The sequence below is a fragment of the Oceanospirillum sediminis genome (assembly GCF_014164585.1).
GTDB classification, from domain to species: domain Bacteria; phylum Pseudomonadota; class Gammaproteobacteria; order Pseudomonadales; family Halomonadaceae; genus Oceanospirillum; species Oceanospirillum sediminis.
The window spans coordinates 1-57,671 of sequence record NZ_JACJFM010000027.1 but is presented as its reverse complement, the minus strand read 5'-3'; the positions used below and the strand labels follow the sequence as shown (position 1 = coordinate 57,671).

Annotated in this window: 50 protein-coding genes (1 of these 50 running past the window's edge); 16 read left to right on the top strand and 34 right to left on the bottom strand. The window is 49.5% G+C overall.

All coding sequences use genetic code 11. The features are described 5' to 3' along the window. The 4 genes from H4O21_RS17390 to H4O21_RS17375 all read right to left on the bottom strand — a co-directional run. Positions 1-311 carry the beginning of an efflux RND transporter periplasmic adaptor subunit gene (locus H4O21_RS17390; RefSeq protein WP_182810151.1) on the bottom strand. 913 nt of this gene lie to the left of the window's left edge, so only the first 311 of its 1,224 coding nucleotides appear in the window; it begins with the start codon at positions 309-311; its stop codon lies beyond the left edge, outside the window. A 218-nt stretch (positions 312-529) separates the two neighbouring features. Further along, positions 530-2,047, bottom strand: coding sequence for a YifB family Mg chelatase-like AAA ATPase (locus H4O21_RS17385; protein ID WP_182810173.1), 1,518 nt, complete (start codon positions 2,045-2,047; stop codon positions 530-532). Positions 2,048-2,209: 162 nt separating this feature from the next. Beyond that, positions 2,210-2,485, bottom strand: a complete 276-nt coding sequence (locus tag H4O21_RS17380) for an accessory factor UbiK family protein (RefSeq protein WP_182810150.1) — start codon at positions 2,483-2,485, stop codon at positions 2,210-2,212. A gap of 270 nt (positions 2,486-2,755) precedes the next feature. Then, positions 2,756-3,664, bottom strand: a complete 909-nt coding sequence (locus H4O21_RS17375; RefSeq protein WP_255487355.1) for a DMT family transporter — start codon at positions 3,662-3,664, stop codon at positions 2,756-2,758. Between the two features lie 290 nt (positions 3,665-3,954). Between H4O21_RS17375 and gmk the strand changes: the two genes are divergently transcribed. From gmk to ridA, 4 genes are all read left to right on the top strand, one after another. After that, on the top strand, positions 3,955-4,578 hold the full coding sequence (gene gmk / locus H4O21_RS17370) for a guanylate kinase (protein ID WP_182810149.1): 624 nt from the start codon (positions 3,955-3,957) through the stop codon (positions 4,576-4,578). Positions 4,579-4,632: 54 nt separating this feature from the next. Then, positions 4,633-4,875: a DNA-directed RNA polymerase subunit omega gene (rpoZ, locus tag H4O21_RS17365; RefSeq protein ID WP_182810148.1), complete on the top strand. Its 243-nt coding sequence runs from the start codon at positions 4,633-4,635 to the stop codon at positions 4,873-4,875. An 80-nt stretch (positions 4,876-4,955) separates the two neighbouring features. Then, entirely contained in the window at positions 4,956-7,091 is a 2,136-nt protein-coding gene (spoT, locus tag H4O21_RS17360) for a bifunctional GTP diphosphokinase/guanosine-3',5'-bis pyrophosphate 3'-pyrophosphohydrolase (protein WP_182810147.1), read from the top strand. Positions 7,092-7,142: 51 nt separating this feature from the next. After that, positions 7,143-7,529, top strand: a complete 387-nt coding sequence (ridA, locus tag H4O21_RS17355) for a RidA family protein (RefSeq protein ID WP_182810146.1) — start codon at positions 7,143-7,145, stop codon at positions 7,527-7,529. Positions 7,530-7,679: 150 nt separating this feature from the next. On the opposite strand, the gene H4O21_RS17350 is transcribed toward ridA, so the two are convergent. Together H4O21_RS17350 and H4O21_RS17345 are read right to left on the bottom strand one after the other, a co-directional pair. After that, positions 7,680-8,996, bottom strand: a complete 1,317-nt coding sequence (locus H4O21_RS17350; protein ID WP_182810145.1) for a methyl-accepting chemotaxis protein — start codon at positions 8,994-8,996, stop codon at positions 7,680-7,682. A 438-nt stretch (positions 8,997-9,434) separates the two neighbouring features. Beyond that, positions 9,435-10,367 (bottom strand): NAD-dependent epimerase/dehydratase family protein, encoded by a 933-nt coding sequence (locus H4O21_RS17345; RefSeq protein ID WP_368737566.1) that lies wholly within the window; start codon positions 10,365-10,367, stop codon positions 9,435-9,437. A gap of 177 nt (positions 10,368-10,544) precedes the next feature. On the opposite strand from H4O21_RS17345, the gene recG reads away from it, so the two are divergent. Both recG and H4O21_RS17335 read left to right on the top strand, forming a co-directional pair. Beyond that, positions 10,545-12,626: an ATP-dependent DNA helicase RecG gene (recG, locus tag H4O21_RS17340; RefSeq protein ID WP_182810144.1), complete on the top strand. Its 2,082-nt coding sequence runs from the start codon at positions 10,545-10,547 to the stop codon at positions 12,624-12,626. 173 nt (positions 12,627-12,799) lie between these two features. Further along, positions 12,800-14,191, top strand: coding sequence for an HDOD domain-containing protein (locus tag H4O21_RS17335; RefSeq protein WP_182810143.1), 1,392 nt, complete (start codon positions 12,800-12,802; stop codon positions 14,189-14,191). A gap of 88 nt (positions 14,192-14,279) precedes the next feature. Here H4O21_RS17335 and H4O21_RS17330 read toward each other — a convergent pair whose 3' ends face one another. Further along, complete coding sequence (locus H4O21_RS17330) at positions 14,280-14,555, bottom strand: HU family DNA-binding protein (RefSeq protein ID WP_182810142.1); 276 nt, start codon at positions 14,553-14,555, stop codon at positions 14,280-14,282. Positions 14,556-14,696: 141 nt separating this feature from the next. On the opposite strand from H4O21_RS17330, the gene H4O21_RS17325 reads away from it, so the two are divergent. From H4O21_RS17325 to phoR, 4 genes are all read left to right on the top strand, one after another. Continuing rightward, positions 14,697-15,281 (top strand): chorismate--pyruvate lyase family protein, encoded by a 585-nt coding sequence (locus H4O21_RS17325; RefSeq protein ID WP_182810141.1) that lies wholly within the window; start codon positions 14,697-14,699, stop codon positions 15,279-15,281. A 7-nt stretch (positions 15,282-15,288) separates the two neighbouring features. After that, entirely contained in the window at positions 15,289-16,176 is an 888-nt protein-coding gene (gene ubiA, locus H4O21_RS17320) for a 4-hydroxybenzoate octaprenyltransferase (protein WP_182810140.1), read from the top strand. 141 nt (positions 16,177-16,317) lie between these two features. After that, a complete protein-coding gene (gene phoB, locus H4O21_RS17315; RefSeq protein ID WP_182810139.1) occupies positions 16,318-17,007 on the top strand; it encodes a phosphate regulon transcriptional regulator PhoB in 690 nt (229 codons plus the stop codon). Between the two features lie 38 nt (positions 17,008-17,045). Then, complete coding sequence (gene phoR, locus H4O21_RS17310) at positions 17,046-18,428, top strand: phosphate regulon sensor histidine kinase PhoR (RefSeq protein WP_182810138.1); 1,383 nt, start codon at positions 17,046-17,048, stop codon at positions 18,426-18,428. A 91-nt stretch (positions 18,429-18,519) separates the two neighbouring features. On the opposite strand, the gene H4O21_RS17305 is transcribed toward phoR, so the two are convergent. From H4O21_RS17305 to H4O21_RS17275, 7 genes are all read right to left on the bottom strand, one after another. After that, positions 18,520-19,380 carry a response regulator gene (locus H4O21_RS17305; RefSeq protein ID WP_182810137.1) on the bottom strand — a complete coding sequence of 287 codons (861 nt, stop codon included), beginning with the start codon at positions 19,378-19,380 and terminating at the stop codon, positions 18,520-18,522. Further along, entirely contained in the window at positions 19,377-20,147 is a 771-nt protein-coding gene (cysZ, locus tag H4O21_RS17300; RefSeq protein ID WP_182810136.1) for a sulfate transporter CysZ, read from the bottom strand. The genes H4O21_RS17305 and cysZ overlap by 4 nt, the downstream gene beginning before the upstream one ends. A gap of 188 nt (positions 20,148-20,335) precedes the next feature. Then, complete coding sequence (gene phoU / locus H4O21_RS17295) at positions 20,336-21,058, bottom strand: phosphate signaling complex protein PhoU (RefSeq protein WP_182810135.1); 723 nt, start codon at positions 21,056-21,058, stop codon at positions 20,336-20,338. A gap of 152 nt (positions 21,059-21,210) precedes the next feature. Next, positions 21,211-22,077, bottom strand: coding sequence for a phosphate ABC transporter ATP-binding protein PstB (gene pstB, locus H4O21_RS17290; protein ID WP_305082234.1), 867 nt, complete (start codon positions 22,075-22,077; stop codon positions 21,211-21,213). Positions 22,078-22,228: 151 nt separating this feature from the next. After that, entirely contained in the window at positions 22,229-23,905 is a 1,677-nt protein-coding gene (gene pstA, locus H4O21_RS17285; RefSeq protein WP_182810134.1) for a phosphate ABC transporter permease PstA, read from the bottom strand. Positions 23,906-23,931: 26 nt separating this feature from the next. Next, entirely contained in the window at positions 23,932-26,217 is a 2,286-nt protein-coding gene (locus tag H4O21_RS17280; protein WP_182810133.1) for an ABC transporter permease subunit, read from the bottom strand. Positions 26,218-26,366: 149 nt separating this feature from the next. Then, positions 26,367-27,353, bottom strand: a complete 987-nt coding sequence (locus tag H4O21_RS17275; RefSeq protein ID WP_182810132.1) for a PstS family phosphate ABC transporter substrate-binding protein — start codon at positions 27,351-27,353, stop codon at positions 26,367-26,369. Between the two features lie 222 nt (positions 27,354-27,575). Between H4O21_RS17275 and H4O21_RS17270 the strand changes: the two genes are divergently transcribed. Continuing rightward, complete coding sequence (locus H4O21_RS17270; RefSeq protein ID WP_370463936.1) at positions 27,576-27,986, top strand: acyl-CoA thioesterase; 411 nt, start codon at positions 27,576-27,578, stop codon at positions 27,984-27,986. 167 nt (positions 27,987-28,153) lie between these two features. On the opposite strand, the gene H4O21_RS17265 is transcribed toward H4O21_RS17270, so the two are convergent. Together H4O21_RS17265 and uvrD are read right to left on the bottom strand one after the other, a co-directional pair. Further along, on the bottom strand, positions 28,154-29,266 hold the full coding sequence (locus H4O21_RS17265) for a TRAP transporter substrate-binding protein (RefSeq protein ID WP_182810131.1): 1,113 nt from the start codon (positions 29,264-29,266) through the stop codon (positions 28,154-28,156). A 155-nt stretch (positions 29,267-29,421) separates the two neighbouring features. After that, positions 29,422-31,629 (bottom strand): DNA helicase II, encoded by a 2,208-nt coding sequence (gene uvrD, locus H4O21_RS17260; protein ID WP_182810130.1) that lies wholly within the window; start codon positions 31,627-31,629, stop codon positions 29,422-29,424. A 172-nt stretch (positions 31,630-31,801) separates the two neighbouring features. Between uvrD and H4O21_RS17255 the strand changes: the two genes are divergently transcribed. Further along, positions 31,802-34,699: an EAL domain-containing protein gene (locus tag H4O21_RS17255; RefSeq protein WP_182810129.1), complete on the top strand. Its 2,898-nt coding sequence runs from the start codon at positions 31,802-31,804 to the stop codon at positions 34,697-34,699. 76 nt (positions 34,700-34,775) lie between these two features. Here the strand turns inward: H4O21_RS17255 and hexR are convergent, their stop codons facing one another. Continuing rightward, entirely contained in the window at positions 34,776-35,627 is an 852-nt protein-coding gene (hexR, locus tag H4O21_RS17250; protein WP_182810128.1) for a transcriptional regulator HexR, read from the bottom strand. A gap of 194 nt (positions 35,628-35,821) precedes the next feature. Between hexR and H4O21_RS17245 the strand changes: the two genes are divergently transcribed. Next, positions 35,822-36,028, top strand: coding sequence for a PA3496 family putative envelope integrity protein (locus H4O21_RS17245; protein ID WP_182810127.1), 207 nt, complete (start codon positions 35,822-35,824; stop codon positions 36,026-36,028). A 162-nt stretch (positions 36,029-36,190) separates the two neighbouring features. Here H4O21_RS17245 and glmS read toward each other — a convergent pair whose 3' ends face one another. The 16 genes from glmS to H4O21_RS17165 all read right to left on the bottom strand — a co-directional run bounded on the left by glmS (position 36,191) and on the right by H4O21_RS17165 (position 53,599). Continuing rightward, the gene (gene glmS, locus H4O21_RS17240; protein ID WP_182810126.1) at positions 36,191-38,014 is read right to left on the bottom strand and encodes a glutamine--fructose-6-phosphate transaminase (isomerizing); all 1,824 of its coding nucleotides are present in this window, start codon (positions 38,012-38,014) and stop codon (positions 36,191-36,193) included. 21 nt (positions 38,015-38,035) lie between these two features. Further along, a complete protein-coding gene (glmU, locus tag H4O21_RS17235; protein WP_182810125.1) occupies positions 38,036-39,382 on the bottom strand; it encodes a bifunctional UDP-N-acetylglucosamine diphosphorylase/glucosamine-1-phosphate N-acetyltransferase GlmU in 1,347 nt (448 codons plus the stop codon). Between the two features lie 97 nt (positions 39,383-39,479). Further along, a complete protein-coding gene (locus H4O21_RS17230; protein ID WP_182810124.1) occupies positions 39,480-39,905 on the bottom strand; it encodes a F0F1 ATP synthase subunit epsilon in 426 nt (141 codons plus the stop codon). Positions 39,906-39,937: 32 nt separating this feature from the next. Then, a complete protein-coding gene (atpD, locus tag H4O21_RS17225) occupies positions 39,938-41,311 on the bottom strand; it encodes a F0F1 ATP synthase subunit beta (RefSeq protein ID WP_182810123.1) in 1,374 nt (457 codons plus the stop codon). A 51-nt stretch (positions 41,312-41,362) separates the two neighbouring features. Next, the gene (gene atpG, locus H4O21_RS17220; protein ID WP_182810122.1) at positions 41,363-42,220 is read right to left on the bottom strand and encodes a F0F1 ATP synthase subunit gamma; all 858 of its coding nucleotides are present in this window, start codon (positions 42,218-42,220) and stop codon (positions 41,363-41,365) included. Between the two features lie 76 nt (positions 42,221-42,296). Continuing rightward, complete coding sequence (gene atpA, locus H4O21_RS17215) at positions 42,297-43,841, bottom strand: F0F1 ATP synthase subunit alpha (RefSeq protein WP_182810121.1); 1,545 nt, start codon at positions 43,839-43,841, stop codon at positions 42,297-42,299. Between the two features lie 16 nt (positions 43,842-43,857). Continuing rightward, positions 43,858-44,391 carry a F0F1 ATP synthase subunit delta gene (locus tag H4O21_RS17210; RefSeq protein WP_182810120.1) on the bottom strand — a complete coding sequence of 178 codons (534 nt, stop codon included), beginning with the start codon at positions 44,389-44,391 and terminating at the stop codon, positions 43,858-43,860. Between the two features lie 12 nt (positions 44,392-44,403). Further along, entirely contained in the window at positions 44,404-44,874 is a 471-nt protein-coding gene (locus tag H4O21_RS17205; protein ID WP_182810119.1) for a F0F1 ATP synthase subunit B, read from the bottom strand. A 60-nt stretch (positions 44,875-44,934) separates the two neighbouring features. After that, on the bottom strand, positions 44,935-45,192 hold the full coding sequence (atpE, locus tag H4O21_RS17200) for a F0F1 ATP synthase subunit C (protein WP_028299499.1): 258 nt from the start codon (positions 45,190-45,192) through the stop codon (positions 44,935-44,937). Positions 45,193-45,269: 77 nt separating this feature from the next. After that, positions 45,270-46,091, bottom strand: coding sequence for a F0F1 ATP synthase subunit A (gene atpB, locus H4O21_RS17195; RefSeq protein WP_182810118.1), 822 nt, complete (start codon positions 46,089-46,091; stop codon positions 45,270-45,272). A 39-nt stretch (positions 46,092-46,130) separates the two neighbouring features. Continuing rightward, positions 46,131-46,514 carry a F0F1 ATP synthase subunit I gene (locus tag H4O21_RS17190; RefSeq protein WP_182810117.1) on the bottom strand — a complete coding sequence of 128 codons (384 nt, stop codon included), beginning with the start codon at positions 46,512-46,514 and terminating at the stop codon, positions 46,131-46,133. A gap of 185 nt (positions 46,515-46,699) precedes the next feature. Then, on the bottom strand, positions 46,700-47,617 hold the full coding sequence (locus tag H4O21_RS17185; RefSeq protein ID WP_182810116.1) for a ParB/RepB/Spo0J family partition protein: 918 nt from the start codon (positions 47,615-47,617) through the stop codon (positions 46,700-46,702). Positions 47,618-47,683: 66 nt separating this feature from the next. Further along, a complete protein-coding gene (locus H4O21_RS17180; protein ID WP_182810115.1) occupies positions 47,684-48,448 on the bottom strand; it encodes a ParA family protein in 765 nt (254 codons plus the stop codon). Positions 48,449-48,468: 20 nt separating this feature from the next. Beyond that, positions 48,469-49,095 (bottom strand): 16S rRNA (guanine(527)-N(7))-methyltransferase RsmG, encoded by a 627-nt coding sequence (gene rsmG / locus H4O21_RS17175; protein WP_182810114.1) that lies wholly within the window; start codon positions 49,093-49,095, stop codon positions 48,469-48,471. 5 nt (positions 49,096-49,100) lie between these two features. Beyond that, positions 49,101-51,041 carry a tRNA uridine-5-carboxymethylaminomethyl(34) synthesis enzyme MnmG gene (gene mnmG / locus H4O21_RS17170; protein ID WP_182810113.1) on the bottom strand — a complete coding sequence of 647 codons (1,941 nt, stop codon included), beginning with the start codon at positions 51,039-51,041 and terminating at the stop codon, positions 49,101-49,103. A gap of 668 nt (positions 51,042-51,709) precedes the next feature. After that, entirely contained in the window at positions 51,710-53,599 is a 1,890-nt protein-coding gene (locus H4O21_RS17165; protein ID WP_182810112.1) for a DEAD/DEAH box helicase, read from the bottom strand. 358 nt (positions 53,600-53,957) lie between these two features. Between H4O21_RS17165 and H4O21_RS17160 the strand changes: the two genes are divergently transcribed. Beyond that, a complete protein-coding gene (locus tag H4O21_RS17160) occupies positions 53,958-55,259 on the top strand; it encodes a methyltransferase (RefSeq protein WP_182810111.1) in 1,302 nt (433 codons plus the stop codon). 146 nt (positions 55,260-55,405) lie between these two features. Continuing rightward, entirely contained in the window at positions 55,406-55,873 is a 468-nt protein-coding gene (locus H4O21_RS17155; RefSeq protein ID WP_182810110.1) for a PaaI family thioesterase, read from the top strand. Between the two features lie 58 nt (positions 55,874-55,931). On the opposite strand, the gene H4O21_RS17150 is transcribed toward H4O21_RS17155, so the two are convergent. After that, a complete protein-coding gene (locus H4O21_RS17150) occupies positions 55,932-56,501 on the bottom strand; it encodes a TetR/AcrR family transcriptional regulator (protein WP_182810109.1) in 570 nt (189 codons plus the stop codon). Between the two features lie 216 nt (positions 56,502-56,717). Between H4O21_RS17150 and H4O21_RS17145 the strand changes: the two genes are divergently transcribed. Continuing rightward, on the top strand, positions 56,718-57,650 hold the full coding sequence (locus H4O21_RS17145) for a DMT family transporter (protein WP_182810108.1): 933 nt from the start codon (positions 56,718-56,720) through the stop codon (positions 57,648-57,650). Positions 57,651-57,671: the final 21 nt, after the last annotated feature.

Below are 57,671 nucleotides of genomic sequence, written 5' to 3'. Positions count from 1 at the left end.
TCGGCCTGAAAAGGGCGCGGATCAATGCGTACCAGCAAATCTCCTTTCTGTACATAACTGCCTTCCGTGAATTCCACAGAATCAATCACACCACTGATTCGTGGGCGTAATTCAACCTGTTCAGGGGATTCAAGACGGGTCGTAAAAGTATGCCACTCAGTCACTTCAGTGTGCAGTACCGTTGCGACATCGACAGGTTGTAATGGACGTGCCTGTGCTGGGGCTGATTGCTGGTCAGAGTCAGCCTCTGCAATACAGCCACTTAAAGTGGCTACCGCTAAAATAACAGCCAGTCTGGAACGTAATTCCATGATCTGCCTCCGGAAAATTCGGGTTTAGTATTCTGATTGAGAGAAGAATAAAGGACGGGTCCTGACAACAAGTGTCAGTGTGTTGTCAGGACAACGTAATTGGCGCTAACTCTCGCAGAAAGCTGTTTAAACCTGTAGGAGGCAGAAGGTTTAATCGGTTTTAACTTCAGGTTTCAGGGATGGCGAATGATGCCAGAGTAAACCATCAGGTTTACGATTCATCCAACCTGTTGCATATAACGATCCAGCTGCCGAAGGCCCAACGCTTCAGAGACGGCAGAGACCCCGACCTGTTCTTCATCCGCCAGATCGGCAATAGTACGGGCGACTTTCAGGATGCGGTGATAACTGCGCGGCGATAAACCTAACTGCTCCATCGCCTGTTGCAGTAATTGACTCGCCTCAGGCTGTAACTGAATAAGCTGGTCCAGTTCTCTGCCGGTCAGATGAGCATTACTTTTGCCCGCCCTTGTCAGTTGCTTCTGATGAGCCAGAGTCACCCTTTCCTGTACCACAGCGCTGGCTTCTCCGGGTTGCACGCTGGCCAGCTGTTCCGGCGGCAGACTGGTAACCGCCACCTGTAAATCAATCCGGTCCAGTAACGGGCCTGATAGACGACTCTGATAACTTTTTACCTGTTTGGCACTACAGCGGCAGGAGCGGATACTGTCACCAAAATATCCACAGGGACATGGATTCATCGCAGCCACCAGCTGAAACTGGCTAGGGTACTTCACCTGCTGGCTGGCACGGGAGATATGGATTTCACCGGACTCCAGTGGTTCTCGCAGCACTTCAAGCACACGGCGATCATATTCCGGCAACTCATCCAGAAACAGAATGCCGTTATGGGCCAGACTGATCTCACCGGGTTTAGGACGTACACCACCGCCGACCAGAGCAACACCAGACGCTGTATGATGAGGACTTCTGAATGGCCGGATGCCCCATTCCTGCAGATCAAACCGCCCTGTGATTGATGATAGCGCCATAACCTCCAGTGCTTCCTGCTCAGTCATTGCAGGCAGAATACCGGGTAAACGACTGGCTAACAGCGTTTTACCGGTACCAGGCGGCCCCACCAACAACAGATGATGCTGACCCGCTGCAGCAATTTCTAACGCACGGCGGGCCTGAAACTGGCCTTTCACATCAGCCAGGTCCAGAATATGCATCAAAGGTGTCGAACGCTGCTCTGGATTCAGTGCCGCCTGCACCAGTGTCTGCTGGTTATGCAAAGCCCCGGTCACCTGTAACAGGTGTTCTGCAGTGAACACCTGATTATCCTGTGGCAGACAGGCTTCACTGGCATTAGCGGCAGGCACCAGCATTTTACGACCACTGCGGGCACAGGCCAGCGCAGCGGGTAAAATACCGGATACTGGTCTTAATTCAGCAGACAGAGAGAGTTCACCGTAACATTCAAAATCAGCCAGCTGATTAACAGGGACCTGCCCCGATGCAGCAAGAACTCCCAGCGCAATGGCAAGATCGTAGCGCCCACCTTCTTTAGGCAGGTCAGCCGGGGCCAGATTAACGGTAATGCGACGTTGAGGGTATTCAAAACCTGCATTAATCAGAGCACTGCGTACCCGGTCTTTGCTTTCCCTTACGGCGGTTTCCGGCATACCGACAATGGCCAGGCCCGGTAAACCATTGGTGAGGTGAACTTCGATTCGCACTTCAGGAGCATCAATACCTACAGAAGCACGGCTATAGAGAACAGCCAGAGTCATCATAACCTCCTTGTCATTGTGATCAGCCGATCTGGCTGAAATGAATGCGTCCTGCATTCTTCAGGTATCAGAAAAAACCGTTTAAACGATCAATCCTCTGATACCTTAATTCCAGAGAACTAAAAAAAAACAGCTTATTTATCTGCTTGCCAGATAATCAGATTAGCTATCAGAGCGGGCTTTCAATAATTCAGCCATCTGAGTTTCCATCTGCTGAACCTGTTTTTCCAGTTCATCAATTTTACTGCGGGTACGCATCAGTACTTCGGTCTGAATATCAAACTCTTCACGGGTCACCAGATTCAGCTTACTGAATGCACTTTCTGCAACCAGCTGCACCTGACGCTTCAACTCGACTTCGCCGGGCAGGCCCTGGCCACCATTCAGTTTTTCGCTCATCTGGCGGGTGAATTCAGAAATCAGTTCAGGTTTTAGCATGGAGTTACCTAATAATCAGACCGGAAAAAAACAGGACTTCAGTGAATCACCGAAATCCGAAGGGATTGTCGATCAATACTACGGTTTAATCAAATATTCGGATAATGTTTCAGGCTAAAAGTTCAGGCTTTAACCACCCGCCCCTTCTCTGCTAACCGGTAAAAAGTCGCAGAACCAGATTCCAGAAGTCATTAACAGTGTTTCACATGCAACTTTTTTCCTTTAAATACAAAGGGATAGAAAAATATGATATTTTCAGGGCAGACGTAATCATGCCCCCGATTTAATACGCCGCTGTTCTGCCCGGATATTAATCAGGTTGCCGCTAAACATCAGCAAGGCTCCTATCAATACAAACCAGTCCACCGTTTCCTGATACAGCATATACCCTAAAAGCATCATCAGAGGTAAACGCATAAAGTCCATCGGCACCACGACTGTTGCATCAGCCAGTCTGAATGCACGGGTCATGCAGTAATGGGCACTCATCGCCGTCACGCCAACCACCATAATCAGCGGCAGACTCTCCAGCGTTGGAGTTTTCCAGTCTGACAGAGAAGGGATCATGCCAAATGGCAGCTGCATCAGTGTCATATAAAACAGAATACACAATGGCGTTTCCGTAGCAGACAAGGATTTTGTCTGAATATAAGACAGCGCATACCCCACGGCTCCGGCCAGCACAGCCAGTGCCGCAGGCTCCAGTACCCCATCTCCGGGACGGATAATCAGTAACAAACCGGTTATTCCCAGAATAAGAGTCAGAATTCGCGCCCTGGTCAACCTTTCACCCAACAGGAAAAAAGCCAGTAAGGCGGTCCATACAGGCGTTGTAAACTCGATGGCAATCACTTCAGCCAGTGAGATATACGCCAGGCCATAAAACCAGCCGTACTGCCCGGCAAAATGAGCAATATTCCGGATCAGGTGTGCTCCGGGTCTGGCCGTTCGAATCTGAGCAAACCCAGGCTTATCCGGGGTACCGCCACTGGTATATCCCTTTGAGCGGCTGATCAGAAAGCCGATCAGCAATACACCGACCACACTACGAAAAAACAGAATCTGAAAGGTGGTGTACTCTGCCGAAAGCTCCCTTCCAGCCACCGCCATAGCAGCAAATGAAATCAGAGTGCCCAGCATCCAGAGGGCAGCAATCAAAGCCGGATGTTGACCTGTCATAGTGATTCTTTCCTGTTATCGGTCTGCCACTGTGATATCACTGGCAGAAAAGCTGCACTTTACCGGATCGGCATTCGCCTGACAGCTCAATTCCCGATAAAATTGATGCTAATAAGCACCTGAACAGAAGTGCTTTTGCTGAAAGCCATCGTATTCTTTCGTCACTGACAGAAGAATGTCGGAATACTTTTGTTCAGATATGAATCATCGCACGGCCCGGAAAAGTCCGGAGCATGCGTTTCACGATCACATTTTTACTCACTATCTGACTATTGTGCGGGATACTCATCATGTCTCAGGGAACTCTTTATATTCTGTCCGCCCCTTCCGGCGCAGGTAAATCCAGTCTGGTATCCGCTCTGCTGGATCAGACAGATGCCATTAAGGTATCGGTATCTCATACCACTCGAGCCCCTCGTCCGGGTGAGAAAGATGGCGTGAACTACAACTTTGTATCCGTGGATCAGTTTAAAGCTCTGATTGCCGATAATGCCTTTCTGGAGCACGCTGAAGTATTTGGTAACTTTTATGGTACTTCCCGCCTGTGGCTGGAAGATCAACTGTCACAGGGTATTGATATTATTCTGGAAATTGACTGGCAGGGTGCCCAGCAAGTACGCAAACTGATGCCAGAAACAGCAGGGATATTTATTCTGCCGCCCTCCCGAGAAGAACTTCAGAAGCGCCTGGACAACCGGGGGCAGGATTCTGCAGAGATTATTGCCGGACGTATGGCTGAGGCCATCAGCGAAATGTCACATTACAACGAATATGATTATGTCATTATTAATGATGATTTTGATCAGGCTCTGGCAGAGCTGAAGGCTGTCATCATCGCACAACGCCAGAAACTGACCTGTCAGCAGGCCAGACATGGTAAACTTCTGACGGATCTCTTGTCAGAGAATCACTGAATTCAGTAAACTGCACGATTCTTTACTGGTTTGTAATTTATCTGGGGATACTAAATGGCTCGCGTTACAGTTGAAGATTGTCTGGAAAACGTTGATAACCGCTTTGAACTGGTGATGGTTGCCAGCAAGCGGGCACATCAGCTCAGCACTGGTGGAAAAGATCCTCTGCTGCCATGGGAAAACGACAAGCCAACCGTTATGGCTCTGCGTGAAATAGCAGAAGGTCATATCACAAATAGACTCCTGAAAGACCCTGAAGCGATTGGTCGCGAAAACCAGGGTTTCGACGAGGAGTAAGTCGTCTATGTCGGCACCTTTTATTTCAGTAATAAACCTGGCTACTCCGTATCAGGCCAGGCAGGAGGAAGGAGTAAACCGTGTCGACAATTGAAGATCTGACCGATCGTTTGCGCGGCTATCTGAAGCCTGAAGAGATTCAGCAGGTACGTCGCGCCTATTTCTTTGCCGAGCAGGCACACGATGGTCAACGCCGTCGTAGTGGTGAGCATTATGTCACCCACCCACTGGCTGTAGCTACGATTCTGGCCAATATGCACATGGACCCGGAAAGCCTGATGGCCGCCATGCTGCATGATGTGATTGAAGATACCCCTGTTACCAAAGAAGCCCTGTCCCGTCAATTCGGCGAAACGGTGGCAGAACTGGTCGATGGTGTGTCTAAACTGACCCAGATCCACTTTGAAGATAAAGCCCTGGCTCAGGCAGAAAACTTTCAGAAAATGGCTCTGGCTATGGCCAGGGATATTCGTGTTATCCTGGTAAAACTGGCTGACCGCCTGCACAACATGCGTACTCTGGGAGCACTGCGCCCGGATAAAAAGCGCCGTATCGCCCGCGAAACTCTGGATATCTATTCACCGATTGCCAGCCGCCTGGGACTGAACACCATACGTACCGAGCTGGAAGAACTGGGCTTTGAAGGCATGCACCCCATGCGCTATGAGCGCCTGAAACGTGCGGTTCAGAGCGTTCGGGGGAATCGTCGTCAGGTCATACGGGAGATTCAGACTGCGTTGCAGGACTGTATTGATACAGAAGAGCTGTCCGGTAAGGTGATCGGCCGGGAAAAACACCTGCTGAGCCTGTACCGTAAAATGAAGGAGCGCCGTAAGTCCTTCTCAGAGATTATGGATGTGTACGGCTTCCGTATCATCACCGATAAAGTAGACACCTGTTACCGTATTCTGGGCGTGATACATAATCTGTATAAGCCGGTTCCTGGGCGTTTTAAAGACTATATCGCAATTCCTAAAGCCAATGGCTATCAATCGTTACATACCTCGTTGATTGGCATGAATGGTATTCCTATTGAGGTACAGATTCGTACCCGTGAAATGGAAGCCATGGCCAATAACGGCATTGCTGCACACTGGTTGTACAAAGCTAATCAGAGTGGAGAAAAAGCTCAGGGTATGACCGGAGCCAGCCATGCCCGTGCTCGTCAGTGGGTTAAAGGCCTGCTGGAGATGCAGCAAAGGGCTGGTAACTCACTGGAATTTATTGAACACGTCAAAATGGATCTGTTCCCGGATGAGGTCTACGTGTTCACGCCAAAAGGCGACATTATGGAGCTGCCTTCCGGAGCAACAGCCGTCGACTTTGCTTATGCTGTGCATACCGACGTCGGCAATTCCTGCGTTGCAGCACGCATTAATCGCCGTCTGTCGCCGCTTAGCGCCCATCTGGAAAGCGGTCAGTCCGTAGACATTATTACCTCACCCAGCGCCCGTCCTAATCTGGCCTGGATGAGTTTCGTTGCCACAGCGAAAGCCCGGAGTGCCATCCGCCACTACCTGAAAAATCAGCAACGCGAAGAGTCGGTTTCTCTGGGCAAACGTCTGCTGAACAAGGCGCTGGATGCCTACAACAAACAGTACGATGATCTGGATAAAGCACAGCTGCAGGTTCTGCTAAAAGAGTTTCAGTATGAGAGCGAACAGGATCTGCTGGAAGATATTGGCCTGGGGAATCGCATGGCCTTCGGCGTGGCCCGTGTCCTGATTGGCCATGAAGAAAGCGCTCAGGCAGATTCCGATAGTCCGGTCTTCAGCAAACTGGCCATCAGTGGCACTGAAGGTATGGTGACCTCTTATGCCCGTTGTTGCCATCCGATTCCTGGCGACCCTGTTGTCGGCCATATCAGCAGTGGCCGTGGCATAGTGATTCATATGGATAACTGCCGCAATATCGCCAGCATCCGTAATGACAGCAATCGTTGCATTCCGATGGACTGGACCGAAGGCGTTATCGGAGAGTTTACTGTGGTACTCAGAGTAGAGGCGGAACATGAAAAAGGCTTTATCGCTTCGCTGGCGGCTCTGATTACTGAAGCCGATGGCAGCATCGAGAAAATCACGACCGAAGAGCGGGATGCTCGTATCAGTCTGATCAATATTGAGCTGGGCGTCAGCAACCGGGTACATCTGGCCAGAGTAATGCGCCGTATCCGTACCCTGAATAATGTTAATCGAATTGTCCGTGCCCGTCGCTGATGACAGGAACAATAATCTATTACGGACAGCGCTACTTGCAGGAGAATACGAATGAGCAATAAAGCCGTTATCCACACTGATAATGCACCGGCAGCAATCGGCACCTACTCTCAGGCTGTAAAAGCGGGTAATACCGTTTATATGTCTGGCCAGATTCCTCTGAATCCGGAAACGATGGAACTGGTTGATGGTGGTTTTGAAGCCCAGGCAGAGCAGGTATTCAAAAATATCTCAGCGGTGGTTAAAGCGTCGGGTGCCGAAATGTCTGACATCGTTAAACTGAACATCTATCTGACAGATCTGTCCAACTTTGCTGTGGTTAATGATGTGATGAGCCGCTACTTTTCACAACCTTATCCAGCTCGCGCTGCGGTAGGCATCAGTGAACTGCCTAAAGGTTCTCTGATCGAAATTGAAGGCGTGGTCGTACTGTCGTAAACAGTTATCCCCTCGTTGATACAGGCCTGAAAAAAGAATGGCAATCTGCTTCAGCCAGAAGCTGTAGCAGATCGCCGTTCTTCACAGAGACGCTTTTTTCAGGTACATCAAAGATGATCTCCCTTGAAAGAATCTCTGACAGCCAGAACATTACAGACTCTTTTTAAACTGCCCAATCGCATCGACCACCTGACGGGCGCCGGTCTGAATATCATTCATCACCTGTCCGGCTTCATTCGATAACTCCAGCGCCTTGCTGACCTTCGTCAGGCTTTCTTCTATCAGCAGTACCGCTTTTTCTGTCAGCTGCTTATTTTCTGAAACGACTTTAATAATCTGCTCTGTTGCAGAGCTGGTCCTTGATGCCAGTTGACGTACTTCATCCGCTACCACCGCAAAACCCCGTCCCTGTTCTCCGGCACGGGCCGCTTCAATAGCCGCATTCAGAGCCAGCAAATTCGTTTGCTCTGCAATGCCACGGATACTCTCGACCAGGTCAGATACCTTCATCGACTGAGAGTCCAATTCAAAAATACCTTTACTGGCATCTTCCATCTGCACAGATAACTCATTCATAGTCTGAATGGTAGATTCCAGAACACGGATGCCTTCTGAAGTATCGGAATCTGTTTTATGTGAAATGTTGTAAGCAATTTCTGACGTTTCTGAAATCGCTTCTTCCCGATTCATCTGGTCAGTAATCACGGTGGCAAATTTGATAACTTTATACAGTTCACCACCATCATCATGAATCGGGTTATAACTGGCTTCCAGCCAGACAATATTGCCATTACGGGCAAAACGCTTAAAACGTCCGGATACAAATTCACCAACGGCCAGCCTGCGCCAGAAGTCCTGGTATTCATGAGATTCCGTCTCCAGAGGATCACAGAACATTCTGTGATGCTGGCCAATAATCTGGCTTTTATTATACCCGGTGCTTTTCAGAAAGTTATCATTGGCATTCAGAATAATGCCCTCCAGGCTGAACTCAATCACCGCCGATGACCGATTGAGCGCAGCAATCATATCTTCCTGCTCACGGGACTGAGAGATAGTCCGGGTCAACTCAACAGCATACACTCTCAGCTCTACGGCATCAGTTTTTACATGCCTCATAGGCTGGACAATAATCCGGTACCAGGCTTCACGCCGGTCTTTGGTTACCAGCTGAAGCGCACCATGCCAGTGCTTACCAGAATGAATCGCATCAAACATTTTCTGGCAGTGCTCTTTATTCAGAGATTTTTCTGCCACAAGATCCCGCAGGTTCTTACCGGTAATTTCGCCCAGGGAGTAACCAGAAGACTGCAAAAAGCGCTCATTAGTGGTCAGAAATGATCCCTTTTTATCCAGAGAAAAACACAGCATCTCTGCCTGAAGATCATTTTGCATATCGTGAAATACAGCCAGCTCTTCTTCGAGCTCATCAATGCGAGACTGTAGTTTCTGATTACGAAACAGCATGTTTTACACTCCTATGTCTTGCAAATAGTGTGTCAGCGCCCGAACAAAGTGTTTATAAAAAATGGTCGTATTCATCAGTCGACGGCTGAAGAATGTCAAAGGCTTTTGTTCAGGCATGGATCTCCATTTCAACAGGAGCCAGACATTCTGGAAGTATAACTCTGACTAATCCAACAGTCGTGATCAGATGATCCCCTGTCGGTCTATTTCTGAAGAAAGGCAATAAGTGTCCCTTAACCCTCTGATAAAAATTTATCCAGGTAAACTGAAAAAGTGAGAAAACCGTTAATCGGAACTCATCCTGTCAATAAGAGAAGGAAGATATATGCTACCACGGTATAAATTTTTTGATACCCAATGGGTCACATTATCTTATATAAGAAAAACCCCGTCACGGCTTCCATGACAGGGTTCTGATAGAAGTCAGTTTTTCATCGGTTAATCGTAAATTTTTGCCCGCTCTTTTTCCTCTGCAATTTCCTTTTTTACTTTTTTCAAAGCATCAATATATCCATCTTTGTATGTCGGATAGATAAACTGATACCCTGTCGCCAGCAGACGCTTATTGATACAACGCTTACTGGAAGCTCTGCGTCGCGTTGGCGATTCAACCATTTCTGTCGGAATCACCTGCAGAATATCGGCCATCCAGCTCATCACCTCATGAATCGGTTCAGATGCCTGATCAGTTGCCAGATAAATGTTATCCAGTGTCTGGCCGGATTGAGCCAACATCAGCAGATGATTCAGTACACCGGCACAATCATCACTGTGAATCCGATTGGAGTACATCACCGGTATTTCCGGAGCCATACGCCCCTGGCGCACCTGACGAATCAACATGTCCCGCCCCGGACCATAAATACCAGAGAAACGAACAGAGGTTGCCGGAAGATTACTTTTTCTTAACCGCTCTTCTGCCTGCAGCATAATACGCCCGGCAAAACCGGCCGGTTTAGGCTCAGTATTTTCATCCACTTCTTCGCCTTCACCCTGCCCATAAACACTGGTGCTGGAGACAAACAGAATATGCTTTGGCTGATGCTGACGTGCTTTCAGCCAGTCCAGCATATTGGCAATACCGTCGGAATATGCTGCCTGATAGGCCTCTTCAGCAAAGCCACCAGCTGCAACAGAGTACACAATAAAGTCCGGACTGAGTGTCAGTGCCTGCCAGGATTCTTTATCAGACACATCCAGTGTCACAGGCTGAACGCCATCCGGTAAATTCTGAGGATTACGCCGTGCACCGTACACGGAATGTCCTGCGTTAATCAGTCCCTGAGCCGTACGACCACCGATATCTCCGCAGCCGACAATCAAAATCTCCTGTGCGTCCACTTTCCCATCTCCCCGGTCATTTCCGAACACCTGAAAAAGCCTGTTTTTCAACTCTGTCAGCCTGTGGGCTGCCAGATAATGCAATACCAGCTTCAGGCGTATATTATCTGCAAAATACTGTATGCTTATTCAGACGTTATCTGACAGCATACGCCACCGATACATTCAAATTAACCACATCGCAGCTGTAAATGCTATGGGGACTTTATGCCAGCACTGACCACTGACAGTCTGAATAAACCTGTGACCCACCTGAAAGGCGTGGGTGCTGCGCTGGCAGAAAAACTGGCCAGACTTCGCATTTATACCATTGAAGATATGCTGTTTCATCTGCCTCTGCGCTATCAGGACAGAACCAGAATCACTCCTATGGGCGCTGTGCGGCGTGGAGATGAGGTCGTGCTGGCAGGACAGGTATCACTGGCCGATGTCGTAACGGGGAAACGCCGGGCACTGATTGTTCGCCTGCAGGACGGTACCGGTAGTATCACCTTGCGCTTTTTCCACTTTAATGCCGCTCAGCAAAAGCAATTTCGCAAAGGCGTACTGGTACGCTGCTATGGAGAAGCACGCCCCGGAGCTAATGGACTGGAGCTGTACCATCCGGAATACCAGCTGGTACAGACCGATCAGCCCCCTGAACTGGCCGATCACCTGACACCGGTTTATCCCCTGACTGACGGCCTGACTCAGAATCGTCTGCGCCAGCTGATCAGTCTGGCATTAAGTGAACTGAACAAAGCAGAAGTACCGGACTGGCTGCCTGCTGAACTCTTTCCGGATCTGCCGGATCTGAAGACCTCTTTGCAACTGCTGCATGAACCACCGCCAGATGCACCGGTCGATGCACTCAGTGAATACAGACACCCCAGCCAGAGACGGTTGATTATGGAAGAGCTCATCGCTCAGCAGCTCAGTCTGCTGAAATTGCGTCAGGAACATAAGCACCACAAGGCCCCGATCTTTAGCAGTGGTCAGGATCTGTGCCAACAACTGACAGATCAGCTTCCTTTCCCATTGACCGGCGCCCAGACCCGGGTTATCAGTGAAATCAACCAGGATATGACTCAGAGCAGCCCTATGCTGCGCCTGGTTCAGGGAGATGTGGGGGCCGGTAAAACCCTGGTTGCTGCCATGGCCGCACTCAAAGCGGTCAGTGCCGGCTTTCAGGTGGCGGTGATGGCCCCAACCGAAATTCTGGCTGAGCAGCATTACCATAGCTTTCAGCAATGGCTGGCCCCAATGGGGCTTGATGTTGCCTGGCTGGCCGGAAAGCTGAAAGGTAAAGCTCGACAGGAACAACTGGATAAAATAGCCTCAGGCTGCCCGGTTTCAGTGGGGACTCATGCGCTGTTTCAGGAACAGGTCGAATTTTGTCAGTTAGGTCTGGTGATTGTCGATGAGCAGCACAGATTTGGCGTGCATCAACGTCTGAGCCTGCGCGAAAAAGGTCGTCAGGGCGATACTTATCCCCATCAGCTGATTATGACTGCGACTCCCATTCCCCGCACACTGGCTATGAGTGCCTATGCGGATCTGGATACCTCTGTTATTGATGAACTGCCACCAGGCAGAACTCCCATTGAAACCGTTGCTCTGGCAGATACCCGTCGGGATCAGGTGATCGACCGCATTGCCGCTGCCTGTCATGAAGGCAAACAGGCTTACTGGGTCTGCACACTGATCGAAGATTCTGAAACTCTGCAGTGTCAGGCAGCAGAGAGTACTTTTGCAGAGCTACAGGAAAAACTGCCGGGCCTCAGAATTGGTCTGGTTCATGGCCGTATGAAAGCACGGGAAAAAGCAGAAATCATGGCACGCTTTAAGGCGAACGAGCTTCAGTTACTGGTCGCAACAACGGTGATTGAGGTCGGTGTGGATGTCCCTAATTCAACACTGATGGTTATCGAAAACCCTGAGCGCCTGGGGTTATCACAATTGCATCAGCTAAGAGGGCGTGTCGGACGCGGCAACCAGCAAAGCTACTGTGTGCTGATGTATCACACACCTCTATCCCGTAACGGAAAAGCCCGTATTGCTGTGATGCGTGATACTCAGGATGGCTTTGTCATTGCTGAAAAAGATCTCGAACTCAGAGGCCCAGGAGAAGTACTGGGGACCCGTCAGACCGGACTGGCACAGATGAAAATTGCCGATCTGGTCAGAGATCAATATCTTCTGGACGAGGTCAACCAGGCCGCGATCAGATTGATTAAGCATTACCCTCAACACCCGGAACCTCTGATCCAGCGCTGGCTGAGTGGTGCAGAGCAATATGCTCAGGTGTAATACCTCCATCCAGGGGGGAGTCTTATATTTATTGATCAGTTCCTCCCTTTACCACAAAAAAAACGATTGTCTGTAGGATAAAACTTAAAAATACATCTTCAAAATTCGACATGAATCTCAAACAATCGAAAATAGTCAGTTATACTTGCCAAAGTTTTTTGCCGGAGAAAGTTATGTCCACAGAGGGAATCACTAAACAACTATCGGATTGCATCAAGCGTGCTACCCAGCCGACTGACTTCCCAGAAGATCTGAAAAAACGTCTGGTTCCCAGAAACAGGGCAACTCCCCGGCAGCTGATTCGCTCGACCATTCTGGAAGGAAAAGAAGGCACCCGGCATATTCTGGCATTTCCGGCCCACTGTCTGCTGGATATGAAGCTATATGAAGGCTACCGGGCCATCACGCCTGAAGCCAAGCAGTCTCTGATGAAGCGTAAAAAGCTACAATCCGTCCCTGCTTTGCCTGGTATACTGGATTACCAGCTGATTGCAGACCAGCGTTGTCTGGATAATGACCTGCTTTATACTGAATCAGGGCATCCTCAATGGCTGCTGGAGTTTACTAAAGAAGAATACCTGGACATCATTCATCAGGGTGGGCGTATTGAAGCTTTCAGTATTCCTCTGGTATCTATCCGCCCCAACCTGACAGCGGTTGATCAGGATGAACTGGAAATTAAGGCAGCCATTGAAACGATCACTTCCCGACGTATCCGGACCCGGCTGGCCGAGAGTATTGAAATCCCCCCTTTGCCTCTGAGTGCACATAATATTATCCAGCTCAGAGACGATGAAGATGCAGACTCCGATGAACTGGCTTCTATTATTGAAGCAGACCCCAGTCTGGCTTCACAGGTCATCAGCTGGGCTAACTCACCATACTACGGCCTGCCTGGACAGATTCGCTCAATCCAGGATGCTGTTATCCGGGTGCTGGGGTTTGATCTGACCATGAACCTGTCTCTGGGCCTGTCCATGAGTAAAAACCTGAAAATGCCGGGCGACGGTATTTTTGGTTACCATAATTACTGGCGTGAAGCAGTGCTGAAAGCTCTGCTGATGGAAAAACTGGTCAAGAAGATCCCGAAAGAAAAGCGCCCTTTTGCTGGCCTGTGTTACCTGTCAGGTCTGGTGCATAACTTTGGCTATCTGATTATCGCAGAGATTTTTCCACCCTATTTTTCTCAGTACTGCCGCTACCAGGAAGCTAACCCTCATGTACCGGCCATGTACATAGAACGCTTTTTATTCGGCATCACCCGTGAACAGATTGCCAGCTTTCTGTTTCACTCCTGGGGACTGCCAGAAGAAATCTGCAGCGCCGTACGTCATTTGCATAACGCCTCTTATGAAGGACTGCATCACTCCTATGCCAACCTGTTGTATACCGTTAACCAGCTGGTACAACCAGATGGAGAATTGAAAGTCGGTAAGTTACCCGGACCTTTACTGAACCGTCTTGGGCTGGAAAGAGAAACCATTCAACAGGCTGTCGACAGTCTGGCAGACTTTACAGAAGAGCTGGGGTCACTGGCCGAATTACTGGAAAAGGCCGGTAAATAGGACTAATTCTCGAAAAAAGCAAGAGCAGATATAAAAAAACCGGAAGTCAGCGTTCCGGTTTTTTCATACTTTATGCAGGCTGCAAAACTTAACCGTCAACGGCATCCTTCAGCTTCTTACCAGGCTTAAATCCGACAGTTTTACTGGCCGGAATTTCCATCGCTTCACCTGTCTGAGGGTTTTTACCCATACGTGCACTACGCTCACGTACAGAGAAAGTGCCGAAACCAATCAGAGCTACAGAATCATTTTTGGCTACTGCGCTTGTAATTTCGTCCAGAACAACATTCAGTACTTCATTGGCTTTATCTTTTGACAGCTCCGCTTTCTCTGCGATGGCTGCTGCCAGTTCAGGCTTACGCATGCGCTTTCCTCTTTATTATGTCTTTATCAGATCCGTATAACCGACAGTTATTTAAGCAGTCCCCCCAGGCGGATGCAAAGGTTTTTTCAGGTCTGTGGTAGAATCGCAGGCCTTATTTTACAGGTATATCAGAGGTAAGATTTGAATCTTCGGTTATTCCGTTCCCAGGCAGCTATTCAGCGCTCGGCCTGGGATCAATTGCACTGGACCAGTCCTCACGCTCCCGGACACCAGAGACCGGATAGTCAATGGCATGACTGGCTGATGAATCCCTCATCCCTGACCCGGCGTCTTCAGGCTGAAAGCCAGCAAATTTTCCGGGTGGAGAAAACAGATCAGCAGATACTGAAACCGGCGCTGAATGAAGCCAGTCTGCTGGGCATGCACAGTCAGCAATATGCTCTGATTCGTCAAGTCATTCTGTATGGCCAGGAACAACCCTGGGTGTTTGCCCGTACCGTCATTCCTCTATCCACATTAAACGCAGGAAATCGCCATTTGATGCGTCTGGGCAATCGCTCTTTAGGTTCGGTTCTGTTTAAATACTCCCATATCCGGCGTGCACCGATTCAGATCACCAGAAAAAATAACCGATTTACAACTGACTTTATCTGGGGACGCCGTTCAATTTTCGAAATACATCAAGCACCACTTCTGGTCACAGAGCTGTTTCTCGAGCCTTTTGCCGATCACAGCAACCTGCCAGATCTGAAGCCCGGATTCTGATCGCGCTATGACTGACCGACCTCTTCACCAGCATATTATCAAGCAACTCCCACACTACCTGAAACTGATGCGGGTTGACCGTCCCATTGGCACATATCTGCTACTCTGGCCAACGTTGTGGGCACTGTGGATTGCCGCCGAAGGCTTACCGGATATCCGGGTTCTGGTTATCTTTGTCCTGGGCGTTTATGTGATGCGTGCTGCCGGTTGTGTGATCAATGACTTTGCCGACCGTAAAGTTGATGGCCATGTCGAGCGCACCCGGGAACGGCCACTGGCAACCGGTGCTATCACGGCTAAAGAAGCCTTGTATCTGTTTGCCGTTCTGGGAGTCATCGCTTTTCTGCTGGTACTGATGACGAATACGCTCACCATTATGCTCTCTGTGGGAGGTATCGTACTGGCCTTTATCTATCCATTTATGAAGCGCTATACTCATCTGCCTCAGGTCGTACTGGGTGCGGCCTTCTCCTGGGCCATTCCCATGGCTTATGCTGCTCAGACCAGCACGGTTCCAGTAGAAGCCTGGCTGCTGTTTACTGCCAACCTGCTATGGACTACAGCATATGATACCCAGTACGCGATGGTTGATCGTAATGATGATCTGAAGATAGGCGTTAAATCCACCGCCATTCTGTTCGGGGATCTTGATCGTCATATTATTATTCTGTTACAGATTCTGGCTGTTATAGCACTGATCATTACAGCCGGTATGAAAGAGCTGGGGCTGTACTTCTATCTGGGGCTATCCGGTGCCATCCTGTTATTCGTTTACCAGAGTAAGCTGATCTGGCAAAGAGAAAGAGAAAGCTGCTTTAAAGCTTTCCTGAACAACCACTGGGCTGGCTTACTCATCCTGGCCGGTATCATCCTGGACTATACTTTACAGGCTTAATATCTGCCTGCTCCGGGCCTGATATTCACAACTCAGATATACGGGCAGAGCAATCAGTTCAGCCGATGTCATCTTATTGTCATATTTACTCGCTGTAATATGTGCAATATTGATGACATAACCGAATGACGGGATAACGCAATGACAGGAAAAACTGTCCTGATCGTGGATGATGAAGCTCCGATCCGTGAGATGATTGCCGTAGCTCTGGAAATGGCCGATTACAATTGTCTGGAGGCAGAAAATGCCCAACAGGCTCATGCTCTGGTTATTGACAAGCGTCCGGATCTGATCCTTCTGGACTGGATGATGCCCGGTACCAGTGGTGTAGAGCTGGCCCGCCGCCTGAAGCGGGATCCTCTGACGGCAGAAACCCCCGTCATTATGCTGACGGCTAAAGGTGAAGAGGATAACAAAGTTCAGGGACTGGAAGCCGGTGCGGATGACTATATCACCAAGCCGTTTTCCCCTCGCGAGCTGGTTGCCCGCCTGAAAGCGGTTCTGCGCAGAACGACTCCGAAGGGTATTGAAGATCCGGTTGAAGTCGATGGTCTGGTGCTGGATCCGGCCAGCCACAGGGTCACTTCTCATGGAGAACCTCTGGAAATAGGCCCAACAGAGTTCCGCTTATTGCAATTCTTTATGACCCATCAGGAACGTGCATACACCAGAAACCAGCTACTGGATCAGGTCTGGGGTGGCAATGTTTATGTTGAAGAGCGTACAGTGGATGTACATATTCGTCGTCTCCGTAAAGCGCTTGGTGAAAAACATGAGCATCTGGTACAGACCGTTCGCGGCACTGGTTACCGTTTCTCTGTGAAAGTTTAATCACACTTTGTTTCGGCTCTGACTAAGACGGCTTTACTGTGACCCATATCTGGCGAAATGAACTGACTCGTATTCTGTATATCCTGCTGTTTGCCGGAGTCGTTGGCTGGATCTCCGGATCCATCGCCTGGGCAATATGTACAGTACTGGCGCTTTATCTCTGGTTTGCTCTGCGTTTTCTGATGCGTCTGGATCAGTGGCTGGAGGGCAGCCCGGATCAGTCCCCCCCTGAGAGTTGGGGAATATGGGGCTATCTGTTCGACAAGTTGTATCATAACCAGAAACGCCATCACCAGAATCAACAGCGCCTGATCGATATCATAAGTAAAGTACAGCGCTCCAGCGGGGCTTTGCGAGATGCTGTCGTAATGATAGATCAGAACGGTAACCTGGAGTGGTGGAATAACGCCGCAGAAACACTGCTGGGATTGCGTTCACCTGCTGATAAAGGCCAGGGTATAACCAACCTGTTACGTGATCCTCGCTTTATCGCTTATTATGATCGTCAGGATTACCATGATCCCCTGACTCTGGCCTCACCGATGGATGATAATCTGATACTGGAATATCAGATCACCATCTTCGGGCGGAATGAACGCCTGATGCTGGTCAGAAATGTCACCCGCTTGCACCGCCTGGAGCAGATGCGCAAAGATTTCGTCGCCAACGTATCCCATGAGCTGCGTACTCCACTGACAGTGATCAATGGTTATCTGGAAACCTTTGCTGACTTCAGTGACCAGCTACCACCACGCTGGGGACGTGCAACTCAGCAGATGCAACAGCAGTCCCGGCGTATGCAGAACATCATTAATGACCTGCTATTGCTATCACGCCTGGAAACAACGGATATCGAAGGTCAGCAGCAACATATCGAAATGGACCGCCTGATTGACAGTATTCGTCAGGATGCCTTGCTGCTCAGCGGGGAAAAGGCGCATAACATTCTGATTGATAATCAGTGTGATGCCCAGGTGATAGGTTCAGAAAATGAGATTCGCAGTGCCGTGTCCAATCTGGTATTTAACGCAGTCAAATATACGCCACCGGAATCCAGCATTATCATTCGCTGGCAGGAAACCAGCCAGGGGGCGACCCTCACGGTGGAAGATAATGGGCCGGGCATCAACCCCAGACATCTGCCCCGCCTGACAGAACGCTTTTATCGGGTCGATAAAGGTCGTTCGGCAGAAACCGGCGGGACAGGGCTTGGATTAGCAATTGTGAAGCATGTACTGATTCGTCACAACGCCCGTATGGAAATTAAAAGCGAACTGGAAAAAGGCTCCCGTTTTATCTGCCTGTTCCCTCTGCATCGCCTGCACTGGGATCAGGAGCATCAGCATAAAGAGACGGCAGCGGCAACACCGGCCTTATCCGACCTGATGACATCGCAGGATAGTCGGGAGTCTCTCAGGTAAATCTGCCATTGGTCTGAGTTAACCGGACATAAAAAATCCCGGATAATACCGTTTATCCGGGATTTTTTTATTCAGATAACAGATCTGGAAACTAGTGACTCATTAAGCCGATAATCCGGGACAATGTCTTCTGAGATTTATCATCCAGGTCGGTAAAACGGATACCGGCATAAACCACTTCAGCATCCAGCCGCTTTTCCAGCGCCTGCAGCATAATCACCGAGCCTTTTGTACTCAGGCGTTGCTGGTTGTCTCCCTGACCGGCAAGAAAGCCCACGGTCACCTTCTGAAACATCGCAGGCAGTGACATATCTGTCCGAAGCATCAGCACTACTTCCTGAGTACTCAGTTCACGGATCATCACTGGCAGCTTTTCAGTACCAAATAGCAGCATAGCCTTACCGCGAACCCGTTTAGCCGGATGGATGCCATGACTCACAGAAGAATGTACACCAGAACCGGAAGGCATTCCCTGTTTCTGGGTCAGCACATTGGCAGTGCCACCACCACCTAGCATACGATCCCGCTTTTTCAGCTGCTCTGCCAGCTCTGTTTTACTGATAATACCCTGCTTGACCAGGTACTTAGTGACCTTACTGCTCAGCTGTTCATTATTAAAGGGCTTGGTAACATAATCCGTTACCCCATGTTCTGCTGCTTCCAGTACATACTCTTTATCCCCCAGGCTGGTCACCATAACAAAGGGGACATCCCGGTTCCGGTTGTCTTCCTCTTCTCTGAGCCAGGTCAGTAACTCAATGCCAGACATTTCTGGCATTTCCCAGTCACACAGCACCAGATCATAACGGGCACGCCCCAGCATACCCTGAGCTTTACGGCCATCCTGAGCTACTTCCACTTCAAATTTCGGGTATTCGGCCTTCACCGCTTTTACCATCAGATCACGGGTAAACTTGGCATCATCGACAATCAGTATTCTTGCTATTTTCATAACTTTTCAGAAACATCCTTCATATCAGACCCACCCTCCAGTGAAAACGGCTCAGAATACTGATTCACCCAGAGCCAGGTCGCTCCTGCGACAGCCGCAGGCATCAATAACAGATTGATCAGAGGAATAAACATGCAGCCCCATGCCGTAAAGCCGAAGCCCATAGTATGCCACCAGCGCTTTTTCAGCTCTCGTTGCATAGCGTGAAAGCCAACCTGATGGTTATCCATGGGATAGTCCAGATACTGAACAGACAACATCCAGACCGAAAAGAGTAGCCATAATACAGGACTAATGATATTCAGGCCGGGGATAAAACTGATCAGGAGCAATAACAGTACTCTTTTCAGGAAAAACCACTGTTTCTGTAATTCCCGCTGTAATGCCCTTACCACCAGCTCTGACATGCTTTCCTGTGGAAAGCTGACACCCGGACGTAAATGCTGCTCCACTTTTTCCGCCAGCAGGCCATTAAAAGGGGCAGCAATCAGGGCAGTAGTCGCATTAAAGCCATAGATGACAAAGCCTATAGTCATAATGATCACCAGTGGCCAGATCAGCCACTCAACAAAGCTCAGCCATTCCGGTAGCGACTGAATAAAGCCATCTACCCAGCGATCAAACAGACCATAGCCAAACCAGATAAAGAAAGTCAGCAGCAGGACATTGCAGATCATAGGAATGATCACAAACCGCTTCAGGCCCGGAGTAAAAATCATACGGAATCCAGCCAGAATAGCGGCAGGCCCCGCAACGGTATTGTTCATTATTGAATCCTCTGAAGATTAGCCAGTTAAAGCAGGTGGCTATCGTAGCCTCGCCAGAGGTGTTTCACCACATGAAACAGGAGTAAATACTCTTAATCTGACGCAGACTAAGCTCTATTATAAAAACATCAATAAAAAAGGGTGCCTTTCGGGCACCCTTTTTCGTAACAGTCTGTATTCCTGACAAATTATGACTCGGACAGACGTTCCTCAATACTCTCCGGCGTAGAGTGACGAACATCCATACCCTTCACCAGATAGATAACATATTCCGCAATATTATTAGCATGATCACCAATACGCTCCAGAGAACGCAGTACCCAGATCACGTTCAGTACCCGGCTGATCGAACGAGGATCTTCCATCATAAAGGTTACCAGAGCCCGCATCGCTGAGCGGTATTCCAGATCCACTGATTTATCTTCCTGAGCCACTTTAAGCGCCAGCTCAGTATCAAACCGGGCAAATGCAGTCAGTGCATCTTTAATCATATTTCGTACATGATTACCGATATGGCGCGTCTCAATATAGCCCCGTGGCGGCTCACCCTCTTCAGCTAGCTTAATGGCATGGCGGGCAATTTTAGAAGCCTCGTCGCCGACACGCTCCAGATCAGAGGTCGCACGGGTTACAGCCATAACCAGGCGCAAATCACTAGCCGCAGGCTGACGACGAGCCAGAATACGAGTGCACTCTTCATCGATACGGATCTGCATATCATTGATCGCACGATCATTGGCACGTACCTCTTCGGCAATAGCACTATCGCCTTCGGTCAGCGCATAAATCGCATCCTGAACCTGCTTTTCTACCAGGCCACCCATAGCCAGCAGGTGGGTTTTCAGATCTTCCAGCTCATTATTGAACTGCTGGGAGATGTGATGACTATGAGTATCGGTCGTGATTTCCATAAATAATCCCTCGTAAAATAAACCCGAACAAACCTTACCTTATGAGCATCCCCTTGCAGTCATACCCGGGCAATCAGGCAAGGGAAAGGATTCTGTTCAGGCAGATAAAAAAACTGAATGTCAGAAACGCGTCCTACAAAAGCGGACCGGACTTAACCGTAACGGCCGGTGATGTAGTCTTCAGTCTTCTTCTCCTTAGGATTAGTAAACAGCATATCGGTGTTACCGAACTCAATCAGGTTACCCATATACATAAACGCGGTGTAATCCGATACACGTGCAGCCTGCTGCATGTTGTGGGTTACGATCGCAATAGTGAACTTGTCTTTCAGTTCGTAAATCAGCTCTTCGATTTTCAGTGTCGAAATCGGATCCAGTGCCGATGCTGGCTCATCCAGCAGCAGTACCTCAGGTTTTACCGCAATAGTGCGGGCAATTACCAGACGCTGCTGCTGACCACCAGACATACCCAGTGCACTTTCATGCAAACGATCCTTAACCTCATCCCATAAAGCCGCGGACTTAAGTGCCCACTCAACGGTCTCATCCAGGATACGTTTGTTGTTAATGCCCTGAATACGCAGGCCGTAGGCTACGTTTTCGTAAATTGATTTCGGGAACGGATTAGGCTTCTGGAATACCATTCCGACACGACGACGCAACTCAGCCACATCAACACCTTTCTGATAGATGTTCTGGCCTTCCAGGTTAATCTCACCTTTAATCTGGCAGCCATCCACCAGATCATTCATTCGATTCAGACTGCGCAGCAGAGTGGACTTACCACAACCGGATGGACCAATGAACGCCGTTACGCGCTGCTTAGGAATCGTCATATTCACGCCAAACAAGGCCTGCTTCTCACCATAGAAGAGGTCCATGTTCTTCACCTGCATACAGACCGTCTCTTTTTCCAGAGACAACTCTTCACCGCCACGGTTCATGGATGAAATATCGATGCTGTGGCTTTTGGTATCTTGTTGCGCGTCAGTATTATTCATTGCCGTCTGAGCTTCCATGGGAACACTCTCTTTAAATTCGTTAAATTCAGTCTATCTGCGCTTTAGTAAAATTGCGCGTTAATCTGCGACCGGCTCAGAGATGGTTGTCATCTTCTCGAACCACAGGCTCCGGCAATACGTTTCTGGCCAGAGCCTGTTTAACCCGGAATTACATCTCCAGAGCTTTATATTTCTCACGCAGATGGTTACGAATTGCAATTGCACTCAGGTTCAGCAGTGCAATTACCACCACCAGCAACAAGGCTGTGGCGTAAACCAGCGGACGAGCCGCTTCAACGTTCGGACTCTGGAAACCCACATCATAGATATGGAAGCCCAGGTGCATAAATTTCTGATCCAGGTGAATAAACGGATAGTTACCGTCCAGTGGCAGACTTGGTGCCAGTTTGACCACACCCACCAGCATCAGAGGCGCTACCTCACCTGCAGCACGAGCGACCGCCAGAATAACACCGGTCATCATCGCAGGACTCGCCATTGGCAGTACCACACGCCATAGTGTTTCTGCTTTAGTCGCACCCAGTGCCAGAGAGCCTTCACGCACCGAACGAGGAATACGAGCCAGGCCTTCTTCTGTCGCCACAATCACAACCGGTACCGTCAGCAGTGCCAGTGTCAGAGAGGCCCACATCAGACCAGGAGTACCAAAGGTTGGCGCAGGCAGTGCTTCCGGGAAGAAGAGGTCATCAATATGACCGCCCAGGAAGTAGACAAAGAAGCCCAGGCCAAACACACCGTATACAATCGAAGGAACACCGGCCAGATTATTCACTGCGATACGAATCATACGGGTGATAAAGCCCTGTTTGGCGTACTCACGCAGATAAACAGCTGCTACAACCCCAAAAGGCGTCACCAGAATCGACATAAGGATAACCATCATCACGGTACCGAAGATCGCCGGGAAGATCCCGCCTTCAGTATTCGCTTCACGAGGCTCATCCGTCATGAATTCCCACAGTTTGGCACCATAGAAAGCCATTTTATCGCCCAGTCCCATCATATTAGGCTGGAAGGCACGTACGACTTTACTCAGAGACACTTCAGTTTCTGCGCCGTTCATCGCCATAGCAACAAAACTGTCACGGTTGGCTGCAACGTACAGATCCGCCAGCTTAGCCTGCAGAACTTCATACTCAGCATTCAGCTGAGCACGTTCTGCATCAATTTCTGCCAGATTCTGTGCCGTATCCTTACCTTTCAGTTCCAGACTACGCTGCTTCAGGCGAAGACGTTCGATCGTGTAATTGATGCGGCCAATGTCATGCTTTTCGATCTGATAGATCTCATCATGGATATTCAGAGCCCGCTCAATACGTTTCTCAAATTCAGGCCAGATTTTATTCTCGCCTTTCCCCTGCTGAGCAATCACCTGGCCGTTTTCTTTCAGCGCCAGCAGATAACCGTAGTAGTTACCCCATTCACGACGCTCAACAGCAATCAGGCTCTCCGGATGAGAGATCTGCTCAATGTGATCGGCAATCACCCAGCGGAAATCAGAACCATATACATCACGGTTACCAATCTTCATCAGGTAGCGATCAACCGTTTCCTGACCTGCCGGAACATCAATACCTGCTGCCCGTACCTGCTCAGCAGGCACGGTGACAGCTTCAACTTTTTCTCCCACCATATGGTATCGGGAGCCGTCCGGGGCACGGACATCTGCTTCCATGATCGCTGCAGGCCAGAAATGCCCCAGACCGCGCGATGCAATCAGAATCAGAAGACCAATTACCATAATCACACTGATGGCTACAGCACCAGCATTCAGCCAGACCCAGGGAGATCCACTTCGGGTCCAGTCACCTATAGATTGACGCATAACTTTTTCCTTTCACTCCCGGCCTGTTACAGCGCACCGTATTTCTTACGCAGACGCTGACGAATCATTTCCGCGGCGGTATTCACCACAAAGGTGAACATAAAGAGCACAAAGGCCGCCAGGAACAGGATTCGGTAATGAGAGCTGCCCACTTCAGATTCAGGAACCTCTACCGCAATATTCGCCGCCAGAGTCCGCATACCTTCAAAGATATTGGCATCCATAATCGGCGTATTACCGGTGGCCATCAGTACAATCATGGTTTCACCCACCGCACGGCCCATACCAATCATGACCGCCGAGAAGATACCCGGACTGGCTGTTGGCAATACCACTCGAGTCAGGGTCTGCCATGGCGTTGCACCCAGAGCCAGAGAACCGTAGCTCAGGTGTTTAGGCACCGCAAAAATGGCATCTTCAGTAATCGAGAAGATCGTCGGAATCACGGCAAAGCCCATCGCCAGACCAACGACCAGAGCGTTACGCTGATCGAAAGGAATACCCAGATCATTGCTCAGCCAGGTACGCATATCCCCGTTAAACAGTACGCTTTCCAGAGGCTGACTCATACCCAGTGCAAACCAGCCTACGATCAGCACTACAGGAATCAACAGAGCCGCATCCCAGCCATCAGGTACAGAGTGACGAATTTTGCCCGGCAGTTGTGCCCATGCAAAACCAAAAGCCACAATGCCAAGCGGCATCAGAATTAACAGCGCAAAGATTCCCGGAAGATTAGCTTCCACATAAGGCGCCAGGAACAGACCCGCCAGAAAACCAAGGATTACTGTCGGCAGTGCTTCCATCAGCTCAATGACCGGCTTCACCTTACGGCGCATCGCCGGAGCCATGAAGTAAGCGGTGTAAACTGCACCAGCAATCGCCAGAGGTGTTGCAACGATCATGGCGTAGAAGGCCGCTTTCAGCGTACCGAATGCCAGAGGCATCAGGCTGAACTTAGGTTCAAAATCATTACTGGATGCTGAAGACTGCCAGGTGTACTCCGGTTCCTGATAACTTTCATACCAGACCTCATCCCACAAGGCGCTCCAGGACACTTCCGGGTGCTCATTTTCGATTTTAAAGGTCTGCAGTACACCATCAGCACGCTCAACAATCAGCTTATCTGCACGAGGACTGATCGCACCGGCAATCGGTTGCTTGTCCAGAATACCTTCTGTCAGAAGCGTACGATGAGCGGTAGTGCTGTACACACTTAACTGGCCTTTTTCATCAATAGCCAGGAACCCTTTGCGGCGGTGCTCGGATAACATGACGGCGACTGGCGTAGCATCATGCTCAAAAGAGCGGATCTTCGTCAGAGACCATTCATTCTGCTCATCTCGCACCAGGAACCACTGAGAAATAGCACCACTGTCATCACTGATCAGCAGAGAAATACCTCCCAGTTGCATAATCACCTCAGCCAGGCCACTGTTTTTCTCGGTGACTTTCAGACGGGCATTCAGCTTCGGCTGACTAGCGTCTGCCAGATCAACCACATCAATCTGCCCCTGCTCTCCTGCCAGATACAACCAGCGCTGATCAGAAGAGATCAGTACTTTACTGAACGTTCCGGCATTAACAGGTAACTGATAAACCGACTGTTCCAGAGACACCTCATCACCAAACATGGATTCTTCTTTATAGAAACCACTCAGGTGAGCTTTATTGTCTGCAGTAATAGCCGCAATCATCAGACGCTCTTCGCCATTATGCAGAATCACAGATTTCAGCGCGCTGCCATCCTGAGCAATCTGCATAGGTTCTTCACCAAACGGATACTCAATCATCGGCGTGATCAGACGCTTATCATTCGGATAGGTAATGCGATAGCGCTCTTTCATCACAATCACAGAGCCATCTGACAGACCCAGAGCGAAGTAATGGGAGGAAGCACCTTCAGGGGAAACCGTAGTCAGCTCAACACCGGCTGGAACAGGCAGCTGGGAGCGCTTAACCACCTGGCCATTTTCCACTTTGAAGAAGATCACCTCACCAACACTGGTGATACGCATCGCTACTTCATTCTGCTCTTCTACCGCAAGATAGAGCGTCTTTGCCTGACCGGGCAGAGTTTCAGTTGCCGGAATCTGGTATTCCGCAACAGGTTCAACACTTGCCGATTTGAACAGAGGCACGACCTCGTACATCAGGTACAGGAAAATCAGCAGAATCGCGATAATAACGCTGATACCACCAACACCGACACCGACTTCGGCAACCTTATCTTTATATGATCTGATCTTCCGGTGCATACGCAACTGCGGAGTATCAAAATCAATTACGGGAACTTGGCTATTTTCTTTCATAGCGGGAAAAATACTGCACTTTTATGACAGTTGTATGACACCAGACAGGTGAGCGAGGGTGGCAGAAAAAAAGGGTAAGCGATCTGGCCGCCTACCCTTTTTTCAGCAAAGATTCTGCTGAACGTCCCTGTTCACGTATCTGGCCCGGATTACTGGATATCCAGTGCCTTCAGAGTCTTCTGTACTACACCGGCAGGCAGTGGGATGTAACCATCTTTTACAACCACTTCCTGACCAACTTTAGACAGCACCATCTTCACGAATTCACGCTCCAGAGGCTGCAGAGGCTGGTTAGGCTTCTTGTTCACGTATACGTACAGGAAACGGGACAGAGGATACTTACCGTTTACAGCATTGTCAGGTGTTGCTTCGATGAACGGCTGACCTGGCTTTTTAGCCAGAGGGATCGCACGTACACTTGATGTTTTGTAACCGATACCGGAGTAACCGATTGCATTAATCGACGTACTGACAGACTGTACTACCGATGCAGAACCAGGCTGTTCATTCACACTATTTTTGTAATCGCCTTTACACAGTGCTTTTTTCTTATAGTAACCATAAGTACCGGATACTGAGTTACGACCAAACAGCTGAATAGTACGGTTTTCCCAGGAACCGGTCAGACCCACTTCGCCCCACTTAGAGATATCCTGAGCGCCACCACACTTACGGGTAGAAGAGAATACTGCATCAACGTCCTGGATGCTCATACCCTTGATCGGGTTGTCTTTGTGTACGAATACTGCCAGAGCGTCAATTGCTACTGGTACAGCAACAGGCTTATAACCGTGTTTGTTTTCAAAGGCTTCCAGCTCTTTGTCCTTCATCTTACGGCTCATCGGACCCAGGTTTGCAGTACCTTCTGTCAGTGCCGGAGGCGCAGTAGAAGAACCTGCCGCCTGAATCTGGATATTTACGTTAGGATAAGCACGCTTATACTCTTCAGCCCACAGAGTCATCAGGTTAGCCAGAGTATCAGAACCTACGGAAGACAGGTTGCCGGATACACCGCTGGCTTTCTGATAAGATGGCAGATTAGGATCCAGTTCAGCACCTGCTGCATTAGCAACATTAGCGGTTACGGCACTTGCAGCGACAACAGAGATCGCAGCAATCATCTTCTTCATTTTCATGTCGTCTCCAGAACACTAAGTAGTTCGGCATTCAGCCGTTATGTAATGTGTTGCTGGCTACTATAGGGATGCAATATTACAGTTATATGAACGTGACCAGATTGTCAGCCTGAGATGCTTTTTTTACTGCCTATCCGGCTTCAATCTCCCTACAATAGACATCAGGCAAGTTTCTTAACTATAAATAGACCAAAGACAACTAAGATAATAATGATGAGCAACGTGGATAGCAGTAATTTAGAGGATGTACCCTCTCCGGACGGAGAGCTGACACTGAAAATCGCCGCCACACCTCAGGACACCAATATTTACGGTGATATTGCCGGAGGCTGGCTGGTATCTCAGATGGACCTGGCCGCAGAAATAAGTGCCGGAAAACTGGCTAAAGGCCGCACGGCCACAGTTGCCATCAGTGAAATGGACTTTCTGTGTCCCATCAGAATCGGCTCAACGGTCATGATTCACACCGAGGTCAAAGAAGTTGGCCACAGTTCTATGAATATCCGGGTAGAGGCCTGGATTCAGCCGCCTTTTGAAAGCGATGAACAGGAAATGTATAAGGTATCAGAGGCGCTGTTTGTGATGGTTGCTATTGATGAAAACGGCCGTATCCGTGCGGTTCCGGGCAGCTGAAAGGTTTATCCCGACCTGATAATGTCCAGAGCAACGGCTTGCGGATATGCGTTGATCCATGTATTCCGGGAGCCGGTTAGTAACCAGATAGCACACGTATAAAAAAACAGCCGGTATCACACCGGCTGTTTTTCTGATCGGATTAGCCATTAACCACTGACAGTGGTTCAGCTGGTCTGGATACGGCCGTGCAGATAACCGTACTCAGAGATCTTCTGATAATCTTCCGCCAGGCTGCGGAAGTTCATGAAGGAGTCGTAAATACGACGGCTCAGATCATCTTTCTTCGCTTCTTCAAATACCACTTCATCCGATACGGTACGCAGCTCCTGGAAGACATCTGAAGGCAGCTCACGCAGTTCCGTACCGTGATCGTTCACCAGTTCTTTCAGGGCCAGAGCGTTGCGGTAAGTCAGCTCATCCATCATTTCCTGGTTCGCGGCACGACCAGCCTGCAGAACGATCTCCTGCAGATCCGATGGCAGCGCTTCGAAGGCTTTCTTGTTAATCATGCCTTCCAGTACAGTACCCGGCTCATGCCAGCCCGGATAGTAGTAGTACTTAGCCGCTTTATACAGGCCAAATGCTTTATCATTGTACGGTCCAACCCACTCGGTCGCATCAATCGCACCGGTCTGCAAAGAGGTGAACAGCTCAGAACCCGGCAGACTTACCGCTGTACCACCAACACGGTTAATCACTTCGCCACCCAGACCCGGGATACGCATTTTCAGGCCTTTCAGGTCCTGTAAAGAGTTGATCTCTTTATTGAACCAGCCAGCCATCTGAACCCCCGTGTTACCCACTGCAGCCGGAATCAGACCAAAAGGCTCATACACTTCTTTCCATAGCTCCATACCGCCACCGTAGTGGATCCAGCTGGAGATCTCCTGTGCATTCAGACCGAAAGGCACTGCTGCAAAGAACTGAGCTGCTGCAGCCTTGCCTTTCCAGTAGTAGGAAGCACTATGCCCCATCTGAGCCGTACCGCTTGATACCGCATCAAATACGCCGAAAGCCGGTACCAGTTCACCAGCACCAAATACTTTAACTTCCAGACGACCATTGCTCATCTTAGTGATCTTTTCAGCCAGCGCATTAGCCGCTGTACCCAGACCCGGGAAGTTTTTAGGCCAGGTAGTCACCATTTTCCATTTGATAGCTTCTTGCTTAGCTGCAGCCTGTTTTTGCTCGCTGCCGGACTCAGAACCTGTACAACCTGCCAGTACTGCACCAGCAGCGCCCACACCGAGGGCGGTCACAAATTCACGACGCTTCATGCTAGGTAGCTCCTAAATTTATTGTTTTGTTATTAAAATATTCTACTCAGTCGCCTGATGTCTATCCGTACACGAGATTAACAGAACTCCGTCACGGATACACTAATCTGACTTTGCTATGGTATTTTTACCGCAGCATCTGAATCAGCCTTCAGTTATAACGCTTCCAGTTTAGCAAAACCAGCCATCAGCCACTTTTCTCCTTCCTGATCAAAGCTGATCTGCAGACGAGCCTTCGGCCCCTGACCTTCACAATTCAGAATGATACCTTCACCAAATACCGGATGCCTGACCCTCTGACCAATCATCAGCGTCTGACCATCTCCCCGTTCTACCGGTTCCGTCTGCTGCCATTGTGAAGTAGCACGTTTACCTGATACCGGACGGGATACCTGGCCTCGCAGTCGTACCTCTTCAATCAGATGTTCCGGAATTTCACGCACAAAACGAGATGGACTGTTATAAGTTTCCCGACCATGCAGGCGTCGCATCTCCGCATAAGTGATATAAAGCTTCTTCATTGCGCGGGTAATGCCGACATAGCACAGGCGACGTTCTTCCTGTAAGCGTCCAGGATCTTCCATCGACATTTTATGGGGGAACAGGCCTTCTTCAACGCCCCCCATAAAGACCAGTGGAAACTCCAGCCCTTTAGCCGAATGCAAAGTCATCAATTGCACGGCATCTTCATATTCATCCGCCTGCTGCTCTCCGGCGTCCAGCGCGGCCTCTGACAGAAAGGCCTGCAGCATCGTTACAGTATCAGCCCCAGCATCTTCATCCAGAGGATCCTCTTCCGGATTGAAGCTACGGGCAGCGGTTACCAGCTCCTCCAGATTTTCTACCCTGGCCTGACCTTTTTCACCTTTTTCCTGCTGATGAAACTCAATCAGACCTGAACGGCTGATGACATGATCCGTCAGCTCATGCAATGAAAGTTCGTGACACTCATCTTCCATGCTGTCGACCAGTGTCATAAAACCGCCCAGTGCCGACAAGGCTCTGGCAGCCAGTAACTTGTTACTGATGCAATGACCTGCCGCGTCCCACAAGGAGCAGCCTTCATTCCGGGCTAGTTCTCTCAGAGTATCCAGGGTCTTAGCGCCAATACCACGGGTTGGCGTATTAATAACCCGCTCCATCGCCGCATCATCATTGCGATTCAGGATAAGGCGCAGGTAAGCCAGCGCATTTTTAATCTCCATTCGCTCATAGAAACGCTGACCACCATAAATTCGATAGGGCATACCCGCACGGATTAAGGCATCCTCCAGCACCCGGGACTGAGCGTTAGAGCGATACAGAATAGCCGTCTCTGCCCGTGCACCTCCCTCCTTGACCCATTTTTCAATGGTGTTGACGATAAAGCGGGCTTCATCCTGCTCATTAAATCCGGCATACAGAGAAACAGGATCACCTTTATTGCCTTCAGTCCACAGCTCCTTCCCCATACGATCATAGTTATTAGCAATCAGACTGTTTGCCGCTTCGAGAATGGTACTGGTAGAACGATAGTTCTGTTCCAGGCGAATCAGATGGCTATTGTCAAAGTCCCGACCAAACTGCTGAATATTCTCTACTTTGGCGCCCCGCCAGCCGTAAATGGACTGATCATCATCCCCTACTACGGTCAGAATAGTATCGACACCCCCGGTCAGCAATCTCAGCCAGGCGTACTGAATGGTATTGGTATCCTGAAACTCATCTACCAGAATATGACGGAAACGTTCCTGATAATGCTTCAACAGCAGAGGGTTATCCCTGAGCAGCTCATGGGCTCTGAGCAGAAGCTCCCCGAAATCCACCAGTCCGGTACGCTGGCAATGTTCTTCGTACAGGCTGTAAACATGATTCATGGTGCGGGAAAACAGATCACCGGTATCAATAAAGTATCCTGCACGTCGGCCTTCATCTTTCTGACCATTGATATAACCCTGGATCTGGCGGGCAGGCCAGCGTTCATCATCAATATTATGATCTTTCATCAGGCGTTTAATCAGACGCAGCTGATCATCGGAATCCAGAATCTGAAAGTTTTCCGGCAGATGAGCATCCTGCCAGTGCGTTCGGAGCAAGCGGTGAGCAATGCCGTGAAAAGTTCCCACCCAGAAGTGGCGCATAGACACGCCCAGTAACGCTTCCAGACGGGTCCGCATTTCAGCTGCCGCTTTATTGGTAAAAGTCACCGCCATGATACTGTGGGGTGACACATTATCGACCTGAATCAGCCAGCCGATCCGGTGAACCAGTACCCGGGTCTTACCACTACCGGCTCCGGCCAGTACCAGCATAGGTTGTGCAGGCGCAGTTACCGCCTCCCGCTGTGCATCGTTCAGGGAATCTATCAGGTGTGTAACGTCCATCGCTTCTCAATTCTGTCTGGCTGATTTCTGAAGAAGAAACTCTATCACAATAAGTTACTGAAAACCGGTTCTGACTGGTTCTGTCCTTTCCTCGCTTCTGGTATCGTTAACAGAAGATAAGGGAGTTATCACAAAAAATAACAACAAAAAACGACCACAGAGAGTGTTCTATATGCAAACGCCAGGAGCATCAACAGATAAGACAGGACTGTCCTCTCCTTTACTGAAAGAACAGATTTCTCTGCTATACCGTGATTCCACAACGTACTACCAGCTGGGCATGGGATGTGCTCTGGTCTGCTGCACACTATTATGGAGTGATCAGTCCAACCCGTTATTACTGATCTGGTCCATCTTCTACGGATTACTGACCTTTGGTGGCATTCAGCTTAATCAGAGATTTATGCGCCGTGACGCCACCTCTTCGGATCTGCCCTACTGGAAAAAACTCTTCACTCTGGGCGGGCTGCTGACCGGCAGTTGCTGGGGCATTCTGATTACCTTTCTGACCCCTTCAGAAAGTCTGTTTCATCAATCAGCGGTTGCCATCTGCATGACAGGGCTGGCTCTGTATGCCAGTGCGATTTTTTCAGCTCTGCTGATCACCTGGCTGGCGTTTGTTCTGCCCGCTTTCGTACCTTTTATTCTGATTGAATTTCAGACGGATACACCGCTTATTTCGCCTTACATTCTGTGTATTTTTCTGGCCTTTTTACTATACAGCGCCTGGCGTAACCATCTCTTTCTGAAAGATTCACTCAGTGCAAAAGTCCGCAATGACCAGCTACTGGAAGAGATGGCGGAAGAACAGACCAGAACTGAAGAACTGAACCATCAGCTGGCTCGGGAAGTCTCTATCCGGACTAAAGCAGAAAAGCAGCTGCAGCAGGCTCATCACCATCTGGAGCAGCAGGTAGAAGCCAGAACCCGTGACCTGTCCATCAGCAACCAGCAACTGCAGGATGCCATTGAGCAGCAAAAGCAGGCCAGCGAAGCGCTGGACAGAAACAGGCAACGTTACAGTAAAGCGATAGAAGCCAGCGACCTGGGGTTATGGGAGTGGGACCTGGACAGTGATCATATCTATCACTCCCATTTTGAACAGCTGTTCGGTTACTCCGAACATGAAGTCCCTCATTTTATGGGGCATCTGAAACCTCTGGTACATAAGGAAGATTATCCGGTCCTGCGCCGGGCGCTGGTTGATAACCTGAAAGGGACCACTGATCAGTTCAGAGTACAGTTCCGTATTCGTCATAAATCCGGTCAATGGCGCTGGCTGGAAGATACCGGCCGGGTGATGGAACGCCAGTCCGATACCGGACATGCCCGGCTGATGATGGGTACCCGCCGGGATATTACCGATCAGGTCAGAACCGACGAAAAACTGAGCCTGGCCTGGCAGGCATTTGAAAGCTCCAGTGAAGCCATATTTATCCTGGACGAAGATTTTATTATTACAACAGTCAATCAGGCCTTCAGTCAGATCACCGGTTATGCTGCGGCTGAATTAAAGGGGCTGAGTATGACCCACTGCCCTCTCTGGCAGGAAGATACTGAACTGACCACCCGTATCTGCCATCAATTGTCTGAACTCGGGTCCTGGGAAGGAGAATTGGTTGAACAGCGTAAAAATGGAGATCGCTTTCCGGAGTGGTTGAAAATTGATCGGGTTCCGGCTCGTCAGGGCGGCCACTCTCACTATGTTGGTATGTTCTCTGATCTGACGCAGCGTAAAAAAGCAGAGGAAAAACTGAGCTATATGGCGAACTATGACGATCTGACCGGTGTAGCAAACCGGAACTTGTTTAAAGATCGTTTGCATGTTGCCATCAGTCACGCCCGTCTTAACCGCACTAAGGTTGCCCTGCTGTTACTGGATATTGATCGCTTTAAGGCAATTAACAATACACTGGGACACGACGTAGGTGATCAGTTGCTACAGGAACTGGCAAACCGGCTGACCAGCCATATTCAGGATGTAGATACCATTGCACGCCTGGGCGCTGATGAGTTTGCACTGATCCTGGATGACTACAATAGCCTGCATGATGTCAATCAACTGGCTCAGCAGGTTGCGGACCTGGTGCACACCCCCTTCATGATTGATGAACATGAGCTGATTGTATCCAGCAGTATTGGTATCAGCCTGTTTCCAAAACATACCCGTGGACTGAATATTCTGGTTAATCAGGCTGATCTGGCCAGAAATAAAGTGAAGCAACAAGGCGGATCAGGTTTTGAGTTCTACTCAGAAGAACTCCAGACAGGCTCAGTTGAACGACTCAAGCTGGAAAATGACCTGCGTAAAGCCCTGCAGCGGGATGAATTATGTGTTTATTATCAGCCTAAAACCTGCCTGAAAGAAAACCGGATTTATGAAGCCGAAGCTCTGGTACGCTGGAATCACCCGGAGTCCGGGCTGATATCTCCAGGCTCATTTATACCTATCGCAGAAGAGACCGGGCTGATTGCGGCTATTGGAGAACAGGTCTTTATCAAATCCTGTCAGCAGATCAGGTGCTGGCTGGATAAAGGTATGCAGATTAAGGTCTCAGTCAATCTGTCTGCTCAACAGCTGGTCCAGAGTGAACTGATCAGTTTTATTCAGCAAACCATGAACGAGCATGATGTACCACCAGAGCTGATTGAGCTGGAACTGACCGAAAGCTCACTGATTGAAGACCCTGAGCGCACGGTAGCGGTTCTGGAACAGATACGAACACTGGGCATCACTCTGGCCATCGATGATTTCGGCACCGGATATTCCTCTCTCAGCTATCTGCAGCGCTTCCCTCTGGATATTCTGAAAGTAGACCGCAGCTTCCTGAAACATATCAATAGTCCGGACCCTCAGCAGGCCACTCTGACCAAGGCCATTATCGCATTGGGCCATAACCTGAATATGAAGATTGTTGCCGAAGGCGTTGAAACCAGAGCTCAGCTGGAGTTTCTGAAACGTCAGCGATGTGACTATGCTCAGGGCTTTTACATCAGCCCTCCGGTACCTGCTCAGACTTTTTACGAACTGGTCGAAAACTACAATAATCAGCCCGCGCCACTAACCTGAGTCAGGCTGAGCATAAAACAAAAAGCTTTCCAATCTCTGGCAGGCTTTATCTTTTCTCTATAACAGGAAAAGCCGCTTAACTGTCTGGCATTCTCAGCGAATGCAGGCTGCGTTTCACCGCCTTCAGGTGTTCCGCCAGCTTAGGCCCACGCATCTTGGCTACCCCTACTGCCAGTACATCAATCACCACCAGATGAGCAATGCGCGATGTCATAGGCGTATATATTTCAGTATCTTCCGGCACATCAATATAAAGTGGAATCGTCGCCAGCTCAGCCAGAGGTGAACCACTTGGACACAGGGCGATGACATTGGCCCCGGCTTCTTTCACCAGCTGAATACTCTGCAACAGCGCCTTAGTACGTCCGGTCTGAGAAATAGCTACCACAACATCAGTGTCTGTCAGAGTGACCGCTGACATATTCTGCATATGAGGATCCGAATACGCTGCCGTCGACATCTGTAAACGGAAAAACTTATGCTGAGCATCTGTTGCCACAGCCCCGGATGCCCCAAAACCAAAGAACTCCACCCGCTTTGAGCTGGTCAGCAGGCTGATGGCCTTTTGCACCATTTCCACGTCAATCCGGTTTTTAACCGCCAGCAGAGCACTGGCTGTTGTATCAAAAATACTGTTAGTGAAATCGTTAACCGAATCGTCTTCATTCATTGAAAACTGAGCAAAGCGGGTTTCCTTAGCCAGTACCTGAGCAAGACGCAGCTTAAAGTCCTGAAACCCATCACAGCCAAGCGCCCGGCAAAAACGGACAACGGTCGGCTCACTAACGTTAGCTTCTGTCGCCAGGTCAACAATACGCATATGAATCACTTCACTGGCATAACTGAGTACATAATCCGCCACCTTCTGTTCTGAGCGACGAAACTGAGTTTGTGAGTGTCTGATCTGTTCCAGAATATTATCTTTCACCGGCCTACCATTGGTTTACCAAAGTCGAATTCTCTTTTTATTTTACCCGTATCTTCGGGGAACCGTCATTTTTTATTATTGTCGTAAATTGATAACAGACTTGTCATAGGTTTTTCATAAGCGGTATATTAGAGTCCAAGGGTTGTCAACCTTAATCTCCACCTGACCTCGATCCAAGAGAGGAGGATGCTGATATGAGAAACGACCAGCGTGTTGATCATGTTAAAGATGAGATCTTTGATATTTTCATGTCCATGGAGCAGGAAGAACATGAACAGAAGAAAAAAAGCGAAGCCCTTAAACAACTTCAGGCCAGACGAGGCATAGAAAAACACTTCGAGCGAAAAAAACTGGTCGAAGACATTGATGAATACGGATCATTTGATGAAGGGAGTCACTAAGACCTGACCACTCAGGTCCTGTGACAACTATCCCGGTTCAGGGAGCTGGCCTCCCGATAATACAGCAGCCCTCAAGAGGGATGCTGTCAGGCATTAGCAGAAATTTTTTCGGTTCTGCATGATGCCCGGCCCGGCAAAAGAACTGCCGGAGCCGTTACAGCTTTATTCTACAGTGACTGATTTTGCCAGATTACGTGGCTGGTCAACATCTGTGCCCTTAAGTACTGCAGCATGATAGCTCAATAACTGCAGCGGTATAGTGTACACGATAGGCTCCAGAAACTCAGGTACATCCGGCATCTGGCGTACTTTCAGGCCATCTTCCTGTTGAATTTTATCTGCACCGGCAAAGACAAACAGCTCTCCGCCGCGGGCCTTTACTTCCTGCAGGTTCGCTTTCAGCTTATCCAACAGAGCATTATTCGGCGCCACCGTCACCACCGGCATCTCTTTATCCACCAGAGCCAGCGGGCCATGTTTCAGTTCACCGGCCGGGTAGGCTTCCGCATGAATGTACGAGATCTCTTTCAGTTTAAGTGCTCCTTCCATCGCCACCGGATACAGAGGACCTCGTCCCAGAAACAGAGCATGATTTTTTTCCGCAAAATCCTGAGCCAGCAGCTCAATATCCTTATCCAGACGAACACCAGCCAGCAGCAACGACGGTAGCTGATGTAGCCCACGGATAATATTCGCTTCCTGCTCTTCACTCAGCCCGTTACGACGGGCCAGAGCAACGGTCAGCATCAACAAAGCCACCAACTGAGTCGTAAAGGCTTTTGTCGATGCAACACCAATTTCCGGACCCGCATTAGTCATCAGACTCAGATCAGATTCACGCACCAGGGAACTGCCCGGTACATTACAGATCGTCAGGCTGGCCAGCACCTGTTCTTTAATAGCCCGAAGCGCTGCCAGGGTATCCGCAGTCTCACCAGACTGAGAGATAGTGATAAACAGGGTATTATCCGGAATAACATGCTTGCGGTAACGAAATTCGCTGGCGACTTCCACAGCACAGGGGATACCGGCAATATCTTCAATCCAGTATTTCGCAATTAATCCGGCATGGTAACTGGTACCACAGGCAATAATCTGTACCTGACGAGTCTGATCAAATAGCTCAGATGCACCATTACCAAACGACTGTTCAAGTAAACGGTCCTCAGTGATTCGCCCTTGCATCGTAGCTTTAACCACTTCAGGTTGCTCATAGATCTCTTTCATCATGAAGTGACGGAATTCCCCCTTTTCCGCCACAGACAGATTATGCTCAAACACCTTAACCGGGCGCTCAACCAGTTGCTGTGTTTTATCCCAGATGGAGACCTGATCCAACGTAATCTGAACAAAATCGCCCTCTTCCAGATAAATAAAGCGATCGGTTACCTGCAATAGCGCCATCTGATCTGATGCAATAAAGTTTTCGCCCATACCAACCCCTACAACCAGAGGGCTGCCTTTACGGGAAGCCAGGATCTGACCTGGGAAATCCTTATGCATCACTCCCAGAGCAAACGCACCTTCCAGTTGCGAGACTGTACTGAGAAAAGCATCCTGCAGGCTGGCACCAGCTTTAACAGCCTGATCGATAAGATGAGCGATCACTTCCGTATCCGTATCAGAGCTGAACTGATAACCGGCTTCTTCCAGAGCGGCTTTCAGAGGTTCAAAGTTCTCAATAATCCCATTATGTACAATAGCCAGCTGCTCTCCTGACATGTGGGGGTGAGCATTATCTTCCGTGGGTTTACCATGAGTTGCCCAGCGAGTGTGTGCAATTCCCAGAGAACCAGACAGGGGGGCCGCCTGTTCAGCATCTGCCAGAAAACGGACTTTACCCGCTCGCCTTAATCTGTGTATCTGCTCACCATCAAACACCGCCAGACCGGCAGAATCATATCCCCGATACTCTAATCGTTTCAGACCTTCTAACAGAATGGCGGATACAGGACGGGCTGCCACGGCCCCTACAATGCCACACATCGGGGATGCTCCTTCAGAATGTTATTTTTTCCAGTTGTCTTTGCTGATCTGACGCCCTCTTGCGACAGATAAAGCATAATCACTGACATCTTTAGTAATGGTAGAACCTGCACCAATAACCGCTTTTTCTCCAATGCTGACCGGTGCGACTAAAGCACTATTAGACCCGATAAAGGCATCAGCGCCTACTTTAGTTTTGAACTTATTCACACCATCATAATTACAGGTGATAGTTCCGGCTCCGATGTTAGCCCGCTCACCAATCTCCGCATCACCAATATAGGTCAGATGATTGACTTTAGCTCCGGCGCCAATCTGGCTTTTCTTGGTTTCAACAAAGTTACCGATTTTCGCACCCGCCGCCAGCTCAGTCTGAGGGCGCAGGCGGGCAAAAGGTCCGATACGACAGTTCTCCGCCACCTTCGACTGATCGATCATACTGTTAGGTTCAATGACCGTCCCTTCCTCTACAGTACAATTCTTCAGCACACAATTAGCACCGACGATAACACCGTTGCCCAGCACCACCTGACCTTCAAACAGAGTATTAATATCAATAAAGCAGTCCTGCCCGGCTGTCAGTGTACCTCTGACATCAATACGGGCCGGATCTGCCAGACTGACGCCGGATTCCATCAGCACTAAGGCCTGCTGCAGCTGATACCAGCGTTCCAGTTCAGCCTGCTGCAAACGGTTATTCACGCCCTGAACCTGTTGTTCAAATTCAGGCTGACTGCCAACCACAGCCACCTTCTCTTTGGCTGCCATAGCAATAATATCTGTCAGATAATACTCACCCTGAGCATTATCACAGGATAGTTCGGGTAACCAGCGCGCCAGGTGGCTCTGACTGACCGCCATAATGCCGGTATTAATCTCACGAATGCTTCTCTGACTCTCTGAAGCATCCTTATGTTCCACAATAGCTGTAATGGCGCCCGCCGTTCTTACAATCCGGCCATAGCCATGAGGGTTTTCCAGCTCAACAGTCAACAAGCTCATACTGTTTTCTGTAACATTGTTCAGCATTGACTGCATCACATCTGCCGGAGTCAGCGGCACATCACCATACAGAATCAGTACCCGGCTACCTTCAGTCAGTGCAGGTAATGCCTGAGCCACTGCATGTCCGGTTCCCAGTTGCTCGGTCTGCATAATGTAATTGATATCATAGTCTGCCAGAGCATCTCTGACCTGATCAGAGCCATGACCTGTAACCAGATGGATCCGACTATCTGAGATTGCCTGAGCCTGTCGGATAACATGTTCCACCATAGGCTGGCCTGCAATAGTATGCAGCACCTTCGGCAAAGAGGAACGCATGCGGGTTCCCTGTCCCGCAGCCAGAATGACAATATCAGTAATCATAATTTCAACCTGATTGAATCAAATTTATACAGAGATACAGACAATTTTCAGACAAAAAAAAAGGCGGCCAAAGGCCGCCTTTTTTGAGCGGTGCCTGTCAGGCACCCAGCTTACGACGCAGTTGCTGTACTGTACGCAGACGCGCAGCAGCCTGAGCAAGTTCAGCCGCAGCTTTAGAGTATTCGAACTCAGAAGATTGATTGATCAGAGCACGCTCTGCATCTGCTTTAGCTTTTTCAGCCTCAGCTTCATCAATCTCATTCGCACGAACAGCAGAATCTGCCAGAACAGTTACCAGGTTCGGCTGAACCTCGATAAAACCGCCTGATACGAAGAAAACTTCTTCTTCAGAGCTCTGCTTTTTCACGCGAACAGGGCCAGGTTGAAGCTCCGTCAGTAACGGTGCGTGACCTGGGGCAATACCCAGATCACCCAGGATACCGGCGGCAACAACCAGCTCCACACGGCCGGAGAAGATAGACTCTTCGGCACTTACGATATCGCAGTGGACGGTTATAGCCATGGTCTTGCCTCTCTACTTCGGGAAAAAGCTAATTAGTTTTTAGCTTTTTCAACAGCTTCTTCGATACCGCCGACCATATAGAACGCTTGCTCTGGCAGGTCATCGTATTCACCGTTCAGAATGCCCTGGAAGCCACGAATCGTGTCTTTCAGAGAAACATACTTACCAGGTGCACCGGTAAAGATTTCAGCTACGAAGAATGGCTGAGACAGGAAACGCTGAATCTTACGCGCACGGGATACAGTCTGCTTGTCTTCATCAGACAGCTCGTCCATACCCAGAATCGCGATGATATCTTTCAGCTCTTTATAACGCTGCAGCGTACCCTGTACACCACGGGCTACGTCATAGTGCTCCTGGCCAATGACCAGAGGATCCAGCTGACGAGAGGTGGAATCCAGCGGATCTACCGCAGGGTAAATACCCAGTGCAGCGATGTCACGAGACAGTACAACAGTCGCATCCAGGTGCGAGAAGGTTGTTGCCGGAGATGGGTCAGTCAAGTCATCCGCCGGTACGTATACCGCCTGAATAGACGTAATAGAACCTGTCTTAGTTGACGTAATACGCTCCTGCAGTACACCCATCTCTTCTGCCAGTGTAGGCTGGTAACCTACTGCAGAAGGCATACGACCCAGCAGTGCTGATACTTCAGTACCGGCCAGTGTATAACGGTAGATGTTATCTACGAAGAACAGTACGTCACGACCTTCGTCACGGAACTTCTCAGCCATAGTCAGACCAGTCAGAGCAACACGCAGACGGTTACCCGGTGGCTCATTCATCTGACCATATACCAGAGATACTTTGTCCAGTACGTTAGATTCAGTCATTTCGTGGTAGAAGTCGTTACCCTCACGAGTACGCTCGCCCACACCTGCAAACACAGAATAACCGGAGTGCTCGATCGCGATGTTACGGATCAGCTCCATCATGTTTACAGTTTTACCTACACCCGCACCACCGAACAGACCTACCTTACCACCCTTAGCGAATGGGCATACCAGGTCGATTACCTTAATACCGGTCTCCAGCAGCTCAGTGCTGTTAGACTGGTCGGCATAAGTCGGTGCAGTACGGTGAATAGCCATACGCTCTTTCTCGCCAATCGGACCTTTTTCGTCGATTGGGCGACCCAGAACGTCCATAATACGACCCAGAGTTTCAGTACCAACCGGTACAGAAATCGGAGCATCAGTGTTAACTGCTTCCAGTCCGCGCTTCAGACCCTCAGTGGAGCCCATCGCAATGGTACGTACAACACCGTCACCCAGCTGCTGCTGAACTTCCAGAGTAATTTCGGTGTTGCTAACCGTCAGCGCGTCGTAAACTTTTGGCACGGAATCGCGTGGGAATTCCACGTCGATTACAGCGCCGATAATCTGAACGATACGTCCGCTACTCATTTTGGTTCCTCTTAAACCTGCAATTGAAACCCGCTTGCTTGTGGCTCAGCGTTATACCGCTGCAGCACCGCCCACGATTTCGGAAATTTCCTGTGTAATCGCTGCCTGACGTGCCTTGTTGTATACCAACTGAAGGCTGTTGATCAGGTCACCGGCGTTATCGGTGGCGTTTTTCATCGCCAGCATACGCGCGGACTGCTCACAAGCATTGTTCTCGACCACTGCCTGATACGTTTGAGACTCAACGTAACGTACCAGTACCTTATCCAGAAGCTCTTTAGCATCCGGCTCATACAGGTAGTCCCAGTGATCAGCGGCGGTTTCTTCTTCAGCCTGTAAAGGCAGTAACTGCTCTACAACCGGCTTCTGGGTCATAGTGTTTACAAACTGGTTATATACCAGATAAACACGATCCAGTTCACCCGCATCATAGGCATCAAGTACTACCTTGACACTACCAATCAGATCGCTCGCAACCGGAGCATCACCCAGCCCGGTTTTAGTGGCCAGTACTTTGCCACCGTTGGAGCGGAAGAAAGCTACGGCTTTATTACCAACTGCACAGAACTGTTGTTCTACACCCTTTGCACGCCATTCCTTCATGTTCTTCAGCATGGCCTTGAACATATTCACGTTCAGACCACCACAAAGACCACGATCGGAAGCCACGACGATGTAACCCACACGTTTTACATCACGCTCTTCCATATACTGGTGGCGATACTCAGGTGTTGCGTTAGCAATATGACCTACAACTTTACGAATCTGCTTAGCATAAGGCTGGCTGGCGGCCATGCGATCTTGTGCACGGCGCATCTTACTCGCGGCAACCATCTCCATCGCGCTTGTAATCTTACGCGTGTTACCGATGCTCGCGATCTGGTTTTTAATCTCTTTTCCGACTGCCATAGCATCTCGCCTTATTCAAAAAACAAACTTGAACTCAGTAATGGGTGCCCACAGTCAGACACTGTGGGCAAACGACTTACCAGGTTTGAGTTGCTTTGAATTGCTCAATACCAGCTTTAAAGCCAGCTTTGATATCGTCGTTGAAAGCACCAGATTGGTTAGTTGCTGCCATAAAGTCTGCTTTTTCACTGTTCATGAAAGACAGCAGGCCGGCTTCAAAATCACCAATTTTGTTTACTGGAATGTCATCCAGGAAACCTTCGTTAGCGGCGTACAGTACAACACCCATTTCTGCGATAGACAGAGGAGAGTACTGTTTCTGCTTCATCAGCTCTGTTACACGCTGACCGTGTTCCAGCTGCTTACGAGTCGCTTCATCCAGGTCAGATGCGAACTGAGAGAATGCTGCCAGTTCACGATACTGAGCCAGTGCCAGACGAATACCACCGCCCAGTTTGGAAATCAGCTTAGTCTGTGCCGCACCACCCACACGGGATACCGAGATACCAGCGTTCATTGCGGGACGGATACCTGCGTTAAACATGCTGGTTTCTACGAAGATCTGACCGTCGGTAATAGAAATTACGTTGGTCGGTACGAACGCAGATACGTCACCACCCTGAGTTTCAATGATCGGCAGCGCCGTCAGAGAACCTGTCTGGCCTTTCACTTCACCATTGGTGAACTTCTCAACGTACTCTTCACTTACACGAGAAGCACGTTCCAGCAGACGGGAGTGGAGGTAGAAAACATCACCAGGATAAGCTTCACGGCCTGGCGGACGACGCAGCAGCAGGGAAATCTGACGATATGCCCACGCCTGTTTGGTCAGATCATCATAGATGATCAGAGCGTCTTCACCACGGTCACGGAAGTACTCACCCATAGTACAACCGGCGTACGGCGCCAGGAACTGCATAGAAGCAGGATCAGATGCACCAGCGTTTACAACGATGGTGTGATCCATAGCACCGTGCTCTTCCAGCTTACGTACTACGTTTGCAATAGTAGACTGCTTCTGACCAATCGCCACATAGATACAGGTAATACCTGAGTTCTTCTGGTTAATGATTGCGTCAATTGCGATAGCAGTTTTACCAATCTGACGGTCACCAATGATCAGCTCACGCTGACCACGACCTACAGGTACCATAGCGTCAATCGCTTTATAACCAGTCTGAACTGGCTGATCTACCGATTTACGCCACAGTACACCCGGTGCAACCTTCTCAACCGCGTCAGTTTCTTTCGCGTCGACAGGGCCTTTACCATCAATTGGGTTACCCAGTGCGTCTACAACACGACCTTTCAGTTCCGGACCGACTGGAACTTCCAGAATACGGCCAGTACATTTAGCAGTCATGCCTTCCTGCAGAGTCAGGTAGTCACCTAACACTACAGCACCAACAGAGTCACGCTCCAGGTTCATCGCCATACCGTATACGCCGCCAGGAAATTCAATCATTTCCCCGTACATTACGTCAGCCAGACCATGAATGGTTACGATACCGTCGGATACGCTTACAATTGTGCCCTGTGTGCGGGCCTCTGAAGTCACATCGGTACTTTCGATGCGCTTCTTAATAATTTCGCTGATCTCAGATGGATTCAGTTGCTGCATGCCATGTCCCTCAAACTCAGGAATTCATTGCCTCGGCCAATTTCGCAAGCTTTCCACGCACTGAACCGTCAATAACAGTATCGCCAGCGTGAATAAGGACGCCGCCGATCAGGCTTTTATCTACCTGAGTCTGGATTTTAATTTCACGATTCAAACGTTTTTGCAGAGCTTGGGCCAGTTTGGTCTGCTGTGCTTTTGTCAGCTCATAGGCAGAAGTAATTTCCACCTCAACCATTTTTTCCTGTTCCGCTTTCAGCGTTTCAAATTGCTCAGCAATCTGAGGGAACAGAGACAAACGGCTTACTTCGCTCAGTGTATGAACATAGTTTTTGCCATTGTCGTCCAGGTTTTTGCAGATATCGATTACGATACCTGCCTTATCTTCCTGGGCAACAGCAGGATTGCTCAGTACATTCTGAACAGCCGGGTCAGATACAGCATTGGCTGCACCTGCCAGCATTTTTGACCATTCAGCTAATTTGCCCTGACTCAAAGCATACTCAAACGCAGCTTTTGCATACGGCCGGGCAACAGTGCTTAATTCAGCCATCGGTCACCTCGCTTAAAGCTCAGCTGCGAGTTTCTCTACAAGCTCAGCATGGGCTTTTTCGTCAATAGATGCGTTAAGAATCTGTTCTGCACCTTTCAGTGACAGAGCAGATACCTGCGCGCGCAGTTCTTCTTTAGCTCGGTTTACTTCCTGCTCAATCTCAGCCTGAGCGGCAGCCAGTAAACGCTCGCCTTCTGCACGTGCGTTGTCTTTCGCTTCTTCAACGATTTGATTAGCTCGCTTATTAGCTTGCTCAATAATCAGGGCTGCTTGTTCTTTACCTTCACGTAACTGTTGGCCAGCTTTTTCCTGAGCCAGTTCAAGGTCACGTGCGGCACGACTTGCAGCATCCAAACCATCTGCAATTTTTTTCTGGCGAGCATGCATAGCTTCCGTTACCGGAGGCCATACATACTTCATACAAAACCAGACAAAAATCGCAAATGAGATGGCCTGGCCTACCAGTGTTAAGTTCAGATTCACGCCATCACCCCTTGCTTTCCAGTGTTGATCTATTAAGGGTTAAAAAAACCAGCTTAAAGATTAACCAGCAAGTTGAGCTACGAACGGATTCGCAAAAGTGAAGAACAGCGCGATACCAACACCGATCATAGTTACAGCATCCAGCAGACCCGCAACGATGAACATTTTAACCTGCAGCATAGGAACCATCTCTGGTTGACGAGCAGCGCCTTCCAGGAATTTACCACCCAGCAGACCAAAACCAATCGCGGTGCCCAGAGCACCCAGACCGATCAGCAGAGCAACAGCAACGGCGGTTAAACCCAGTACTTGTTCCATTTTTTTCTCCCAGTTTTTCTCAAGTTGAAGTTTAAGAAAGTAAATTTCAGTTAAAGTTTAAAGTTAAAGCAAAAATCTTAGTGGTCTTCGCAAGCCATGCTCAGGTAAACAATGGTCAGCATCATGAAGATGAATGCCTGCAACACGATTACCAGGATGTGGAAGATAGCCCATGGCACAGACAGTGCCCACTGGATCCAGAACGGCATAATTGCGATCAGAATAAAGATCAGCTCACCTGCATACAGGTTACCGAACAGTCGCAGAGCCAGGGAAATTGGTTTTGCGATCAGACCTACGCCTTCCAGCAGCAGGTTGAACGGGATCATTTTCTTACCGAACGGCTGTAATGTCAGCTCACCGACAAAACCATTAACACCTTTCACTTTGATGCTGTAGTAAATGATCAGAACAAATACAGACAGAGACATACCCAGTGTCGCGTTTACATCAGTAGTCGGTACGACCTTCATGTAATCCACGCCCAGAGCCATAAACAGAGCTGGCAGGAAATCAACCGGCACCAGATCCATCAGGTTCATCAGAAATACCCAGACAAAAATTGTCAGAGCCAGAGGAGCAATCAGACTGCTGCGGCCGTGGAAGGTGTCTTTTACACTCTGATCAACAAACTCAACCAGAATCTCTACAAAGTTCTGCAGAGCACCCGGTACACCAGTCGTGGCTTTTTTAGCCGCGGAGCGGAACAGGGTAATAAAGATTAAACCTAAAAAGATAGACCAGCCGATTGTATCTACATGCACCGCCCAGAATCCCATCTCAGCTGCTTCCTTCGCGCCATGAGCAAAGCCCAGGCCATTCTCAGGATGCAGACCAAAAGTCAGATTCTGCAGGTGGTGTTGTATATATTCGGAAGGTGTCGGATTTGCGCCTGCCATTGTCTTCCTCGATATTTTCCGGTGGTTGTCCGTAACGAATCAGCGTTTTATCACCAGAGGCGATAACCAATGCACCACTTGAACCACAGCGTAAGTTAAAAAGAAATAAATTGGGTTTAAGGGACGTACTAAGGCAAAAACCAGAGCAAATAATACGGCCGTTAAACCAAACTTTACTGCTTCCGCTTTATAGAACGATTTCACAATCTGCTTTGCCATCTGAGCACCCTGATGACGAAATGCCGCCCAGGCAAAATACAGATTTGGCATAAAGCAGACTACACCTCCAAGCAGAGCCGAATAAGCACTGACCCCATCAGCCAGCAGAAAGCAACCGGCCGATATCAGAAGAGTCACCAACGCCTGTAAGCCAACGATACGAAAGACTTTAGGTCGTTTTAACTGTGCGCTTCTGGCGCCCATGCTTTCTCCCGAACGAAAAGCGTTTTGCTTTTTCGCGTAACCGAAACTCAAAGATATAGTCAAATTGTGACCGCAGGATTATAGGGGCATTAATCATGCCATTCAACATAATTACCCACAGAAAACCATTTATAAGACCAATAGATGAGTTTTTCTGCCCTTGTGGATAACTTATTGCAAAATGCTTATTTAATGTGGCTGAGAATTCCGTCCAGTTCATCCAGACTGGAGTAGCTAATCACCAGTTTCCCCTTCCCTTTCTGGTTGTGACGAATCTGAACTGCAGCCCCTAATCTATCGCCAAGTCGACGCTCCAGTTGCTCAACATCAGCACTGTGTTGCTGTACTGGTTGCTCTTTCTCCGTTTGCTGAAGTTTTCGAACCAGCGCTTCAGTCTGACGAACAGACAGGCTTTTAGCTACCACCTGGCGGGCAATATCACTTTGCTGGCTGGCTTCCAGGCTCAGTAAGGCTCTGGCATGGCCCATCTCCAGGTCACCATACTCCAGCATTTTTTTCACATCGTCACTCAGCGCCAGAAGACGTAGCAAATTAGTGACGGCAGAGCGAGATTTTCCTACCGCATCAGCAACCTGTTGCTGAGTCAGTTCGAACTCCTGCTGTAAGCGCTGCAGCGCTATCGCTTCTTCTACCGGATTAAGGTTTTCTCGCTGAATATTCTCGATCAGAGACATCGCAATCGCGGCATCATCGCTGACATCCCGCACAATGACCGGCACCTGATCCAGTTCTGCCAGCTGGGCTGCACGCCATCGGCGTTCCCCGGCGATAATTTCAAATTTCTCACCAGTGACAGGACGGACAACGATGGGTTGCATAATACCCTGCGCCCTGATGGAACTGGCCAGATCCTCCAGAGAGTCCTGGTCCATATCACGACGTGGCTGATAACGTCCCCGACACAGGAACTCCACCGGCAGATGTTTCATCTGACCATCCAGATGTTCTGACGGGGCATGACGTCCGGGGTTTTCAGTTGTCTCAGGGGCTACTGACACTTTTTCTGTTGCTCTGGCGGTATTCATGCCAGATCCCAGTAAAGCATCCAGTCCCCGGCCTAAGCCACGTTTTTTAGCCGACATTACTTCTCCCGACTTACTCAGATATCCGGTCTTCAGACACACGTAGCCCGGACAGGTTCAGATTGATTATGGATTTCTCCGGGTGACTTCACCAGCCAGAGCCAGATATGCCAGACTACCTTTAGATTTTTCATCATAGGCCAGCGCAGGCAATCCATGACTGGGCGCTTCTGCCAGACGAACATTACGCGGAATCACGGTACTGTAAACCTTATCTCCGAAATGTTCTGTCAGCTGAGCAGACACATCACGGGTCAGACTGTTTCTGGGATCATACATCGTTCGCAGCAGGCCCTCGACCTGAAGTTCAGGATTAATCCCTCCTCCTATCTGCTGAATGGTTTCCATCAGAGAAGACAAACCTTCCAGCGCGTAATACTCACACTGCACCGGAATAATCACGCCCTGAGCGGCAGCCAGAGCATTAACTGTCAGCATATTCAGCGATGGAGGACAGTCAATCAGAATAAAATCATACTGTGGCTTAAGCGCTGCCAGTTCTTTTTTCAGGCTGACACCACCATCCCCCTGTTGCAGTAACTGAACCTCTGCGGTAGTCAGCTCTGCATTCGCTGGCAGCAGATCATAACCGGCCGGATCTGTGCGAATGCAGATCTGCTCCAGACTGGCTTCGCCCAGCAACAGATCGCAGACTGAATGCTCACAATTATGCTTGTCCACACCACTCCCCATCGTGGCGTTACCCTGGGGGTCCAGATCAATCAGCAGTACTTTACGCTTCATTGCAACCAGAGACGCTGCCAGGTTGACACAGGTTGTGGTTTTGCCCACACCGCCTTTCTGATTCGTTATCGCAAAGATTCTAGCCATATTGTTCGTCCTTAAAAGGATTAATCCGCACGCTTAAGTTCTACCAGATGGCGTTCGCCATCGGTGCCCGGCACACTCAGCACGTGTACAGCCTGACACAGAATATCATCCGGTAATACAGCCAGTTCATCTTCCGGATACACACCTTTCATCGCCAGCCACTGCGTATCCTGATCAGCAAAGTGCAGTGTCCAGTTCACCATATCCTCCATGGAGCTGAAGGCTCGGCTGATAATCTGATCAAAACGCTGCTCCGGCTGATACTGCTCAACCCGTTTGTTTTCTACCTGAACATTATTCAGTTTCAGGGCTGTGACCGCCTGAAACTGAAAGCGGCTCTTTTTGCCATTACTGTCCAGCAAAGTAATCTCCAGATCGGGACGGACAATGGCCAGAGGTATACCTGGTAAACCGCCACCGGAACCCACATCAATACAGCGAGGACCCTGAACATAGGGCAGGATACTCAGACTATCCAGCAGATGGCGGGACACCATCTCCGCCGGATCGCGCACGGCGGTCAGATTGAAGGCTTTATTCCACTTTTCCAGCAGACGCAGATAATCCATCAGCGCAGCCTGCTGCTGTTCACTGATATCCAGCCCCATGACAGTAATGCCCTGCGCCAGTTGTTGCTCCAGATTCATCGTTGTCAGACCTCTGTGCCTTGCATTGTTTTATCCACAGGGGCTTCGCCCTGCCTGTCTTCCGTTTTTGCAGTATTCAGCATCGCCCGCTTTTTCAGATGAATCAGCAGCAGGGATACCGCAGCAGGGGTCACTCCCGGAATGCGACTGGCCGCCGCTAGTGTTTCTGGCCGGGCTTCGCTCAGTTTCTGACGAATTTCATTGGACATGCCATCAATACCGCTGTAATCCATATCCTCCGGCAGAGGCGTATTTTCATGACGGCGCAGTTTCTCAATCTCATCCTGCTGGCGGGAGATATAACCGGCATATTTCACCTGAATCTGTACCTGCTCTGCTACCTGAGGATTATCCACAGGCTCACCCCGTAAACTGGCCACATCATCGTATTCCAGTTCCGGACGCTTAAGCAGATCAAGCAAATTGTATTCACGGGCCAGAGGCTGACCAGTTTTTTGCTGAACCCGTTCTGCCTGCTCTGTTTTTGGCTGAATCCAGCTGGTCGCCAGGCGCTCCGTTTCTTGATCAATGCCCTCTTTTTTGCCACAGAAAGCGGCCCAGCGCACATCATCGACCAGTCCCAGCTCACGCCCCTTTTCAGTCAGACGCAGATCGGCGTTATCTTCACGCAGAATCAGGCGATATTCAGCCCGGCTGGTGAACATACGATAAGGTTCATTAGTGCCCAGAGTAATCAGATCATCCACCATGACGCCGATATAAGCTTCATCCCGGCGAGGATACCAGCCTTCTTTCCCCTGGGCTCTGAGCCCGGCATTCAGACCCGCCAGCAATCCCTGTGCACCGGCTTCTTCATAGCCTGTCGTGCCATTGATCTGTCCGGCAAAGAACAGGTTGTGGACAAATTTAGTTTCCAGAGTATGTTTCAGGTCCTGTGGATTAAAAAAGTCATACTCGATGGCATATCCCGGACGCATGATATGCGCATTTTCCATCCCCCGCATAGAACGCACCAGCTCCAGCTGCACATCAAACGGCAAGCTGGTGGAAATACCGTTCGGATACAGTTCATGGGTGGCCAGACCTTCCGGTTCGATAAAGACCTGATGGGAATCCTTATCGGCAAAGCGGTGAATCTTATCTTCAATCGACGGACAGTATCTGGGGCCTACCCCCTCAATCACACCGGTATACATCGGTGAACGATCCAGACCGGCACGGATAATGTCATGGGTCCGCTCGTTGGTATGAGTAATATAACAGCTGATCTGCTCCGGATGATCTTCTGTCTTACCCATGAAAGACATCACGGGTACCGGGGTATCGCCGGGCTGAGCTTCCATAACAGAAAAATCAACTGACTTAGCATCAATACGCGGCGGTGTACCGGTTTTCAGACGATCCACCCGGAACGGCATTTCACGCAGACGGTTCGCCAGCGCAACAGAAGGCGGATCTCCGGCACGCCCACCCGACAGTTTCTCAAGGCCTATGTGGATAATACCGCCGAGGAAAGTCCCCGCTGTCAGCACCACGGTTTGTGAATAAAAGCGGATACCTGACTGGGTCACCACACCGGTAACCGTATCGTCCTGCATAATCAGATCATCGGCTGACTGCTGAAAAATAGTCAGATTGGACTGGTTTTCCAGTACATAGCGAATCGCTGCTTTATACAGAATCCGGTCAGCCTGAGCCCGGGTTGCACGAACAGCCGGTCCCTTACGGCTATTCAGAGTACGAAACTGAATACCGGCTTTATCGGTAGCCAGTGCCATCGCCCCACCCAGCGCATCAATCTCTTTTACCAGGTGGCTCTTACCAATACCACCTATAGCCGGATTACAGGACATCTGTCCCAGCGTCTCAATGTTATGCGTTAGCAACAGGGTCGAGCAGCCCATCCGTGCGGAAGCCAGAGCGGCTTCAGTTCCCGCGTGACCTCCACCGATCACAATGACATCAAAGCGGGTTGGATAATCCACTATTTCACCTCTATTCGTAACTGTTCGTGCAAAAGGGACACAAGTATATACCTGGCTATGAAAATGAGAAGTAGCTTAACAGGACTCTGCATGAAGATTTTTCCAGATTCCACACAACAATAATCAACAAATGAATATATAAGAAGATAATATTTATTATTGTTATTGTGTGGATAAAATTTGTGGATAACTGTTTCAACTACTGATTTCAGAGGGGTTTTCTGCTGTGACTAAACTTATGGATTAGTTATCAGTAAACTGGCAGAAAATTCCTCATACCCTGTGCATAAAATAGTGAGTTATACACAGGGGGATTTATCCTCATTTTTCTACCCTGGCTTATGAATAGATATACACCCGGTTATACATCGACCATTTGATAATGATTTCCTGAGAAAAATAATCTGAATGCGGATGAGCAAGACTCTGTAAGCTTCAAAACAGAAGCGTGTGTGGTATCAGCAGGCGGAAGCATCAGAGCAGTATTTACAGAAGAGATAGCAGGGCCGTTTTAACGGCCGAAAAGCAGAGCAAGGAAATTAAGAAATATCAGTGACGGAAAGACAGGAAGCATTAACTAAAGCAACTGTCAGTCAGTTTTCTACAGGCAATAAAAAACCCGCATGTTCAGCTGAACAGCGGGTTTTTTATTCGACTCAGATCAGAACTCAGTCTTCTGAAGACTCTTTTTTCTGACGCTGTGGCGCTTCGCCCCGTGGACGATCGTTACGGCGGTCACGATCACCACCACGACGTTCGCCCCTTGGACGGTCATTACGACGTTCACGATCTCCACCACGGCGATCGTTACGGCCACCCCGTGGGCGATCACCACGAGGGCGACGAGGACGATCATCAGTCGGAGCAGGACCAGTATCCACACTGATATTCATCTCGACCTGACGTACACGGGTTTTCTGCAGGTGGTTCATAACCTCATCCGGCATACCCTCTGGCAGTTCAACAGTACTGAACTGATCATACAGACGGATATTACCGATATAACGGCTCTCAATACCGGCTTCGTTAGCGATAGCACCCACGATATCACCCGGCTGCAGACCTTCATTACGACCCGCTTCAATACGATAGCGCACGAAATTTACATCCGTCGGACGTTCGCGGCGCTGACGGCGTTCACCACGATCTCCGCCACGCTCGCCACGACGGCTATCACGATCACGTCCATCACGCTCACGACGCTCACGAGGTGGACGCTTCTCTTCCGGTGGCAGGATCAGCGGACGTTTCACCTGAGCTTTCCATGCCAGTGTCGCCGCGATATCTTCGATAGACATCTCATTCTCTTCCGCCAGCTCTTTAACCAGGTTACGGAAGAAGTCCATATCAGAACCTACGCTATCGGTCATACCGATCACGTCAGTTTTGAACTGCTTAACACGCTGCTCTGCTACCATTTCACGGGTAGGCAGATCCATACGTTCAATGCGCTGGCGGGTTGCACGCTCAATAGCCCGTAGCAGACCACGTTCACGAGGTGTCACAAACAGAATAGCTTCACCAGTACGACCCGCACGGCCGGTACGACCAATACGGTGAACATAAGCTTCTGTATCGTAAGGAATATCGTAGTTGATTACGTGAGTGATACGCTCAACGTCCAGACCACGAGCAGCCACATCCGTGGCAATCACGATATCCAGCTTGCGTTGTTTCAGCTGGTTCACTGCACGCTCACGCAGCGCCTGGTTCATATCACCGTTCAGTGCAGACGCGCTGTAACCACGGGCTTCCAGCTTTTCAGCCAGCTCGACGGTTGCGGTTTTAGTACGCACGAAAATAATCGCCGCATCAAAATCTTCCGTTTCCATAATACGGGTCAGGGCGTCCATCTTATGAACACCGCTTACCTGCCAGTAACGCTGGTTAATGGTATCAACAGTCGACGTTTTCGCCGCAATGCGGATCTCCTGAGCACCGTCCAGATGACGACGGGCCACCTTACGGATCTCTTCAGGCATCGTTGCTGAGAACAGGGCCACCTGACGCGGCTGAGGCACCTGTTCCAGAATCCAGTCTACGTCATCAATGAAGCCCATTTTCAGCATTTCATCGGCTTCATCCAGTACCACAGCATTCATGGTGCTGGTGTCCAGAGAGTTACGACGCAGGTGATCCATTACACGACCCGGAGTACCCACGATAACCTGTGGACCACGTTTCAGCTGTTTCAGCTGCAGTGTCATACTGTGGCCGCCATAAATCGGCAGTACATGGAAACCTTTAATATCACGGGCGTAGCGCTGGAAGGCTTCAGCTACCTGAATAGCCAGCTCACGGGTTGGTGTCAGAACCAGTACCTGAGGGCTGTTCTTTTTCACATCAATACGGGCCAGTAGCGGCAGAGCAAAAGATGCGGTCTTACCAGTACCGGTCTGAGCCTGTCCTAACAGACTCTCTCCCTGTAACAGCACAGGAATACTGGCTGCCTGAATAGGGGAAGGCGTTTCATATCCAATTTCTTTTACACTGGCTACCAGTGCTTCGGGAAGGCCCAACTCGTCAAAGTTAGGTACAACAGTCTCTTCTGATGACATTCAAGGATTACCTGAGTCGTAATACAAATAACGGAACCCCTGGCATCTCATCCAAGCATACTGTCGCTGTCATTGTAGCGCTCAATATCAAAATCTCGGGTTCCACTCGGCTTATATAAAGCTGTCGAAAGCTTAGGATTAAGCAATCTCAAACAGGCAGGTGACGCGCTGTGCGCAATCGGGGCTGATCCTGGCGATCAGCGGATGGAGAAAACAGCAGTCTCACCTTCAAGGGGCACGCATTGTGCCTTTAAATGACAATAAAATCCAATTTTGTTTCGACTTTATGGTTAAATCCGGCTCAAATAGCCTTTATTCACTCATCTCAGTGTAGTTGTTTAACGATTTTTAACCACTTATGACACACAGATACAGTCTGCAGCATGCATTTCATACTCTGGATCAGCTTCTGACCCGTAATCAGCATTACTGGCAATTCCGGCCTTTTTATCATCGCCAGTTGCCCTGGCCCGATTCAGAAAAACCGGCACAGTCTCTGAACCAGGCACTGGAACAACTCAGTGATGACCGGTTAAAAAATCTGCAGGAAAACCCGGAGCAACTGGCACAATGGCTGAGTCAGTGGATTCCCGAAGCCCTTCAGTTGAGCCAGCTTAGTACCGAACTGCTCAGCCGTGCCGATAGCAGGAATAGCCTGCCAGATCAGCCACAAGTCGATCAGTCTGAACTGAAACGCTTTGCACAGGGGATTCCCGGACGAAAATGGCGGCAGATGCTGGATTTCAGCAGACAGCTTCACCCCGCAGGTGCTTCATCAACCACCCGGTTTCTGGAATGGTGTGCCGGTAAAGGTCATCTGGGACGCCTGCTGGCTTACCAGACTCAGCAGCAACAGACACCTTACCAGGTCACCAGTCTGGAGTGGCAACAGATTCTGTGTGAAAAAGGTGAGCAAGAAGCGGCTAAATGGCAGCTGAATCAGTGTTTTATCAATGCCGATGCCTTATCTGATGAGGCTGCTCAATTCATCACACCGGAAACCCGGACTGTGGCGCTTCACGCCTGTGGTGATCTGCACTGTCAGCTTATTCATCATGCCCGCCAGAAGCAGGCACACAGCCTTTATATAGCCCCTTGCTGCTATCATCTGATCCGGGCTGAACATTATCAGCCCATGTCCCAGACCGGAAAACAATCCACACTGACACTGAGTAAGCAGGACCTGAAAATACCTCTGCAGGAAACCGTTACCGGAGGCCAGCGTATCGGTCAGCTAAGAGATACTGAACTGCTCTGGCGAATGGCGTTTGATACTTTACTGAAGGATCAGCTGCAACAATCTGATTATCAGCCTTTACCCACAATCCCGAAATACCTGTTAACCGGGGCTTTTGAAGACTTTGTCCACTGGGCTGTACACAACAGGGATCTGCAACATGCTGTGGATAACTCAATATCTGCCCAGCACATCAGGAGCTATCTGCAGCAGGGACAACAAAGAGTACATATGATCCGGCGTATGGAGCTGGTACAGCACCTGTTTCGCCGTCCGTTGGAACTCTGGCTGGTACTGGATCGTGCACTGGCACTGGAAGAGGTCGGGTTTCACGTGGAACTTACTGAATTCTGTGATAAAAAGCTGACACCCCGAAATATCATGATTAAAGCCAGACATCAGAGAACCTTTAACACCTGCTGACAACCAATAATCCCGGTCTGCCTGTACTTAGCGAAAAAACAGCACCTGTTAACAGAACTGATGGTTCACACTGAACAGCAGCCGTTCTCTCTTTTCCACCGTATGATCAGCAATCGGACTGACAACAAAAATAACAAGAGGTGACTATGCTGCCATTTTCGGATTTTAAACCGGCAAACCCGGACTATCGCCAGGAAGTTGAGCGTGTGCTGACCGCTGCGCCCTTTATTCAATACCTGGGCCTACAAGCGGATAAGATTGAACCGGGACTATGCTACACCAGACTAAAAGTGCGGGAAGATCATCAGCAACAGGATGGCTTTGTCCATGCTGGTGTTCAGGCCACATTATGTGATCATACTGCGGGGGCTGCCGGAGCGACCCTTATGCCCGCAGGCAACATCGTATTGACCGCCGAGTTTAAGATAAACCTGCTTCGCCCCGGTGCCGGAAAATATCTGGTCTGTAAAGCTGCGGTACTGAAACCAGGCAACACCCTGAGTATTGCTGAATCTATGCTATTTGCTTTACCAGAAGAAGATAGCGTAGAGGAAGAATGGAATCTGATTGCTAAAGCCACTGTCACCCTGGCCATCGTTAAGACCAGATCATAAAAGTCTGTAGATATCAGCATACCATAAGCGATTGCCCCATAGATCCGGGAACACTGAGTCAGCGCAGCACTACACTGGCCTTAAGGCACTGCATAGCGCCCTGGGCGACTTTATCCATATATCCCGGATCAGAGTGAGCGCGGCTCAGAATAAAAGCCCCCTGGATGGAGGCCACCAGAGTCGCTGCCAGCGCATCCGCATCGGCCTTCAGCTCAATCTCACCTCTGGCATGTGCTACCTGTAAGGCCTGAACAAAGGCCTGTTCTGCATGAGTAAACAGGGCAGAAATCGGCTGTCTCAGCTCATCTTCTGTCACAGAAATATCACTGACCAGACGCCCCAGGCGACAACCTTTCAGCCCGTCACGAGGCTTACATAAATAACGCTCAAAGCGATCCATCAGCGGAAGGTCAATATCAAATTCCGCATCAAATTCGGCAATCAGCTCTTCTGACCGAGCCTGAATCGCCGCACTGGCCAGGGCTTTTTTACCTTTGAAGTGATGGTACATACTGCCTTTGCCAATACCACTGCGCTCCAGAACCAGATTAGGGCTCATGGCCTCATAGCCACGCTCCCACAGTAACTCCTTGGTGGTTTCTATCAGTTTTTGACGTGTATCTGTCATGATCCTGCCCGATTCTGCGGTTATATCTTCACTGATGTTATACACCACATTGCTCCTGACCTGTAGTCACTGGCCTGGTTTCACAGCTTATATCCCGTTTATCACTCAACTTTAGTCTGATATTTCAGTGCAGGCATTTGATTCTGTACCTACAGGTATGTACAGTGCACAAGCAAAAGAAAATAACCTCTGACAGACCAGCATGAGAGCACAGTGATGACCATGATCTTATCCGGGCTATTTATCCTGCTATACAGTTCTGGCTTTGTTGCCACTCAGTACGGTATCCCTTACTCAGATCCTTTCAGTTTTCTGAGCTACCGTTTTCTGATCGCTGCAGCCATTCTGGCAATCATCTGTCAGGTGATACGTGCGCCCTGGCCTGCGACCACAAAAGAAGTGGTGCACCAGATGATCGCGGGTCTTCTGGTCATTGGGGTATTTTCTATCGGTGTATTTGTTTCTCTGGATCAGGGCATCTCAGCCGGAGTCTCTTCACTGATCATCAGCCTGCAACCTCTGGTGGCCAGTGGTTTTGCTTTTTTATTGCTAAAAGAGCGTATTCACCCCCATCAATGGGCGGGTTTGCTGCTGGGCGTCAGTGGTGTCACCGTCATCGTGCTGGAGCAGATAACCCTGTCTGATCTGGAAGGTATTCTGATGTCTTTTATCGCCCTGCTGGGGCTTGCTCTGGGCAGTCTGTATCAGAAGCGTTTCTGCCAGCAGATGAATATTTTTACCGGAGGGGTGATTCAGTCTGGCACAGCCGCACTGTTATGTACTCTGATCATGCTGGCAGATGACTCCAGATACGTACACTGGAATGGTGAGTTCATTGCTGCTTTATTCTGGATGGCAGTGGTGGTATCCATTGGCGCACTGAGTATTCTGTATTTGCTGATCAGAACTCTGCCAATTAGTGAAGTGTCCAGCCTGTTCTATCTGATGCCAGTCAGTGCGGTACTGTTATCGGCTCTGGTATTTGATCAGGCCATTTCGGTGTTTGAAGGAGTGGGGATCATGATCACTGCACTGGCGGTTTTCCTGGTGAACAGAGCATCGTTCAAAGCATCAGAGCCTGATTCTGCATCCGGAAAACACCCAGTGAATGATTCGACGAAAATGTCTGATGATCATCAGACGGTATAATTCTGCTGCTTCATCAGTTAT

Coding starts and splice junctions, on each gene's coding strand:
- H4O21_RS17350 (WP_182810145.1), bottom strand. CDS start 8,996: ATGCTGTTTCGTAATCAGAAACTACAGTCTCGCATTGATGAGCTCGAA.
- phoU (WP_182810135.1), bottom strand. CDS start 21,058: ATGGAAATCACGACCGATACTCATAGTCATCACATCTCCCAGCAGTTC.
- rsmG (WP_182810114.1), bottom strand. CDS start 49,095: ATGAATCTGGAGCAACAACTGGCGCAGGGCATTACTGTCATGGGGCTG.
- H4O21_RS17210 (WP_182810120.1), bottom strand. CDS start 44,391: ATGGCTGAATTAAGCACTGTTGCCCGGCCGTATGCAAAAGCTGCGTTT.
- H4O21_RS17165 (WP_182810112.1), bottom strand. CDS start 53,599: ATGTCATCAGAAGAGACTGTTGTACCTAACTTTGACGAGTTGGGCCTT.
- H4O21_RS17190 (WP_182810117.1), bottom strand. CDS start 46,514: ATGGGCGCCAGAAGCGCACAGTTAAAACGACCTAAAGTCTTTCGTATC.
- atpD (WP_182810123.1), bottom strand. CDS start 41,311: ATGAGTAGCGGACGTATCGTTCAGATTATCGGCGCTGTAATCGACGTG.
- H4O21_RS17160 (WP_182810111.1), top strand. CDS start 53,958: ATGACACACAGATACAGTCTGCAGCATGCATTTCATACTCTGGATCAG.
- gmk (WP_182810149.1), top strand. CDS start 3,955: ATGTCTCAGGGAACTCTTTATATTCTGTCCGCCCCTTCCGGCGCAGGT.
- H4O21_RS17145 (WP_182810108.1), top strand. CDS start 56,718: ATGACCATGATCTTATCCGGGCTATTTATCCTGCTATACAGTTCTGGC.
- H4O21_RS17275 (WP_182810132.1), bottom strand. CDS start 27,353: ATGAAAATGAAGAAGATGATTGCTGCGATCTCTGTTGTCGCTGCAAGT.
- H4O21_RS17335 (WP_182810143.1), top strand. CDS start 12,800: ATGTCCACAGAGGGAATCACTAAACAACTATCGGATTGCATCAAGCGT.
- pstB (WP_305082234.1), bottom strand. CDS start 22,077: ATGGAAGCTCAGACGGCAATGAATAATACTGACGCGCAACAAGATACC.
- H4O21_RS17155 (WP_182810110.1), top strand. CDS start 55,406: ATGCTGCCATTTTCGGATTTTAAACCGGCAAACCCGGACTATCGCCAG.
- H4O21_RS17385 (WP_182810173.1), bottom strand. CDS start 2,047: ATGACTCTGGCTGTTCTCTATAGCCGTGCTTCTGTAGGTATTGATGCT.
- atpE (WP_028299499.1), bottom strand. CDS start 45,192: ATGGAACAAGTACTGGGTTTAACCGCCGTTGCTGTTGCTCTGCTGATC.
- glmU (WP_182810125.1), bottom strand. CDS start 39,382: ATGATTACTGATATTGTCATTCTGGCTGCGGGACAGGGAACCCGCATG.
- H4O21_RS17280 (WP_182810133.1), bottom strand. CDS start 26,217: ATGAAAGAAAATAGCCAAGTTCCCGTAATTGATTTTGATACTCCGCAG.
- H4O21_RS17180 (WP_182810115.1), bottom strand. CDS start 48,448: ATGGCTAGAATCTTTGCGATAACGAATCAGAAAGGCGGTGTGGGCAAA.
- H4O21_RS17330 (WP_182810142.1), bottom strand. CDS start 14,555: ATGCGTAAGCCTGAACTGGCAGCAGCCATCGCAGAGAAAGCGGAGCTG.
- H4O21_RS17375 (WP_255487355.1), bottom strand. CDS start 3,664: ATGACAGGTCAACATCCGGCTTTGATTGCTGCCCTCTGGATGCTGGGC.
- recG (WP_182810144.1), top strand. CDS start 10,545: ATGCCAGCACTGACCACTGACAGTCTGAATAAACCTGTGACCCACCTG.
- H4O21_RS17380 (WP_182810150.1), bottom strand. CDS start 2,485: ATGCTAAAACCTGAACTGATTTCTGAATTCACCCGCCAGATGAGCGAA.
- uvrD (WP_182810130.1), bottom strand. CDS start 31,629: ATGGACGTTACACACCTGATAGATTCCCTGAACGATGCACAGCGGGAG.
- atpB (WP_182810118.1), bottom strand. CDS start 46,091: ATGGCAGGCGCAAATCCGACACCTTCCGAATATATACAACACCACCTG.
- ridA (WP_182810146.1), top strand. CDS start 7,143: ATGAGCAATAAAGCCGTTATCCACACTGATAATGCACCGGCAGCAATC.
- pstA (WP_182810134.1), bottom strand. CDS start 23,905: ATGCGTCAATCTATAGGTGACTGGACCCGAAGTGGATCTCCCTGGGTC.
- H4O21_RS17305 (WP_182810137.1), bottom strand. CDS start 19,380: ATGAAAATAGCAAGAATACTGATTGTCGATGATGCCAAGTTTACCCGT.
- atpA (WP_182810121.1), bottom strand. CDS start 43,841: ATGCAGCAACTGAATCCATCTGAGATCAGCGAAATTATTAAGAAGCGC.
- phoB (WP_182810139.1), top strand. CDS start 16,318: ATGACAGGAAAAACTGTCCTGATCGTGGATGATGAAGCTCCGATCCGT.
- H4O21_RS17265 (WP_182810131.1), bottom strand. CDS start 29,266: ATGAAGCGTCGTGAATTTGTGACCGCCCTCGGTGTGGGCGCTGCTGGT.
- H4O21_RS17230 (WP_182810124.1), bottom strand. CDS start 39,905: ATGGCTATAACCGTCCACTGCGATATCGTAAGTGCCGAAGAGTCTATC.
- rpoZ (WP_182810148.1), top strand. CDS start 4,633: ATGGCTCGCGTTACAGTTGAAGATTGTCTGGAAAACGTTGATAACCGC.
- H4O21_RS17150 (WP_182810109.1), bottom strand. CDS start 56,501: ATGACAGATACACGTCAAAAACTGATAGAAACCACCAAGGAGTTACTG.
- H4O21_RS17255 (WP_182810129.1), top strand. CDS start 31,802: ATGCAAACGCCAGGAGCATCAACAGATAAGACAGGACTGTCCTCTCCT.
- cysZ (WP_182810136.1), bottom strand. CDS start 20,147: ATGAACAATACCGTTGCGGGGCCTGCCGCTATTCTGGCTGGATTCCGT.
- H4O21_RS17185 (WP_182810116.1), bottom strand. CDS start 47,617: ATGTCGGCTAAAAAACGTGGCTTAGGCCGGGGACTGGATGCTTTACTG.
- glmS (WP_182810126.1), bottom strand. CDS start 38,014: ATGTGTGGCATTGTAGGGGCCGTGGCAGCCCGTCCTGTATCCGCCATT.
- atpG (WP_182810122.1), bottom strand. CDS start 42,220: ATGGCAGTCGGAAAAGAGATTAAAAACCAGATCGCGAGCATCGGTAAC.
- ubiA (WP_182810140.1), top strand. CDS start 15,289: ATGACTGACCGACCTCTTCACCAGCATATTATCAAGCAACTCCCACAC.
- H4O21_RS17245 (WP_182810127.1), top strand. CDS start 35,822: ATGAGAAACGACCAGCGTGTTGATCATGTTAAAGATGAGATCTTTGAT.